The organism is Exiguobacterium sp. s142, assembly GCF_018618455.1.
Lineage (GTDB): Bacteria > Bacillota > Bacilli > Exiguobacteriales > Exiguobacteriaceae > Exiguobacterium > Exiguobacterium aurantiacum_A.
On the sequence record NZ_JACSMB010000009.1, the window covers coordinates 61428 to 116594 of the forward strand.

At 49.7% G+C, this 55167-nt stretch carries 66 protein-coding genes and 1 pseudogene (2 of these 67 running past the window's edge); 17 read left to right on the top strand and 50 right to left on the bottom strand.

The features are described 5' to 3' along the window. Both KNP77_RS09660 and KNP77_RS09665 read left to right on the top strand, forming a co-directional pair. Window positions 1-185, top strand: the end of a protein-coding gene (locus KNP77_RS09660; protein WP_251139018.1) for a glucosaminidase domain-containing protein. The gene continues 295 nt to the left of window position 1, outside the view; the window shows 185 of its 480 coding nt (coding positions 296-480); its start codon lies beyond the left edge, outside the window; the stop codon is at window positions 183-185. A 213-nt stretch (window positions 186-398) separates the two neighbouring features. Beyond that, a complete protein-coding gene (locus KNP77_RS09665; protein WP_214890418.1) occupies window positions 399-1019 on the top strand; it encodes an SAM-dependent methyltransferase in 621 nt (206 codons plus the stop codon). Window positions 1020-1047: 28 nt separating this feature from the next. On the opposite strand, the gene KNP77_RS09670 is transcribed toward KNP77_RS09665, so the two are convergent. Continuing rightward, window positions 1048-2121, bottom strand: a complete 1074-nt coding sequence (locus KNP77_RS09670) for a HAMP domain-containing sensor histidine kinase (protein ID WP_214890421.1) — start codon at window positions 2119-2121, stop codon at window positions 1048-1050. Further along, window positions 2118-2810 carry a response regulator transcription factor gene (locus KNP77_RS09675; RefSeq protein WP_071398959.1) on the bottom strand — a complete coding sequence of 231 codons (693 nt, stop codon included), beginning with the start codon at window positions 2808-2810 and terminating at the stop codon, window positions 2118-2120. The genes KNP77_RS09670 and KNP77_RS09675 overlap by 4 nt, the downstream gene beginning before the upstream one ends. 270 nt (window positions 2811-3080) lie before the next feature. Here KNP77_RS09675 and KNP77_RS09680 point away from each other — a divergent pair, with 270 nt between their 5' ends. Together KNP77_RS09680 and KNP77_RS09685 are read left to right on the top strand one after the other, a co-directional pair. Further along, on the top strand, window positions 3081-3560 hold the full coding sequence (locus KNP77_RS09680; RefSeq protein ID WP_214890424.1) for a DedA family protein: 480 nt from the start codon (window positions 3081-3083) through the stop codon (window positions 3558-3560). A gap of 228 nt (window positions 3561-3788) precedes the next feature. Next, window positions 3789-5288, top strand: a complete 1500-nt coding sequence (locus tag KNP77_RS09685; RefSeq protein ID WP_214890427.1) for a phytoene desaturase family protein — start codon at window positions 3789-3791, stop codon at window positions 5286-5288. 38 nt (window positions 5289-5326) lie between these two features. On the opposite strand, the gene KNP77_RS09690 is transcribed toward KNP77_RS09685, so the two are convergent. Beyond that, window positions 5327-6340, bottom strand: coding sequence for an ABC transporter permease (locus KNP77_RS09690; RefSeq protein ID WP_131490725.1), 1014 nt, complete (start codon window positions 6338-6340; stop codon window positions 5327-5329). Beyond that, window positions 6333-7061, bottom strand: a complete 729-nt coding sequence (locus KNP77_RS09695) for an ABC transporter ATP-binding protein (protein ID WP_131468172.1) — start codon at window positions 7059-7061, stop codon at window positions 6333-6335. The genes KNP77_RS09690 and KNP77_RS09695 overlap by 8 nt, the downstream gene beginning before the upstream one ends. A gap of 168 nt (window positions 7062-7229) precedes the next feature. Here KNP77_RS09695 and KNP77_RS09700 point away from each other — a divergent pair, with 168 nt between their 5' ends. Continuing rightward, window positions 7230-7847, top strand: a complete 618-nt coding sequence (locus KNP77_RS09700; protein WP_035386467.1) for a TetR/AcrR family transcriptional regulator — start codon at window positions 7230-7232, stop codon at window positions 7845-7847. A gap of 3 nt (window positions 7848-7850) precedes the next feature. Here the strand turns inward: KNP77_RS09700 and KNP77_RS09705 are convergent, their stop codons facing one another. Genes KNP77_RS09705 through KNP77_RS09725 form a run of 5 tightly spaced genes read right to left on the bottom strand, consistent with a single transcriptional unit; the run spans window position 7851 to window position 12317 of the window. After that, window positions 7851-9158, bottom strand: coding sequence for a HAMP domain-containing sensor histidine kinase (locus KNP77_RS09705; protein WP_214890430.1), 1308 nt, complete (start codon window positions 9156-9158; stop codon window positions 7851-7853). Beyond that, window positions 9155-9829: a response regulator transcription factor gene (locus KNP77_RS09710; RefSeq protein WP_131470297.1), complete on the bottom strand. Its 675-nt coding sequence runs from the start codon at window positions 9827-9829 to the stop codon at window positions 9155-9157. Before KNP77_RS09710 ends, KNP77_RS09705 begins: the two co-directional genes overlap by 4 nt. A gap of 18 nt (window positions 9830-9847) precedes the next feature. Next, window positions 9848-10999 carry an ABC transporter permease gene (locus KNP77_RS09715; protein ID WP_251139019.1) on the bottom strand — a complete coding sequence of 384 codons (1152 nt, stop codon included), beginning with the start codon at window positions 10997-10999 and terminating at the stop codon, window positions 9848-9850. Next, the gene (locus KNP77_RS09720) at window positions 10996-11679 is read right to left on the bottom strand and encodes an ABC transporter ATP-binding protein (protein ID WP_131458961.1); all 684 of its coding nucleotides are present in this window, start codon (window positions 11677-11679) and stop codon (window positions 10996-10998) included. Before KNP77_RS09720 ends, KNP77_RS09715 begins: the two co-directional genes overlap by 4 nt. Beyond that, complete coding sequence (locus KNP77_RS09725; RefSeq protein ID WP_071398966.1) at window positions 11676-12317, bottom strand: efflux RND transporter periplasmic adaptor subunit; 642 nt, start codon at window positions 12315-12317, stop codon at window positions 11676-11678. Before KNP77_RS09725 ends, KNP77_RS09720 begins: the two co-directional genes overlap by 4 nt. 144 nt (window positions 12318-12461) lie before the next feature. On the opposite strand from KNP77_RS09725, the gene KNP77_RS09730 reads away from it, so the two are divergent. Further along, a complete protein-coding gene (locus tag KNP77_RS09730; RefSeq protein WP_070329057.1) occupies window positions 12462-13187 on the top strand; it encodes a hypothetical protein in 726 nt (241 codons plus the stop codon). Between the two features lie 9 nt (window positions 13188-13196). Then, entirely contained in the window at window positions 13197-13925 is a 729-nt protein-coding gene (locus KNP77_RS09735; RefSeq protein WP_214890435.1) for an ATP-binding cassette domain-containing protein, read from the top strand. 245 nt (window positions 13926-14170) lie between these two features. Here the strand turns inward: KNP77_RS09735 and KNP77_RS09740 are convergent, their stop codons facing one another. The 11 genes from KNP77_RS09740 to KNP77_RS09790 all read right to left on the bottom strand — a co-directional run bounded on the left by KNP77_RS09740 (window position 14171) and on the right by KNP77_RS09790 (window position 20842). Continuing rightward, complete coding sequence (locus KNP77_RS09740; RefSeq protein WP_214890437.1) at window positions 14171-14560, bottom strand: hypothetical protein; 390 nt, start codon at window positions 14558-14560, stop codon at window positions 14171-14173. A gap of 20 nt (window positions 14561-14580) precedes the next feature. Beyond that, window positions 14581-15066 (bottom strand): hypothetical protein, encoded by a 486-nt coding sequence (locus KNP77_RS09745; protein WP_131470302.1) that lies wholly within the window; start codon window positions 15064-15066, stop codon window positions 14581-14583. A 13-nt stretch (window positions 15067-15079) separates the two neighbouring features. Further along, a complete protein-coding gene (locus tag KNP77_RS09750; RefSeq protein WP_214890440.1) occupies window positions 15080-15559 on the bottom strand; it encodes a hypothetical protein in 480 nt (159 codons plus the stop codon). Window positions 15560-15626: 67 nt separating this feature from the next. Beyond that, window positions 15627-16436, bottom strand: a complete 810-nt coding sequence (locus KNP77_RS09755; RefSeq protein WP_214890444.1) for an SMI1/KNR4 family protein — start codon at window positions 16434-16436, stop codon at window positions 15627-15629. Further along, the gene (locus KNP77_RS09760; RefSeq protein WP_214890447.1) at window positions 16433-16930 is read right to left on the bottom strand and encodes a hypothetical protein; all 498 of its coding nucleotides are present in this window, start codon (window positions 16928-16930) and stop codon (window positions 16433-16435) included. The genes KNP77_RS09755 and KNP77_RS09760 overlap by 4 nt, the downstream gene beginning before the upstream one ends. Continuing rightward, entirely contained in the window at window positions 16915-17412 is a 498-nt protein-coding gene (locus KNP77_RS09765) for a hypothetical protein (RefSeq protein WP_214890449.1), read from the bottom strand. Before KNP77_RS09765 ends, KNP77_RS09760 begins: the two co-directional genes overlap by 16 nt. Before the next feature lie 306 nt (window positions 17413-17718). Continuing rightward, window positions 17719-18171, bottom strand: coding sequence for a DMT family transporter (locus KNP77_RS09770; protein ID WP_214890453.1), 453 nt, complete (start codon window positions 18169-18171; stop codon window positions 17719-17721). 12 nt (window positions 18172-18183) lie between these two features. Beyond that, complete coding sequence (locus tag KNP77_RS09775; RefSeq protein WP_214890456.1) at window positions 18184-18843, bottom strand: Crp/Fnr family transcriptional regulator; 660 nt, start codon at window positions 18841-18843, stop codon at window positions 18184-18186. Window positions 18844-18854: 11 nt separating this feature from the next. Continuing rightward, entirely contained in the window at window positions 18855-19280 is a 426-nt protein-coding gene (locus KNP77_RS09780) for a DMT family transporter (protein ID WP_214890458.1), read from the bottom strand. 19 nt (window positions 19281-19299) lie between these two features. Beyond that, window positions 19300-20238, bottom strand: coding sequence for a DMT family transporter (locus KNP77_RS09785; protein ID WP_131470309.1), 939 nt, complete (start codon window positions 20236-20238; stop codon window positions 19300-19302). Between the two features lie 115 nt (window positions 20239-20353). Continuing rightward, window positions 20354-20842: a hypothetical protein gene (locus KNP77_RS09790; RefSeq protein ID WP_214890459.1), complete on the bottom strand. Its 489-nt coding sequence runs from the start codon at window positions 20840-20842 to the stop codon at window positions 20354-20356. Window positions 20843-21131: 289 nt separating this feature from the next. Here KNP77_RS09790 and KNP77_RS09795 point away from each other — a divergent pair, with 289 nt between their 5' ends. Further along, window positions 21132-21560: a hypothetical protein gene (locus KNP77_RS09795; protein WP_214890461.1), complete on the top strand. Its 429-nt coding sequence runs from the start codon at window positions 21132-21134 to the stop codon at window positions 21558-21560. A 32-nt stretch (window positions 21561-21592) separates the two neighbouring features. Here the strand turns inward: KNP77_RS09795 and KNP77_RS09800 are convergent, their stop codons facing one another. From KNP77_RS09800 to KNP77_RS09825, 6 genes are all read right to left on the bottom strand, one after another. After that, window positions 21593-21940: a DUF3139 domain-containing protein gene (locus KNP77_RS09800; protein ID WP_214890463.1), complete on the bottom strand. Its 348-nt coding sequence runs from the start codon at window positions 21938-21940 to the stop codon at window positions 21593-21595. A gap of 115 nt (window positions 21941-22055) precedes the next feature. Next, entirely contained in the window at window positions 22056-22511 is a 456-nt protein-coding gene (locus tag KNP77_RS09805; RefSeq protein ID WP_214890465.1) for a hypothetical protein, read from the bottom strand. 17 nt (window positions 22512-22528) lie between these two features. Then, complete coding sequence (locus KNP77_RS09810) at window positions 22529-23011, bottom strand: hypothetical protein (protein ID WP_214890467.1); 483 nt, start codon at window positions 23009-23011, stop codon at window positions 22529-22531. Between the two features lie 11 nt (window positions 23012-23022). Beyond that, a complete protein-coding gene (locus KNP77_RS09815; RefSeq protein WP_214890469.1) occupies window positions 23023-23484 on the bottom strand; it encodes a hypothetical protein in 462 nt (153 codons plus the stop codon). A 9-nt stretch (window positions 23485-23493) separates the two neighbouring features. After that, the gene (locus tag KNP77_RS09820) at window positions 23494-23943 is read right to left on the bottom strand and encodes a hypothetical protein (protein ID WP_214890472.1); all 450 of its coding nucleotides are present in this window, start codon (window positions 23941-23943) and stop codon (window positions 23494-23496) included. A gap of 37 nt (window positions 23944-23980) precedes the next feature. Further along, a complete protein-coding gene (locus tag KNP77_RS09825) occupies window positions 23981-24448 on the bottom strand; it encodes a hypothetical protein (protein ID WP_214890474.1) in 468 nt (155 codons plus the stop codon). Window positions 24449-24598: 150 nt separating this feature from the next. Here KNP77_RS09825 and KNP77_RS09830 point away from each other — a divergent pair, with 150 nt between their 5' ends. Both KNP77_RS09830 and KNP77_RS09835 read left to right on the top strand, forming a co-directional pair. After that, window positions 24599-25804 (top strand): MFS transporter, encoded by a 1206-nt coding sequence (locus KNP77_RS09830; protein ID WP_214890476.1) that lies wholly within the window; start codon window positions 24599-24601, stop codon window positions 25802-25804. 14 nt (window positions 25805-25818) lie between these two features. Next, window positions 25819-26250 (top strand): MarR family winged helix-turn-helix transcriptional regulator, encoded by a 432-nt coding sequence (locus KNP77_RS09835; protein WP_251139020.1) that lies wholly within the window; start codon window positions 25819-25821, stop codon window positions 26248-26250. Between the two features lie 41 nt (window positions 26251-26291). Here the strand turns inward: KNP77_RS09835 and KNP77_RS09840 are convergent, their stop codons facing one another. Beyond that, window positions 26292-27332: a flavin monoamine oxidase family protein gene (locus KNP77_RS09840; RefSeq protein ID WP_214890480.1), complete on the bottom strand. Its 1041-nt coding sequence runs from the start codon at window positions 27330-27332 to the stop codon at window positions 26292-26294. A 689-nt stretch (window positions 27333-28021) separates the two neighbouring features. Between KNP77_RS09840 and KNP77_RS09845 the strand changes: the two genes are divergently transcribed. Beyond that, the gene (locus KNP77_RS09845) at window positions 28022-28249 is read left to right on the top strand and encodes a hypothetical protein (protein WP_214890482.1); all 228 of its coding nucleotides are present in this window, start codon (window positions 28022-28024) and stop codon (window positions 28247-28249) included. A 67-nt stretch (window positions 28250-28316) separates the two neighbouring features. Here the strand turns inward: KNP77_RS09845 and KNP77_RS09850 are convergent, their stop codons facing one another. After that, window positions 28317-28784, bottom strand: a complete 468-nt coding sequence (locus tag KNP77_RS09850; protein ID WP_214890485.1) for a hypothetical protein — start codon at window positions 28782-28784, stop codon at window positions 28317-28319. Between the two features lie 72 nt (window positions 28785-28856). Here KNP77_RS09850 and KNP77_RS09855 point away from each other — a divergent pair, with 72 nt between their 5' ends. Next, window positions 28857-29297 (top strand): DUF4279 domain-containing protein, encoded by a 441-nt coding sequence (locus tag KNP77_RS09855; protein WP_214890488.1) that lies wholly within the window; start codon window positions 28857-28859, stop codon window positions 29295-29297. Between the two features lie 43 nt (window positions 29298-29340). On the opposite strand, the pseudogene KNP77_RS09860 reads toward KNP77_RS09855, so the two are convergent. The 12 genes and pseudogenes from KNP77_RS09860 to KNP77_RS09915 all read right to left on the bottom strand — a co-directional run. Further along, a pseudogene (locus tag KNP77_RS09860) lies at window positions 29341-29502 on the bottom strand (AsnC family transcriptional regulator); the annotation flags it as partial. A 78-nt stretch (window positions 29503-29580) separates the two neighbouring features. Next, window positions 29581-29991, bottom strand: a complete 411-nt coding sequence (locus KNP77_RS09865; RefSeq protein ID WP_214890490.1) for a hypothetical protein — start codon at window positions 29989-29991, stop codon at window positions 29581-29583. Window positions 29992-30005: 14 nt separating this feature from the next. Next, window positions 30006-30314, bottom strand: a complete 309-nt coding sequence (locus KNP77_RS09870; RefSeq protein WP_214890492.1) for a nucleotide pyrophosphohydrolase — start codon at window positions 30312-30314, stop codon at window positions 30006-30008. Beyond that, on the bottom strand, window positions 30311-31975 hold the full coding sequence (locus KNP77_RS09875; protein WP_214890494.1) for a DUF2075 domain-containing protein: 1665 nt from the start codon (window positions 31973-31975) through the stop codon (window positions 30311-30313). The genes KNP77_RS09870 and KNP77_RS09875 overlap by 4 nt, the downstream gene beginning before the upstream one ends. Continuing rightward, the gene (locus KNP77_RS09880; RefSeq protein WP_214890496.1) at window positions 31972-33261 is read right to left on the bottom strand and encodes a TIGR02679 family protein; all 1290 of its coding nucleotides are present in this window, start codon (window positions 33259-33261) and stop codon (window positions 31972-31974) included. The genes KNP77_RS09875 and KNP77_RS09880 overlap by 4 nt, the downstream gene beginning before the upstream one ends. Next, window positions 33258-37352 carry a TIGR02680 family protein gene (locus tag KNP77_RS09885; protein ID WP_214890498.1) on the bottom strand — a complete coding sequence of 1365 codons (4095 nt, stop codon included), beginning with the start codon at window positions 37350-37352 and terminating at the stop codon, window positions 33258-33260. The genes KNP77_RS09880 and KNP77_RS09885 overlap by 4 nt, the downstream gene beginning before the upstream one ends. After that, window positions 37349-38506: a TIGR02678 family protein gene (locus tag KNP77_RS09890; protein WP_214890500.1), complete on the bottom strand. Its 1158-nt coding sequence runs from the start codon at window positions 38504-38506 to the stop codon at window positions 37349-37351. The genes KNP77_RS09885 and KNP77_RS09890 overlap by 4 nt, the downstream gene beginning before the upstream one ends. After that, complete coding sequence (locus tag KNP77_RS09895) at window positions 38503-39978, bottom strand: TIGR02677 family protein (RefSeq protein ID WP_131505204.1); 1476 nt, start codon at window positions 39976-39978, stop codon at window positions 38503-38505. The genes KNP77_RS09890 and KNP77_RS09895 overlap by 4 nt, the downstream gene beginning before the upstream one ends. 173 nt (window positions 39979-40151) lie before the next feature. Further along, window positions 40152-41165 carry an HNH endonuclease gene (locus tag KNP77_RS09900; protein WP_214890502.1) on the bottom strand — a complete coding sequence of 338 codons (1014 nt, stop codon included), beginning with the start codon at window positions 41163-41165 and terminating at the stop codon, window positions 40152-40154. Window positions 41166-41311: 146 nt separating this feature from the next. Further along, complete coding sequence (locus KNP77_RS09905) at window positions 41312-41731, bottom strand: hypothetical protein (protein WP_214890504.1); 420 nt, start codon at window positions 41729-41731, stop codon at window positions 41312-41314. A gap of 320 nt (window positions 41732-42051) precedes the next feature. Continuing rightward, window positions 42052-42996, bottom strand: a complete 945-nt coding sequence (locus tag KNP77_RS09910; RefSeq protein WP_214890506.1) for a DUF5692 family protein — start codon at window positions 42994-42996, stop codon at window positions 42052-42054. 66 nt (window positions 42997-43062) lie between these two features. Then, on the bottom strand, window positions 43063-43881 hold the full coding sequence (locus KNP77_RS09915; RefSeq protein ID WP_214890510.1) for a hypothetical protein: 819 nt from the start codon (window positions 43879-43881) through the stop codon (window positions 43063-43065). 156 nt (window positions 43882-44037) lie between these two features. Here KNP77_RS09915 and KNP77_RS09920 point away from each other — a divergent pair, with 156 nt between their 5' ends. After that, window positions 44038-44634 (top strand): TetR/AcrR family transcriptional regulator, encoded by a 597-nt coding sequence (locus tag KNP77_RS09920; RefSeq protein WP_236633544.1) that lies wholly within the window; start codon window positions 44038-44040, stop codon window positions 44632-44634. A 191-nt stretch (window positions 44635-44825) separates the two neighbouring features. On the opposite strand, the gene groL is transcribed toward KNP77_RS09920, so the two are convergent. Both groL and groES read right to left on the bottom strand, forming a co-directional pair. Then, complete coding sequence (gene groL, locus KNP77_RS09925) at window positions 44826-46466, bottom strand: chaperonin GroEL (protein ID WP_214890513.1); 1641 nt, start codon at window positions 46464-46466, stop codon at window positions 44826-44828. Window positions 46467-46508: 42 nt separating this feature from the next. After that, window positions 46509-46793, bottom strand: a complete 285-nt coding sequence (gene groES, locus KNP77_RS09930; protein WP_016510840.1) for a co-chaperone GroES — start codon at window positions 46791-46793, stop codon at window positions 46509-46511. Between the two features lie 258 nt (window positions 46794-47051). Here groES and KNP77_RS09935 point away from each other — a divergent pair, with 258 nt between their 5' ends. Further along, on the top strand, window positions 47052-47702 hold the full coding sequence (locus KNP77_RS09935; protein ID WP_214890516.1) for a CPBP family intramembrane glutamic endopeptidase: 651 nt from the start codon (window positions 47052-47054) through the stop codon (window positions 47700-47702). A gap of 16 nt (window positions 47703-47718) precedes the next feature. After that, window positions 47719-47928, top strand: coding sequence for a YdiK family protein (locus KNP77_RS09940; RefSeq protein WP_016510842.1), 210 nt, complete (start codon window positions 47719-47721; stop codon window positions 47926-47928). A 76-nt stretch (window positions 47929-48004) separates the two neighbouring features. Here KNP77_RS09940 and bsh read toward each other — a convergent pair whose 3' ends face one another. The 3 genes from bsh to KNP77_RS09955 form a co-directional block, all read right to left on the bottom strand. Next, complete coding sequence (gene bsh / locus KNP77_RS09945) at window positions 48005-48979, bottom strand: choloylglycine hydrolase (protein WP_214890519.1); 975 nt, start codon at window positions 48977-48979, stop codon at window positions 48005-48007. A gap of 132 nt (window positions 48980-49111) precedes the next feature. Beyond that, window positions 49112-49507 (bottom strand): hypothetical protein, encoded by a 396-nt coding sequence (locus tag KNP77_RS09950; RefSeq protein WP_131489041.1) that lies wholly within the window; start codon window positions 49505-49507, stop codon window positions 49112-49114. Window positions 49508-49521: 14 nt separating this feature from the next. Beyond that, a complete protein-coding gene (locus KNP77_RS09955; protein WP_173647387.1) occupies window positions 49522-49680 on the bottom strand; it encodes a hypothetical protein in 159 nt (52 codons plus the stop codon). Window positions 49681-49797: 117 nt separating this feature from the next. Between KNP77_RS09955 and KNP77_RS09960 the strand changes: the two genes are divergently transcribed. Further along, window positions 49798-50133: a TM2 domain-containing protein gene (locus KNP77_RS09960; RefSeq protein ID WP_131466356.1), complete on the top strand. Its 336-nt coding sequence runs from the start codon at window positions 49798-49800 to the stop codon at window positions 50131-50133. 37 nt (window positions 50134-50170) lie between these two features. On the opposite strand, the gene KNP77_RS09965 is transcribed toward KNP77_RS09960, so the two are convergent. The 5 genes from KNP77_RS09965 to KNP77_RS09985 form a co-directional block, all read right to left on the bottom strand. After that, window positions 50171-50755: an NADPH-dependent F420 reductase gene (locus KNP77_RS09965; RefSeq protein ID WP_071399018.1), complete on the bottom strand. Its 585-nt coding sequence runs from the start codon at window positions 50753-50755 to the stop codon at window positions 50171-50173. A 14-nt stretch (window positions 50756-50769) separates the two neighbouring features. Then, window positions 50770-51243 (bottom strand): hypothetical protein, encoded by a 474-nt coding sequence (locus KNP77_RS09970; protein ID WP_131466358.1) that lies wholly within the window; start codon window positions 51241-51243, stop codon window positions 50770-50772. A gap of 97 nt (window positions 51244-51340) precedes the next feature. Next, window positions 51341-52144 carry an ABC transporter ATP-binding protein gene (locus KNP77_RS09975; protein WP_214890522.1) on the bottom strand — a complete coding sequence of 268 codons (804 nt, stop codon included), beginning with the start codon at window positions 52142-52144 and terminating at the stop codon, window positions 51341-51343. Beyond that, complete coding sequence (locus KNP77_RS09980) at window positions 52141-53187, bottom strand: FecCD family ABC transporter permease (protein WP_214890526.1); 1047 nt, start codon at window positions 53185-53187, stop codon at window positions 52141-52143. Before KNP77_RS09980 ends, KNP77_RS09975 begins: the two co-directional genes overlap by 4 nt. Then, window positions 53184-54161: a FecCD family ABC transporter permease gene (locus KNP77_RS09985; protein WP_236633546.1), complete on the bottom strand. Its 978-nt coding sequence runs from the start codon at window positions 54159-54161 to the stop codon at window positions 53184-53186. Before KNP77_RS09985 ends, KNP77_RS09980 begins: the two co-directional genes overlap by 4 nt. A gap of 128 nt (window positions 54162-54289) precedes the next feature. Between KNP77_RS09985 and KNP77_RS09990 the strand changes: the two genes are divergently transcribed. Then, window positions 54290-55167: the 5' portion of an ABC transporter substrate-binding protein gene (locus tag KNP77_RS09990; protein WP_131466363.1), read on the top strand. The gene runs 58 nt beyond the window's last position; 878 of the gene's 936 nt are visible here — the first part of the coding sequence; its start codon is at window positions 54290-54292; its stop codon lies off the right edge, out of view.

The following is a 55167-nucleotide window of genomic DNA, read 5'->3' on the forward strand; positions in this document are numbered from 1 at the left end:
CTAAAGAAGCGTTAAATTCGACCCGCGTCGACCCGCGCTTCCATTATGTGAAGCGAGGCTCTGCGACAACTTGGCCGGCGCTACATCGCAAATGGGCGATGCAGCCAAAAGGCAACTACGGCACCGAGATTCTCTCTATCTATAAAGAGATGGAACGGACCCAAATCCGGGTCGCCAAAAAATGAACGAACGATCATGACTTATAGGGGTGAACGATAGTGACTTGCAATCAAGTACGGTTATTCAGCGGACTCACGCTTCTCGTAACGGGCGTCGTCTTGCTACTTAAACGCTAACAAGCATTCAGAGCATCTGCTCGGATGCTTTTTTTGTTCATCGAGTAAAATGAAGAGACGAGATCGCATGCCGGCTCGACCGTCGATAAGGAGGAACATCACATGTCAACTTGGGATCAACGTTTTGATACAGATGAGTATGTCTATGGAGAAGAACCAAATGAGTTCGTGAAGCAACAAGCGCACTTGTTCAAAAAAGGAATGACCATTCTCGCGATCGCCGAAGGAGAAGGCAGAAACGCCGTTTGGCTCGCGGAGCAAGGACTCCACGTCGAAATGTGGGACTATTCGCAAGTCGGGTTAGACAAAGCCACACGTTTGGCCGAACGTCGCGGCGTGACGCTGCAGACCCGTCTCGTCGATTTGGCTGAAGCGAACTGGCCTGAACAGGCTTACGATGTCGTTTTATGTATCTACGGTCATTTCCCGAAAGAAGTGAAAACGGCCGTCTTTACCGGGATCGAGCGGGCATTAAAGCCAGGAGGCTACTTCGTGACAGAAGTGTATAGTGAAGAGCAACTCGCTTATGGGACGGGCGGACCAAAAGAAAAGACTCTCTTATACACAGCGCATGATTTCTCTACCTTCACTGGCTCACTCAACACGTGCCGCTTGTTTGAAGGTGTTGTGGAACGACACGAAGGAATACTTCATCAAGGTACATCCGCAATCATTCAATACATCGGTCAAAAACGCACAAACACCGAATCTAGCGAAAGCTGATTCGGTGTTTGTGTCTATTGACAACTGTTTACATACGAAGCGCAAAGCACGCCCGAAAACAAATGCGTCCTGCTTCCGGTGAATGCACCGTGAGCGTCCCCTCATGAAGCAACATGATTTGACGTGCGATCGATAACCCGAGCCCGTCGCCTGGTGTCTCACCTCGTGATGCATCGACACGGTATGTCCGGTCGAACAATTGATCCATCGCATCGATCGTCTGTTGTGCCGTCCCGTTACAGAGTTGCCACTCAACCACTGCTTCCTGTTGGACGAGTGTCAGTTCAATCGGATTTTCAGCTGTCGCATATTTTAACGCATTCGACATCAAATTTTGAAAGACACGGATGAGCTGCTCTTGGTCAGCTTCCACGTAGACGTCCGGTTGGATGTTCACGGTTAAACGGTATCCCTTTTCAGCAAACAACGGTTGTAATTCGTGTACCAATTGGCTCGTCAACAAGCTGATGTTCAAGCGATGTTTCGATAACGTCACTTGTGCGGAATACAACCGATTCACATCCATCAGTTGATCGAGAAGATGTTCGAGCTGTGCCGTTTTTTCATGTAATACGTTGAAATGACTTTGCTCTTGATTTGTCCATTCCCGTTCTGTTTGTAGCAATTGGACATAACCGCGAACGCTCGTCAGCGGGGTGCGTAAATCATGGGACAAGTTAGAGAACAGTTGATTTCGTTCTTCCTCATGCGACCGTTCTTTCTCGAACAATTGATGCAACTGCCTCGACATTTGATTAACGCTCTCTGCAAGCGTAGCGAGTTCATCTCGCCCCGTCACTTCAACGGTTCGTCCAAGATCTCCGTTTGCGATTTGTTCAATCTCGTTTGATAAATCCGTGATTTTTTGCAGTGTCTTTCGCGTCATCAATGAAAAGCCAATCACAAAAATGATAATTGTAATAAATGTCACGCTTAAGAAAGCAAGATTATAAATCAACGGATCAGGCGTGGTCTCGTTCTGAATATAATACAAGCTAATCGAATAGCCCATGATTAAAAACGCAATCGTGGCGACAAGCGCATTGATTAGGATAATCCCGATTAATTTAACGAGTAATCGGTCCCACTGTCGCTTTTTCATAGGCGGTACCCCACGCCCCATACCGTTTTAATGTACGAAGGTTTCCGCGGCGTCTCTTCAATCTTCTCGCGAATTTTCGTGATATGGACCATGACCGTATTGTCGACCTCAAACGCGTCTTCTCCCCAAACCGCCTCATAAATCTGTTCGACCGTCAGCACTTGGTTCGGATGGCGCATGAAGTAGGCGAGAATATCAAACTCTTTCGGTGTCAGCCGAATCGAGGTGTCCCCTTTCGTGCATTGTCTTGTTTGAATATCGAGTGTGACGTCATCAAAAATGAGCACGCCGGACTGGGCCGACTGGTCAGCACCGTAGTCCCGGTAGCGTCGAAGTAGCGACTTCACGCGAAGTGTCACCTCGAGCGGATTGAACGGTTTCTTCATGTAATCGTCCGCACCAATCGAGATGCCTTGCATCAGATCCAAATCGCTCGTCTTTGCCGTCAGCATGAGGATTGGCATGAACTGCGTCTTGCGAATTTCAATACAGGCCTCGATGCCGTCCATGACGGGCATCATCCAATCAAGGATGAGTAAATCGATGGCTTCGTGTGCGACGACGTCAAGTACTTCTTGACCCGTCTTTGCAAATCGCAAGGCGTATCCTTCATTTTTTAAATAAATGGCGAGCAACTCGCGGATCGCCTCATCGTCATCGGCAATCAGAATTGTCGGTTGTGGACGCATTCTCTTCCCCCTCACTTCGTGCACTACGTGTTGACAGACGAACTTTGAATTCATCTTATTCAACTAGCGTAGCATCTTTTACATTTCTCATACACTTTCGCCTCTGAAACAGCAAAAGCATGTAGATTCACGTTTTCGTTATGTTGCGTACATCAAGTGTATCGAGCGCATCACAACTCATTCTGTTGAACTTCTTAACATTTCTTAAGACTCTGCTAAACACTTCTTACGCTTATCACTCCATACTAGACGTTAGAAGGAGTGACTCGATTGGAAACAATACTTACACAATACGTGATGCTCGCAATCGGCATCATGTTTACCCCGTTGTCCGATGACGTCTTGATGATCACCCATTTGACGATTACAGCCGTGACGACAGCCCCCGAATGGATCGTGTTCATATCCACTTGGATGGTCTTCACGTTTGCCTTTAGTTGGTTTTATTTGATTGGCCGCGGATTGAATCGATTCATCCCAACTTCAAAACGTGATTCGCGTTATTTAAAACGGGCCGAGGCGCTGTATGCACGATACGGAGCACGCGTCATTCTTGTCTCCTACTTTATTCCTGGTTTGCGCCACCCGATTCACTATGTCGCCGGATTCACCTCGTTGTCGTTTCGAACGTATACGTTTTATAACGTCTTATCCGCACTTGGCTATACCGGCGCATGGTTCACCGTGATTCAACTAGCTGAACGCGTCCCGATTTTCCAACAAGCTAAAGATTGGGTCATGTCCCTGTAACGCCTCCGAACATGTCGTCTGCCTTCACTCACTTCATACATTCAGATTCCAAACGTATCCAAACGGGTATGTATACGGAGAAGAATCGAATGCCAACGGTTTATATGTTGAATGTGCAGAATTGCATCTTCCCCTCCTCGTCAAGGCAGGGAATCTGTCGACCGACGGCAAAGTACTTAAAAGCTGAATGTATGCAAAATAGATGTTGGAAGGAAGGCGACACGGTATATGAACAACGTGAACAAGTCTGTGATTGTAATCGGGGGAGGACTTGGCGGCTTGTCAGCGGCCATTTCTCTCGCTCAACAAGGGTATGAGGTTTCCTTATATGAAAAGAACGGCCATATCGGCGGGAAAGTGAATCGACTCGAGCAAAACGGGTTCGGCTTCGACCTCGGTCCGTCGATTTTAACGATGCCGCAAATCTTTGAAAAGTTATTCACGGGTAGCTGCAAGCGGATGGCGGACTACGTGCCGATCAAACGTCTCGATCTCGAGTGGCGCTCGTTCTTCCCGGATGGCACGGTATTAGATTTATATCACGACCTCGACGTGATGGAGCGCGCCAATCCGACGCTGTCACATAAAGACATGGAAGAGTATCGGGCACTATTGGACTATGCCGAGCGCATCTACCATACGACCGAGAAGAGTTACTTGAAGGAAGGGTTTGAATCACCGCTAGAAGCGGTGGCGAAGACCGGCCTGTTTTCGACGTTGTTCGGATTTGACTTGACGTCGACGATGTACGATGGGATCTCGAAACGAATCAACAACCCGCATTTACGGACGATGCTCTCCTACTATGTCAAATACGTCGGTTCGTCGCCTTACAGCGCCCCGGCCGTGCTCAACATGATGATTTATATGCAGTACGCTCAAGGTTGCTGGTACGTCGAAGGCGGTACGCACAAATTGGCCGAAGGATTGACGAAACTCGCCGAGGAGATCGGCGTCCAAATCCATACGGGGCAAGGTGTCGTCCGCGCCCATACGATCAACGAGAAGATCACCGCCATCGAGCTCGAGGACGGCCGACTTCGGTCAGCCGATTACTTCGTCTCCAACATGGAAGTCATCCCGTTCTATCAAAAGATGGTCGATGCGGATGAAGACTATGTCGACAAGCTCGTGAAAAAGTATGAACCGGCGAGTTCTGGCTTCGTGATTCACCTCGGCGTCAAAAAAGAGTATCCGGCCTTAGGACACCACAACTTCTTCTTCTCCGAGAACTTGCACGAACAGATGGATAAGATCTTCGAGAAACACGAGCTACCGGACGACCCGACCATCTATTTGGTGAACGTCAATAAGACCGACCCGACACAGGCGCCGGAAGGACATGAGAACATTAAAATTCTGCCGCACATCCCGTACATCCAAGACGAACCGTTCACACCAGAAGAGTATGCGGCGTTTGAAGAACGCGTCCTCGATAAGCTCGAACGCATGGGCTTGGACGGGTTACGAGACAACACGGTGACGCGCGACGTCTGGACGCCTCATGACATCGAACGCACGTATGGATCGGACCGGGGCGCGATTTACGGCACCGTCGCGGATAAAAAACGGAACGGCGGCTTCAAGCATAAGAAGCAAAGCGAGCTGTACAACAATCTGTATTTCGTCGGCGGCACCGTGAACCCTGGCGGTGGCATGCCGATGGTGACACTGAGCGGTCAACAAGTGAGCGACAAGATCGCGAAGCGTGACGGCGTTAAAAACTGATCATAAAAAGGATTCGAGCCCACGCTCGAATCCTTTTTTTAGTGACCGCGATACTTCCCGAGCGCCCGCATATTCAATAAATAAAGCACACCTGCGTAAACGATTAAACCGAGCACATACCCCCAGATCCCGGCGAAACCGCTCCCGTACACCATCACTTCTTTGATCGCCGTCGCTCCGTAGAAGATCGGCATGGCGTAGCTCAAATTGCCGAGCCCGTACGGAATCAAGTCGAGCGGGATCAGTCCTGAGAAGAACACTTGCGGGATGATCGTGAACGGGATCATTTGGACGACTTGGAGCTCCGAACGGGCGAACACCGAAATCGTCGCCCCGAACAAAACGGCCGTCCCGGCCATTAAAATCATCACAAGAAATACCCAACCGATGTTCCCGAGCGACGTCAGCCCGAGCACGTAAATCGTATAGAGCACGATGAAGACGGACTGCACGACCGCGAAGACGCCATAGCCGAGCGTATACCCTAAAATGACTTGTCCGCGTTTGATCGGGGTCATGAGCAGCCGTTCGAGCGTGCCCCCGCTCCGCTCTTTGACGAGCGCCATCGCCGACAGGATGAAGACGAAGAAGAATGAGAACAGTGACAAGAACACGTAGCCGAATGAATCGAACGTCGACTGTCCTTCTTCTCCATATACGTAATTCATCTCGATGTCGGCCGCCGGATTGAGCGCCGACAACGCCGCTTGGATCTCACGCACCGCTTTCGACGATTTCGTCGACGGTTCGCGCAACGTGATCATGGTACCCGCCTGTCCCGCTTCGAAGACGGCATCGACGTCTTTATTGTCTTCCAAATAAGCAACCGGCTCCTCGACCGTATCGAGTCGCACGTCGAGCGTCTCGGCTTCGAACGCGTCGATAAGCTGCTGCTGGGCGGCCTCATCAAGCACGACGACCGGCACGTAATCCGAGTCGCCGAGTAAGAAGTAGACGAGTGTGAGGATGAGGAGCGGGGCAATCAAAATCAAGGCGACGCTCCGCTTGTCGTTCAACGTCTGAAAGATGACCCGTTTCGCCAAGTTACGCATCGCGCTTCGCCTCCTCTCGTCCGGCAATGAGGAACAGTTCCTCGACACGGCCGTTCTCGGTCTGCTCGAGCAAGTGCGTCACCGTGTCATAGGCGATCAAGCGCCCGTTGTAGATGAGCGCGGCCCGGTCACATTCGAGCACCTCGTCCATGACGTGGGTCGAGACGATGATCGTCGTCCCACCGGCTCGAATCGTTTGAAACTGATCCCAAATCTGGCGGCGCAAAATCGGGTCGATCCCGACCGTCGGCTCGTCTAAAAACAAGACGTCCGGTTGATGGAGGATGGCGATGGCGAGCGACAACCGTTTCTTCATCCCGCCCGAATAGTTACGGACGAGCTTTCTCCGGTCAGCCGACAAGTCGACGAGGGCGAGCACGTCGTCGATGCGCTGTTTGAGCGCCGCCTTGCCGAGCTTATAGATCGAGCCGAAAAACTCGAGGTTCGCCTCACCCGACAAATCGTCGTACAGTCCATCGTTTTGCGGCATGAACCCGATCTTATGAAGCATGTTCATGTTCGGCATCACCGTCTCGCCGACTCGAATCGATCCTTTGTCTGCCGCCAATGCGCCGATCATCAAACGGATGAGCGTCGTCTTCCCCGACCCAGACGGTCCTAAGAGACAACAAATGTCTCCCGAGTTGATCGTGAAGCCGATATGATCGATGGCCAGTTGGTCACCGAACGATTTACTGACGTCGTTCAGTTGAATATTCATATTGGACTCCCTCCCGATGTCTGCCTCGTGTACACTGGACTAAAAGACACCGTGTTGGTTTATACGTTCAGTATAGTCCGCGCTCGAACGGCCAACAATCATCAATCTCGGTCACAGTGTCGTTTTTCCGACAGACGGCGACAATGTGTTGGATAAAGGAGAAAAAATATGGAACAGACAGACTTACGGGTCGTCCGGACGAAGCAGTTGATCAAACAGGCGTTGCTCGAATTGATTGAAGAACAAGGATTTGAAGCGGTCACGGTGAAGGCACTCACGGAACGCGCCGGCATCAATCGTGGGACGTTTTACAGCCACTATGTGGATAAGTACGATCTCATGGAGAAATCGATTGAAACGATATTTCATGAGGCCGAAACAAAACTCATCAAAAATTTGCCGAACGTCTTTGGCAATCAGCAAGGCTCCGCTCCCCATCAGTTGCTCGTCCCGTTCATCCGTTTCATCGAGCAAAATAAGATTTTGATGAAACCGCTCCTCGGTCCGAACGGCGACCCGCAGTTCCAGGCGAGACTCCGCGCCTACATGTACACGGCGCTGTTTCACCGTTCCCCGACCGTATTGTTCGACGAGACGCAGTCGCTCGTCCCGCCCGATTATTTAGTCTCCTATATCTCGTCGGCACATATGGGCGTCATTTATGAGTGGCTCTATAATGACCGAACTGAAACGGTAGAAGATATCGCACGCATCATCTATACGATCACGTTTGAAGGACCGCTCGTCGCGGGCGGGTTGAAGCCGGACAGACAAAAAGACAGGTAGCAGCTACCTGTCTTTTTGATCGGGAAGCGTCACACGCACCGTCGTCCCTGACTTCAATTCGCTCGTGACGTCTACATGACCACCGTGCAACGTGACGATTTTTTGAACGATCGCCATACCGAGTCCTGACCCGCCTTGATGTCTCGAAGGGTCGGCCTGATAGAATCGCTCGTACATACGGCTCACTTCTTCCGGGGTCATGCCCTCCCCGTCATCCGTGATCTCGCAAACAATCGATTCCGCCGTTTGCATGAGCTTGATGCGGATCGTGCCGCCGTCATAAGAGTGGGTCATCGCATTTTGGATCAGGTTGATCCACACTTGGTGCAGCAGTCCGGCATCGCCGACCATCTCGACTTCATCAAGCTCAGCGATCAGGTTCAACCGTTTGCGACTCGACTCTCGTTCAAACGATAAGATACTTTCCCGCATCTGTTCACTGAGCGAGAAGCGGCTGACGTCTAATCCGACGACCGAGTGATCCAACTTGGCAAGGCGCAGCAAGTCACGTGACAACCGCGACAGCCGCTTGCCTTCCTGTTCGATCATTGTCGCATAGTTGACTCGTTTTTCCGTCGGTACGTCAGCCCGTTTCAATAGCGTCGCGTAGCCGAGGATCGAGGCGACCGGCGTCTTGAATTCATGCGCCATGATCGCCGTCAATTCCTCGTTTTTAGACTCGTTCGTCGCCAACGTCTCGGTCATCTGATTGAACTGACTCGCCAACTTGCCGATCTCATCGTCCCCGCCGTCATGTACCCGTACCGTCAAATCACCAGAAGCGACTTTACTTGCCGCCTCGGTCACCCGGTCGATCCGTCTCGTCATGAGCCGGACCGCGAACAAGACAAGCACGCTCGAGACGAGTGCCGTGAGCAGCAACGTCTGGAACGATAAATCACGGAAAATCGAGACCGGATTCTCGTCCGCGTTCGGGGTCAACGTCACGACAGTCCGATCGATTAAAAGCGTGACGGCAGGCAATCGCTCGTCGCTTACGGTCAGCACGTCGCCTCGTTCAAGACGCGCGCGCTCCGCGACTGACCAATTTGTGGCCGCGTAGCGGTCGGTCTCGACAACAAGCGTCCGCTCGGAAAACAAGTTGATGACCTCATCGGCTCCTAGTTTATAACGCTCAGAAGCCGTCAGCATGCTCTCGGCCCGTTCAACGAGCATCGTCTCGACTTGCGACGTCAACGCGTTCATTTGGAACGTCAAGAAGAGCGTCAGCGTCAGTAAAATCGGAATGAGCAACAGCCCGAAGAAGATGGTCAGGAAACGTCCGTAAATTGAGCTGAAGAATCGCTTCATGACTTCAACTCCAAACGGTACCCAAGTCCCCAGACAGTACTGATTTGAAACGCGTCGACATGCTTCAATCGACTCCGGAGACGGTTAACATGGACGTCGATCGTACGGACGTCACTTTCCGTTTCATAGCCCCATATGCGATCGAGCAACTGTTGTCGCGTGAACACTTGATTAAGATGCGTCGCCAAATGATACAGCAACTCAAACTCTTTCTTCGGCACCTCGATTGTCTCGACCGGGGTGATAACCGTCAGTGACGTTTCGTCTAACACGCAATCGTTCAGTTGAATCTGGTGGTCTCGATATATATTGGCTCGTCGTAGCATCGCCTCGATACGGAGCTCGAGTTCTTCTAGATCGACCGGCTTGACGAGATAGTCGTCGGCCCCGGCCCGGAAGCCTTTCTTCTTATCAGGCAACGTCTCGAGCGCGGTCAACATGAGAATCGGGAGCGTGTAACCTGCGCCCCGCAGTTGCTCGGTCAACGCTCGACCATCGAGACGCGGCATCATAATGTCGGTCACGATGACGTCGATCGGTTGCTGATCGAGCAGATGTAGCGCCTCCTCTCCGTCAACGGCCCACAGCACGCGGTAGCCCGCTGTCGTCAAATATTCAAACAGAAGACCTCCGAGTGCCGGATCATCTTCGACAAGCAATAGCGTGACCATACGAGATTCCTTCTTTCTTTATGCGTTTCGTAACGCTTCAATCGGCTGCAAGGCGGACGCCTTACGGGCCGGGATATATCCAAAGATGACACCGATCACGACTGAAAACCCGAGTGCCAAAACGACGGTCGAACTAGCCAACGTGAACGGGACACCCATGACGACGGTCAAACCGAAGGCAAGGAGTGCGCCGACCACTACACCGACCAACCCACCGAGGACGGACAAGAGCACCGATTCAAACAAGAACTGCTGGCGAATTTTCGCCGGTGTCGCGCCTAATGCTTTTCGTAAGCCGATTTCACTCGTCCGCTCCGTCACCGAGACGAGCATCATGTTCATGATGCCGATACCGCCAACGAGTAGCGAGATGGACGCGATGCCGATGAGCAGCATGCTGAGCAAGGAGTTGATTTGGTCGATTGACGCGAGGGCGTCTTCAAAGCTCGTGACGGTAAACGCGTCCCGACCGTTAAATGCGGTCGTCAACTGCTGCGTCAATTCATCACTTACTGTCTCAGATTGTCCTGATTCCGTGTACAGGTCAAACGTCGAAATCGTATTCACATGAAACTGGTGAAGCGCGGTCGTCACCGGAATGACAATCGTCTCGTCCGTCGACATCGAAAACTCTGAAGACGGGGCGAGCGTGCCGACTACGATGTAACGGATCCCGCCAATAGTGATCGTCTCACCGATTGGCGACGTGGTCGGGAACGATTCCTTCACAATCGTATCGCCGATTACGGCGACGCGCGTCCGCTCCGAGATGTCCACTGGCGTGATGCCACGCCTGGAAGCGAGTGTCGAATCTGAGAAGAACGCGTCACTCTTCCCAAGGACGCTCTGTTCGGTCGTTTGACCGCCCAAATAGACGTCCGCTTGATGACTTGTCGTCGGTGATAACGACTCGACACCGTCAATCGCTTCGAGACGTTCCACTTCGGTTACGCTGATGCCATTCTTCGTCGCATCTTCGATTTGGACACTCATTCGGTCCGCCCCGAACGTCGCGACTTCTTCATTGATCGAGGACGTGACACCTGAGATGACCGTCATGAGTGTGATGATGGACGCCGTCCCGATGACAATTCCAAGAATCGTCAAGAAAGAGCGCATCTTATGACTGATCACCGTCAGCCAAGCCATACGTATATTTTCTCGAATCATCGTCGTTCCTCCTTCTCGATACGGCCATCCCGAACGTAGACGATGCGCGTCGCTTCTTTGGCGATGTCGAGGTCATGTGTGATCATGATGATCGTCTTCCCTTCCGCATGCAATTCATGAAATAAGTTCAGAATTTGACGTCCGTTCGTCTGATCGAGCGCCCCGGTCGGCTCATCGGCGAGCAGTAGAGACGGATTTGTCACGAGCGCCCGAGCGATGGCGACACGTTGTTGTTGCCCACCCGACAGTTGATTCGGGTAATGGTTCTGTTTATCGCCGAGCCCGACACGCGTCAACATCTGGTGCGTCCGGTCTTTTCGTTCCGACTTCGACAGCCGTTGATAGATGAGCGGTAACTCGACGTTTTCGCTTGCCGTCAATCGCGGCAGTAAGTTGAACTGTTGAAAGATGAACCCGATCTGCTGATTGCGGAACGCCGACAATTCGGTCTCGGATAACCCGGTCACGTCACGGTCGCCAAAGCTGTAGCGACCGCTCGTGTATCCGTCCAGACAACCGAGAATGTTCATAAGCGTTGATTTCCCCGAACCAGACGGCCCGAGGATGGCGACGAACTCGCCGTCGTGAACCGTCAAATCGATCCCGTTCAACACGATTTGTTCGTTTCCACCCGCCCCGTACGCTTTCGTCAAATCGGTGACTTCAATGAGTGCGCTCATTGTCCTCCTCCGATCTGTGGTGGCATAATGCCTCCAGCTGTCGCCTCATCCATTAAGAGGACGCTATCTTCGTCTAATCCGTCTTTAATCTCAACGCGGCTGCCGTCGCTGATGCCGAGCTCGACTTGCCGTTTCACCGGACCATCCGTGCCCTCGACGTACACGTAGGCGTCGCCTTCTTCAAACGTGATGCTGTCGAGTGATAGCGTCTCTGCTTCTTCGACACGTTCGACGACAATCGAGCCTTCGAGCGTCATCCCGTTTCGTAATCCGTCCGTTTCAGGCAACGTGACGTTCATCGCATAACGTGCTGACGAGCCCGGAGTCGTCAATGCTTCCGCTTCATCGGCAATCGATTCGACCGTTCCTTCGAGTTCAGTGTCCAATGCGTTCGCATAGATCGTCAGCGCATCACCTTCCTCGACTTTCCCTAAATCCCGCTCGTCGATCAACAGTCGTCCGGTCGCATCTTCTCCGACAGTCGTCACCTGACCGGCAAACGTATAGACGTTCTCAATCGTCTCCGTCGCCACTTGCTCTGACTTATATTCGACCGATTGCGGCATCAAGAAAATGCCAGCTCCTAACGCGATGGCCAGGGCACCGCCACCTAATCCCCACTTCAGTTTTTTGTTCATCTGTCAATTCCTCCTTTTGGTTGTACCTCAAGGATAAACAGAAGTTATAAACAAAGTGTGAACGGATAAATTTACAAATAATTGAAACTATCATGCTAGTAAATGCGTATATCGAATTAATCCACATCAACCTCGGAGGTATATATGCATCAAATCACGAGTTATTTCTTTCTGTACGCAAAAATCGTCCTTACGGATAAAGTTCCATTTCTTTTAACGATGGGACTCCCGCTCGGTGTCGCCCTCCTTTACAGTCCACCGAATATCGGTACGATGACGTCTGCTGAATACGCCACGTATTTGTCGTACTTTTGGGTGTACATCATCTTGGCGACTTATTTGAACGGGATTGCGCTCGAACTCGCACGAATGCGCGAATACGGTCTCATGAAGACGTACGTCATGATCTCCGGCAACAAATATACATACATGTTGGCCATCTTATTGGCCCAGCTCTTGTTTGCCGCAATCAGTCTCCTACTCTTCACAGTTGTCGTCACGCTCGTCCACGGTCATTTTACTTTCGGTTTGCTCGCGAGCCCAATCCTGCTATTACTCGCCAGCTTCCCGTTCGCGCTCGGAAGTGTCGTCTTGACGCTTCTGCCGGTGAAAGTATCGAGCTTGATGAAATTTGCGAACATTCTCACCTATCCGCTGTTCCTTTTAGCCGTCAAACAGCCAGATGTCTGGTTCGGTTATGCCAATCCGTTTTATGCCCTACTTCAACTGTCGCTTGCCGTCGTTCATGGTGTCACGCAAGTCGACGTCTCGTTTAACCTGATTACGACAATTCTCTCTCTTGTCGGTTACGTCATCGTCGGCCTGTTCGCGATGAATCGCTTCAACCTCGTCTCATCCGTCACACGCTAGGAGGAAATGATGAACATTCAAAACTTGACCTACTTTTATCCGAAAGCAACACGTCCCGTGCTCGACGACGTCTCATTCACGCTACATCCGAATAAACTGAACGTCTTGATTGGCCTGAACGGGGCCGGGAAGACGACGTTGTTTGACTGTATGACAAGGACGCTCCCAGTCGACCGGGCCTCGCTACAACTCGTGCCATCGTCTGACATGCTGTATTTAACGCAACAGATTTTGTATCACAACGAATTAACGGGAAAAGATCTCACGTACTTCATCGGACGACTTACAAAGCGGCCTGACTTCAAGCGACTAGCGACTTATGTCAACGGACTCACGACCGCCCGGGAACAAGAGCTGTTCGAGCACCTGTGGAAGATGAAGCTCGGCAAAATGTCGGTCGGAGAACGCAAGTGGCTATTCGTGACATTGCTCGCCTCGGTCAAACGATCGCTCTACTTGTTCGACGAACCGACGAGCGGCGTCGATCCGGCGTCACGCATCAACATCATGCGCCATTTACAGCGACTCGTAAAAGACGGTCGGACGTGCCTCATCTCGACGCACCAACTGCATGACTTATCCCAGCTCGAGTCCCATGTCATCTTCCTCCATAAAGGTCGTGTCCTGTATGAAGGAGACTTCCAAGACTGGTTGCGCGCGTCCGGGACGACCGACCCCGACGAAGCGTTCGTGAAGATGGTCGAAGGCATTCAAGATGATGTGGCGGTGATAACGTGAATGACTTGTTTTGGGAACGACATCGCTTCAAGTTCTATAAAATCGACATGGTCATTTGTGGCTGTTTAGTCGGTATGTTTTCATAAGAAAACCCAGCTTCTGACGAATCAGAAGCTGGGTTTTAGTCTTCCATCCAGCGATAGACAACCATAAAACCAATCCACGTTGCACAAAACGTCAGAACGATGTTAATCAGTTGCCACATTCCATCTGTGAGGTGCATTTATTTATCTCCTTTGACGTCGTTACCGATTCATCTGAAGAATCTCGTTCACATCGTATGTGTACATCGAATCGACTTCAAACACGTCGGTCCCTTCCATTCCTCGAGTGAAAAGCATCTCATCGTCTTCTCCGACCCAAACGTTCACCATCGCTTCCATCGTCGATTCAGACAAATTGTTGACGGTGATGACGTAATCTGGAAGACCTTCGACTCCCTCCTCAGACAGTGGACTCGTTTCAATCACCTCAAGGAATCGCGCAATCTCTGTCTCGTCGCTAAGTACGTCACCTGAATAAACGATCGTACTCTCATCTACATACGTCCCGACAACGAGTTCGCGCCCATTCTCGCTACATGCGTTTAAAAATAGCAGAAACACAATCAGAAAAAAGACTAGTTTTCGTCTCATGCGTCTTCACGTCCCTTTGATTAATTGAACCGATTCTTTGACGCATCGCGATGCGCCGTCCGCAACTCATGGTTCGTCACATGCTCCGGGTCAATCAGTTCAAGCTTCCGGTTCACCCAGACCGATAAGAAAATGAACGGGATGAACAAGGCGAGAAGCATTCCCGCGAAGACGAGGAGCGAGCCTTCAATCGACCAGGCGATGGCGATAAAGATACCCAGCAAGATGACATTGGCGAGCACGATGCCGAATTCGAGACGGACGAACTTTTGATAGCGCGCCTCGTCGTTAAAGGTGAGCAGTAAGTTCATCCGGTGCCAGGCCCGATATAAACTCGGCAACTGGGTCGCCATGATGATGACGGCGAACGTCGCCACTTTAATGTCTTGCGTGAAAATGAAGTAAAAGGCGATCCCTAAAATCGCGAACGTGAGCAAAAGCGCCGTCCGGTTCACGTTGCGGTCGTTCTCGACCATTCGTTTCAGTCGTTCCTGCTTTTCAATCATATTTTATCCTCCATTATGATGTCTTTCGTGTGCGGCGCTCGAGTTGCGCTTTACTGAGTTCGGTCCCTGTCACATGCTCTGGGTCAATCGTTTTCAACTCACGGTCGATTCGGAACCCCAACGTCATGAACGTGATGAGTCCGACAATAATGACGATGATGAATGTAAGCAATGTGATCCATCCAAGCATCGAACTCGTAATCAATAGCAGGAGAAACACGAGATTCCCGACGGCCAAACCAAATTCGGACCGTACTTTTTGTTGATAACGGGCATCGTCGTTGAACGTGAGCAACAACTTCATGCGGTGCCAGCTTTTATAGAGCATCGGGAATTGTCCGACCAAGATGATTGGCAACAAGAGCAAAACCTCTGTCGTCATAAAATAAATGATGAACAGTGCAATGAACCCGAATGTCGGATACAGCGTCTGTTTTTGTCGCTTCTGGTCATTTTCAATCATTCGTTCAAGTCTTACCGTATGGTCAACCATCAAATCCCCCTCATTAAATCTCATTACCTTTTTTTACGAAAGAGAATAGCAAATAGTTTCACTCGACTCAAATATCGTTGTCGAGAATGTACATCGTCTCTTCGTAACGTTGTTTACTATAGGCGTCGTCTTGCCTGTGGAGCGTCTCAAAAAATGCTTCGAACAGTTGTTGATTTAAAGGCTTCCGTCGAATGATGACTTCTTGAATGACGCTTGTCGCCGTATCTCGTAACAGCTCGTGATCCATCCATGTTAACAGTTCACGAACGAGTTCGTTCGCTCCGAGCGAGTCCACTTCATTGAACCAAACAACCGCACCGTGCAGTTTCTCTTTCGGTTCTTCGCTATAAAGCAGACGTCGTGCATCGTCCAAGAGTGACTGCCTCTGCTTCACTTCAGCGACCGGTTCTGGAATCATTTCTGCATGTACTCCCATGTCGACCGTCGTGAGCGCTTCGCTAAATTGACTGAACGAGTCGAACAAGACATCAATCTCTTCCGTATCCGTATCGATATAGGCAATCTTTGGCGTCGCTCCTTCACGGTAATCGAATGCGAGAAAGAAGTGTCCGTCGCCTGCGAAGGCGATTAACCGGTCATCCTCGACACCCCATTCCGTCAACAAGGCTCTCGATTCGATTAATCCTTTGTGACGCCCGACCCCAGAAATTGAGTCGACGAGGGCGATGTCATCTTGTCCATTCCATACAATCGGCAAATCGCGCTGTTCGACATATCCCCCGTTTTGGATACGAATCTCCTGGAGATAATCGTCCGGCAGTTTCACCCCGAGGTGCCCTTCCACTTCAATCAATACGTCGTCCGTTAATACGGGCAACCGGTTCGGGTCGTCCGGTATATCGTTCCAAATGATCATTGTTCTCCTGCTTTCTTCATTCGTCTGTATTGGCGAATGTCTTGATTCGTCACATGCTCTGGGTCAATCTTTTTGAGTCGCTCATTCACCCACCATTCAAAATATAGGAATGGTAAAACGATTAGCGTACCAAGCAATGAATACGTTACGTTTTGAAAGTTTTGAATGACTGTGCCCCAAACAAATATAGCGAGCCCGATTACCGTCATGAAGATGAATAAAAAGTTGATTCGAACATATCGGCGATACAGCTTATCCGAACTAAAGCGGAGCAATAGCTTCATCCGCAACCAGCCCCATAAGACCAGTGCTGCGTAAATGACTACAAAGGCCGCGAACACTTGAACGTTCGTCAACGTATACCGACTATGAAGATAGAATGAGCTTAAGATGATGACGGCGACTAGCAGACCAAACAAACGAATCGATACTTGTTCAAGTCGCACCAATTGAAGCAAGCGATTTGTATGCTCGACCATCACTTCTCGTCCCATTTCCGTTTCATCTGCTCCCGCTTCGTCAACCCGAACAGACTGTCGACGACGTGCTCGTCATCGATGCGGAGCAATCGTTTGTCGATCAACGTCGCAGCCAATAAATGGACGACCAATATGCTGGCAAGTACGCTGCTGAGCGTCGATAGTTCAAAGAAGTTTAATTCATGTCCTATCATTAAACCGAACATGCCCCATAACATCGCGATGTCCCCAATCCCTTTTACTCGAATCAATCCTTGATACGCACGATTGTCATTGAACGACAGCTGCGTGCGCGTCTTTCTCCAGGACATATAGCTAAACGGCACCGCAATAGTCGTGACAAACAGAAACATCGCACTATGAGTTAGCGAAAAATTCCCATAAAACCATAGTCCTGCGGCTAAACCAATCAGACCGATTCGAAGCGCCGTGCCCATGCTAGACTGCTTTTCAGCCAATCCATATAGTTCTTCAGTCCGTTCTTTCCGTGTAATCATCCAATCTCCCCCTTTGAAACCAAATCCATCCATGACGCGTATATACAACTAGCATACCAATTATTAGAAGGGATTTCGATGGATATCCTCATTTTAGCCGTCTTGCTCGGCGTCGTCGGTTTTATTGTGACCCGTTCCTATACTTTATATCCGTCATCGTTCGAGGAACGCTCACTCATTCAACCGAACGGCTCTCACACGACAAAATGCCCGCATTGCCAAACCGTCGTGATACGGCAGGAACACGGGCAAACTTGTACGAACTGTCGTAAATCATTCTGAAGATCAACCTACTTGTTTTACCTGTTAGCGTGCCGCCACTTTCTTTCCACTCAACTGGAACAACAGCACCCCGCCGACGATCAAGACGATGCCAAGCGCCGTCTTCCACGTGAACGGGATCGCCTCAAGTCCAAACCAGCCGAGCGTATCCCACAGCAAGGCGAACAAGATTTGCGATACCATGACAATCGAGATGGCGTAACTCGGACCGAGCTGCTGGACGCTTTGCGTCACGCTCATGACGACACCGACACCGATGATACCGCTGAACCAGTACCACGTCTCCATGTCACGTAAATTAAACAGGGCACTCCCTTCACTCATCAATCCGATGAGTAACGAGGCGAGAAAACCGAGGGCGAGGACGAGCGTCGTAGTCGCCCATGCCCCGACCCGTTGTTTCACGTTGGCGTTGAACGTATTTTGTACACAGACGAGCATGCCGCCCATGACCGCGAGCATCATTCCAAGTGCCATTGTCGTTCCCCCTCACTCATAAATACTCTCCCCTGCGACAGCGATCAACCCGGCGCGATCGATGATTGCGATCGACCGACGATCCCGTTCAATCAATCCTTGCTCGACGAAGCGTTTGAGCGTCCGATTGACGTGACGATAACTCGTCCCGATCAAGTCGGCGATATCGGTCAACTCATCGACCGTCGACCCGAGCGCACGCTCGTCCGGCGTCATCGACAACAAGTAGCTCGCGAGCCGGACGTCGACCGGGTAAAACAAGTTGAAACTCATCGACTGCGACTTCAACTCGAACTTTCTCGTAATCTCTTCTAGCAGGTAATGGAGCCACGCCACATCGTCCGCCGCGTGCCGGGCTAAATCGTCGAACCGGATGACGAGCATCTCGACCGACGTGACCGCCTCAACCGTATTTAAGTACGGAGTCCGGCGCACGTATTCGATGTCACCGATCAAATCGAACGGACGTTTGAACGACAGTACGAGGCGTTTACCCGTTGCCGACGTATGCGCCACGCGAATCTTGCCTTTGACGAGAAAATGAAGGTGGTGCGCGTCGTCACCTTGGGCGCAAATCGTCGCACCTGGCTCGTAACGGACGAGCGTGAAATGTTCGTGTGTCGCTTGTGGCAAGACCTGCAACTCCAGTTGCGTCAAATAGTGTTCTAGCATCCGGTCCCCTCCTACCATTTCAACAAAATGATGCCGGCGACCATCATGGCGACACCGAGCAATTGTGACACGTTCAACTCTCGGCGTACCATCCCGAACCAGCCGCGCCAATCGATGACGAGCGCGAGGGCGAGCTGCGCAATCAGAAACAAGGAGATTGTCAACGTGACACCGAGCTGATGGACGGCTGTCATGTTGCTGAACAAGATGAGGGCTGCGAACGCGCCACCCGACAAATAGAGCGGGTGCACATGTCGCATCTGTTTATACGTCCGGTCACGCACAGCCAGCATGATGAGCAGCGCCACGATGAAGCCGGTCATCTGCGTCAGCGTCGCGGCCTGCCACGTGCCGATCTGTGAACTGATTCGTGCGTTGGCGACGCTTTGCAACGTTAAAAAGAAACCGCCGCTGATGGCGAACAAGACTCCGCGCATCGTATCCCCTCCTTATATGTTATGACAAACGGATCATCATGATGCCGAGCACCATGACGAGCAAACTGACGAGTTGAATCCCGGTCACTGGATTTTTGGCCGCACCGAACCAACCGAACCGGTCGATCAGCAGACTACCGCATAATAATCCGACAATGACGATGACGACGGCGATGCCGGTCCCGACCATCGGGACGATCAAGACGTTCCCGCCGATGAAGAGCGCGCCGATGATCCCACCAAGCCAAATCCACCACGGTTGTCCCGATAGCCCGCGCCATTCGACGCTCGGCCGTAGGATGAGTAAGACGAGGAGAAGTGTGACGATTCCGACGACGAACGAGACGAGCGCGCCTTTTAGCGCAGACTCGAGCACAGTCCCTAAATAGCCGTTGATGGCGGTCTGCATCGCACTCATCATCCCGGTCCCGATTCCGAGTAAACGCCAGACGTTCAAGTTACCGGTCTCCACCCGGTTCGCGATGACAAATTTTCCACGGCGACGATTGATCCAGTCTGTGAGTGCGACCGTCCCGACGACCCCTAGTAAAACAAGCAAGGCCCCAAACACGCGCCACGGTGTGAGGACGCTCACGGTCGAATTGAACCAACCGAAGTGATCGATTAACAGCCCCATCACAATCTGTCCAAAGATCGGCATGATGACCGTCTGGACGCTGCCGAGCCGTGGGAACAAGAGGATGTTCCCCGTTAAAAAGATGACCCCTAACAAGCCGCCCGACCACATCCAGATCGGCTGTTGCTGAAAGATTGACGAGTCGAACCCGAATCCTTGTCCAGAGACAAGAAGGATGAGCGATAAAAAGGTCGTCCCGACCGCGAATGATAGGAACGAAGCGACAAACGGTGACCCGACGATCGAACGCAGACGCGAGTTCACGCTCGTCTGTATCGGTAGTAAGATGCCGATCACGAGTCCAATAATAATGGCTAACATATTTCATTTCCTCGATTCTATGATGTAGTGCAAGTGATTATCTCAATGTACATCTCACTCATCTAAAGTATAAAGGACCGATGTCCTGAATCATAAAAAGACGAGTCCCGTTTGATTAGGAACTCGTCTTATGTTCGGTATTTCGTTGTTCTTTTGCTTTGCTCAACACTTTCGCGGTGACATGGTCGTCATCGAACATCAAGATGAATCGATCGAGCCAGCGTGGGGTGAGGATACTGAAAACAATCAAACTGACAATGAGTGCCAGCAGAACTTGAATCGAAACAACACCTGCATGATAGAAAGCGAACAGGCTCAAAATCGCGACGAATCCGATCCATTCGAACACGAAGCCCATGTAGACCCATCGCTTGTAGCGACGACTTTCGTTGAACGTGAGCAAGAGCTTCGTCTTACGCCACTCCAAGCACAAATACGGGAAATAGGAGACGAACAGGACAAACGGGAGCCACGCCGGTGCCATATAGCCGACGACGACCGTGGCGACGAGCCCGGCCATCCAAATCCACCACCGCACAAACCAATGGGTATCGTCTTGTGCGAGCAGCTGGTTAATGCGTTCTTGTTTTGTCAAACCGGTCATAGGACACCTCTCATAAAATTCATAATTTTTCGTGTCGGTTGATCTAAATCTATCTGTTTGAGCTATTGTTATGTCGCTCATCTTGCTTAACATCAGTACTAAGTCCATTTTCTCGGAAGCAGATAAGTGCGCAAACCATATGAATGAGCATAATTTGTTTTTTCGTAAAATAGCACAAAATGACTCGATTTTTATATTTAGTCAAATCAGTCTACAGCGGTATTGTATCATTTTAGAAAACTATGGTTAAATTTTATATATAAATAGATGTTAAAGGATGTGGGCAATTATGAAAAAATTAACTTTTCTCATTTTAGGTTTCATCGTAATCGTATGGATTGGTGTATCAGTTTCGTTACCTCCTAAACTCGAGGCGACCTCTGATGACGGGCATTGGAAAGCCGAGTACAATGTCGGGCACTCTGCAAAAGGTACATGGAAAGGTGACCTCTACTGGAAGAATGTAGAGGGGAAGATGACATCTCTTGTTTTTTATCAAGACGGAGACATTTTAACAGGCGATTTAGTATGGTCTCCTGCAGAGTATGTTGATTTAAACACCTTGAATCAAACCGAGTTTATTTACTTAGGCGAGAAACCTAAAAAGGATGCTACATATACGTTACATATCAAGTGGCTAGAAAACGGTAAAGAGTTTGAGCAAGTCCTAGACTTTAATGAAAAAAGACGACTGTTCGTCATACCTAGACTGGATTAAAACCAACGTAACACTTTTCAAAAAAATGTAAATCACTCCTGATACGTGATATATTTAGCTTCGTTTCGATTGATTATTTCGACACCATTTTTATAGCCATACACTTTGAAATTACCTTTTCCTATCTCGTATATTTCGTACGTGTTATCAGGCTCGTCTTTAAAAATCACTTCAGCAAAATATTCTCCCGTCTCGGAGTCCCTCATGATCTCTCTTGTTAAAATTTGTTGCTGATAATTGCTTTCTCTTAGGTAGGTATCGATGGTTTTAGAAAACTCTTGCTTCTCGTCATAGTGACTATGCTTGTATGTCAAAGCCCCCGTCACCGTGGCGGTTAAGACTAAAAGCATAGTAAACGTATAAAACGTTCTTTTTTTCATGATTCGCCCCTATCGATTTTGATTTTATGTCCGTCACATGTGGAACACCCTGACACTTTTTAAGTGAAGACTTATTAGAGCCATCTGTCAAAAAGTGCTTGCTTCGGGAAACACCTTATCGCAATCCCCTACTTGTCGCAAGCTCTGTCCGAAGCGGTTGCGACGCATCGAATCGACACACTGCCGCACTATAACGCTTGTACAAATATGTCAATAACAGCGCACAAGCGACGAGCATCATCCATAGCCACCAAGGAGCCATGAGTTTGTAACTCAAGACACTTGCGATGATGAATACATACCACCCGACAAGAACGCGATACATACCAAATGCCAGACGTTGTGCATCTGGTTGCTTTGAAAGCTGTGCGAACACCTTGCCCTCTTTCCACAACATCCTCACTAATCCAACTGCTGATACAATCATCAATCCGGTCCATAACCACCATGTTTGTTCAGCGAGCAACGCGAAAAACAAGAGCGCTGGGAAAGGGGCAAACCATGCCTCACGCGACCGTTTATGATGTTCACGATACATGTTCATTTGATGAATCCGTTCTTGTTTCGTCATACCATTTCATTCCTTTTCTAATCATTGATTCCGTCAAGACGGCGCTTCAGTTGCTCGCGATTGGCTTTTGCTAACATACTGGAAGTAACATGTTCAGGGTCGAGTTGAAGCAGCTTCCGGTCAACCCAAAATGGCCATAACACAGACGGCGGTGCCCCGATCACCATTGCCCACATGAGCCCTTCACGGTTCATGTGGCCCGTCAAAAACAAGGCGACAAGACCGAACAATAAGACGAACGTGAAGCAGAGCATCGAAAAATTCAGTCGAATGAGACGCCTATACATCGGCTCGTCATTGAATTGAAGATATGTACGCGTCTTTCTCCATTCGAGGAACACAGTCGGGACTAAACTGACTACCGCGATGACTCCCGAATAAATCGGATTCATCAGAAAGTAAAGCGCTGCCCCGAAAATCAACACACTACTCGTAAACATCATGCGCCGATATGTTTTTTCGATTGGTACGAGTTTCTGTAATCTTGCTTCACGGTCCATCTGTCTCCTCCTTAGTCTCTAACGTTGTCGAGTCGAATCTCTTTAAGCATCGGATGCTCCGGATCGATGTCGCTCAATCGCTCGTCTTGTTTTCGAATCAGGCGGTAGCCGCCGTATAGTACACCAACCGCCACACCTAAAATCCAGGCGTACATCCATCCGAGTTTAATTGTCAGCGCAAATGATAAAATGAATATGACAAACAGCGTAAATAGAGATCCGTTCCGACGAGCGATGATGATTTTAGCATCCTCTCGCTCGGTCAACTTGGCCTCGACCCGATTCGCCTTGAAAAAGCTTCCGCCAAGCAATAACAAGCAAACGAACACCCCCGTCACGTACCAACCGTTCCATGAATCTGAACGAATCAGCCCGACGGTAAAAAACGACATCGGAAACGTGATGAGGCCTTGAAGCAATGCCATTTTCACGTTCGATTTATAGATGACGTTGATGCGCTCTTGTTTTGTCATCTATTCACCTCACCACCCTCTCACTTCACGCCGCATCGGCTGCTCTGGGTCGCTTTGTCTCACTTTTTCATCAAATGCCCGTTCTGAAACCGAGAGAATGAAAATACCGACTGTAAATCCGATGAATGGCAACCAACTAACCGCCTCTAATTTCAAAAGCCACGGAAATACGAGCCCGACGAAGAGGATTAACACATAATCAAGCGCATATTGCATCGATATAAAACGTTTCGCACGGGTACGTTCCGTGAAACTGCTCATGAATCGATACTCACGTTGAAGGACAGATCCGTACAGGAATGTCGTTAAGACGAGCAGGCCGCCGTAAAGTAACTCTTGCGTATTTGTTTGTAACAACAAAAAGACCAATATACCGCCGGGAATCGCAAAGGATACACGGAGAAAGAACCACTTCCGGTTTTCTTGCTTCATTTTTTTCAAACGCTCATGTTTGTCCATAAGATACTCCTTTAGTTGTTATCTATATACATACTAATCACGTGCTAAATCTAAATCGCGTTCGTTGAATCTCTCGACGGGTCGGCTGCTCATCATCTATCCATTCTAGCTGTTGATCAAGTTTAAATTGAGTAAACAAAATCAAGATGGCGCTACCCATAAACAAAATGAATGGACTGAGTGTCAACATACTGAATCGCATCATAAGCGGGAAAATCACAGCCATGATGAAGGCGAACAAATAGTCGAGCTTGTATTGGATGCCAACTACCTTTTTAGCTTGCTCATTCGGTGTAAGGCTTTTAACAAAGCCTGATTCTCTTGAGAATAAAACATATGCCGCAATCGTCAGTGCTAGGAGCATCCCTCCCATTAGCCAGGGATTCGCCTCTGTCTGTAAAAAGTAAAATACAAGTACACCAGTGGGAAGCGCAAAGAAAAGTCGTAATACTAACCATTTTGGATTCATCGTTTTTACTTTGCGTAATCGTTCTTGTTTACTCATATCGTTCACCTCTTCTGTAATTATACGTTTCTCCGTCTCAAAAAGTTCCGTATTTTTACATTTTTCTTGTCGGTCCGGTTTGCTTGACCAGATTCAAATCCCGTCTTATAGTTTAGTTAACTTAACTTTATTTAAAAATGAGGTCTCCTTATGAACTTGCTACACAATTCCCGTTTCATTTTCACTTGGCTGTCCGGCATGACGCTGACGCTCGGCTTTTCCATCTTCTTTTTGAGCATGTCGTGGCTCACAATCGATGTGTTGAAACAACCGGCCCTGCTCGGAATCATCATGACGGCCGTTTCGTTGCCGCGCGTGATCATGATGGTGTTCGGCGGCGTCTTCGCCGACCGCTATCAAAAGAGTCGTCTCTTATTTTTGACGAACCTCGGACAAGGTGTCTTGATGCTTGTCGTCGTCGCGCTGCACTTGGCCGACGCTTATTCCGTGATCGTCTTAATCCTTATCTCGATCGCGTTCGGACTATTGGACGGCATGTCGTATCCGGCGCTGTCTTCACTCATCCCGTCTCTCGTCAAAAAACACGAGCTCCAACGCGCTAACTCGTTATTCCAAGGGTCGCTCGAGCTCATGTTCGTAATCGGTCCATTTTTAGCCGGTCTTCTGTTGACGTGGGGCGGCTTCGGTCTTAGCTTTAGTATGGCGGCTTCTCTCATCTTTATCTCTGCTTTCTTGATGATGCCGCGGCTGATTCGAGACCATATTCCAGCGGCACAGACGATGTCGCTCAAGCACGTCTTCTTTGATTTGAAAGAAGGAATCCGCTACGTCTCGAAGACACCGATTTTGCGAAGCGGTACGTTCTCGATTGCAATCGTCAACTTGTTCATTATGGGACCGCTCATCATGAGCATCCCGATCCTCGTCGGCGAACGCGGTGGCACGGCGTTCGACTTGAGTTTGATTGAAGGTGGGCTCGCCGTCGGGACGTTCGTCGCAAGTTTTCTCGTCTTGTTGCTGCGGTCGGTCCACCGCGGCCGCTTCGTCTTCCGCGCCTTGTTTTTGACGATTGTCGCATTTCTCTTCTACACGCAAGCCGAGTCCATCCCGATGCTCGCTTTCGCAGCGGCCATGAGCGGCTTCATGTTGATGCTCGTCTACTTGCCGGCAGTCACACTCATGCAAGAGCATAGCGACCAAGACAAAATCGGTCGCGTCATGAGCATCATGGCACTCGCCGCATCTGGCCTAGAGCCGATCGCGTTCGCCATTCTGTCGATTCTGGTCGCGTTATCCGTTCCGATTCAAACGTTACTCATCTCGTTTGGTATAATCGGTTTAGTATTCAGTATCGTGTTATACGTACGGAGCGAGACGTTCCGTGACACGCGATGAAAGGAGAACGACCATTGAATGACACACGCAAACAACAAGTCATCGAGATGTATCGTCAAATCGACGAGCTCGACTTGCTGTTCACCAAATACTTTACCGACTTGAACGAGTTTGAACTGAGTTACCAGCAAGAACAGATGTTGCTGCTCTTCAAACGAAAAGACACATGGACGACGACCGAGATCGCGACGAAGATGAATATCTCAAAAAGTGCGGTCAGCCAAGTACTCAAGGTGCTCGAACAACGCCAGTTCGTCCAAAAAGAGAAAAATCCGGACAACTTGCGTGAGAGCTTCATCCGGCTCGGTCCGGTCGGCCTCGACTACTCGAAACAAGTCGACCGGATTGAAGAACAGCTCGCCGAAGAGATGTTCTCCGTGCTCGAGGATGACGAGATGAAGATGATCAATCGCGCACTCGCGTTGATGATTCAGAAGTTCAAATAAAAATGCGTATCGTCCCGACTTGGGAGGATACGCATTTTTGGTTAGAATTGCTCGACGACCCGGATGGCAGAACGGAGCGCACCTTCGATATGACCGCCGAACAAGGAGTCCGTCTCTGTCCCAGCGAGTGAGAGACGTCCTGCCCAAGCTGGGTCGAGCGCGATCGGCTGATAGACAGGGAAGTCGGTTAACGGCTGGGCATCTCGCGAGTTTGCCGTGTCACGATCACTCGACCAATCCATATACAAGACGTCACGCGGCTCGCGCCCTTCTTCCCCGAACAGTCGGACGAGTTGCTCGACGACGAGACGGTTGAGCTCGTCCCGGTCTAGTTTAGCCCGCTCAGCGGCGGATAAACGGAAGAAGCCAAATAATGCGGCAAGTCCGACCGGCTGTGAAGCGTCATGAATCTCCTGCAACACCCCGGACCAACTCATACCGAGGCCCGATAAGCCGGCATCTCGCCAAAACGGACGGTCGTATACGGCGAGCACTTTCGCCTGCCCGGCCATCCACGTCGGTGTAGCCGACAGCTTTGCCTTCGTCGCTTCAGACAATTCCGGTTGAAACGAAATGCGTGAGACGAGTCGAGGCGGGATCGCTAACATGACGTGTTGGAACGTTTTTGACGGTCCTGCTTCGACCGTGACCGATACCCCGTCTTCTGTTTGGTGAATCGACATGACAGTCGTCTCAAGCTGGATTGTTCCTTCTGGAAGTGTGGCAGCGAGCGCTGTCGTCAGTGTCGCCATGCCGCCCTCAAGTCGCATCGATAGAACGGTCTGTTCGGGTGGCAACGTATGACGCTCGATGACGCCAGCTTGTCGTTCGAGCATCAAGTCACCGATTGCGTATTGTGGGAACGCCCTAAGTCCGAGGCGTTCGACGAGTTGTGTGACCGTCTTCTCGGTGTCCGGCCAATACCAGGTCGGGCCGAGGTCGAACCCGTCTTGGCTCAACACCCGTCCCCCGATACGGTCACGCGCCTCGAACACGGTGACATCATAGCCTTTCTCGGTGAGGAGCGAGGCAGCGTACAGTCCACTGACACCCGCTCCGATAATAGCGATGGAACGATTCATTGAAATACTCCTTCTTTATGTGTGGTGTTCCCATTATACTGAAAAAGACTTATCTACATCATCTGAGCGAACCGCTCGGGAAAGGAAGGTTCAAGTGCAGCGTTTGTTTTATTATCTCTATTTCCCGTTCATCTGGTTGATGCGTTTATTGTATCGGTTTATCAAAACTGAATTGACGATGACATTTGCACTATTTATTATTGTGACCCCGTTGATGGTTTTAATATTGGCTGACTTGCTTCCACTACCACTCTACTTGAAGATATTTGCTTCGTACTATGTCCCAATAGGAATGTATACACCGTTTCATTATTTCGATTCAGACGTCAGACGGCGACGTACCAAGCCAGGATATGTTCCGCTTCATGAGCGGTAATGTCTAAGAAAAGATTTACCAACATGTCCAATACAATCAAGACGCTACTTTATCCATTTCTTGTAGGCATTCGCCTGTTTTCTCGATTCAAAAGAGGTAAAACGTTCATTTTTCTTCTTATCCTTCTATGTATGTTCTTATTTGAGGGCTTATTGTTTTTTGAAATCATCTATATTCCCTTTTTGCTTAAGTCATTGATTCAGCTATACGTTTTGGTAGGAATGCTTCATGTCGAATTTCATTTTGAAGACTATGTAGCCGAAAATGGAACACCTTGAACAAAAAAGATACGTGACAAAAAGGAGAAAAGACTATGGAACTCGCAATCCTCTCATTTCTAAGTTTATTTATGTCTTTCTTACCAATCTTATTAATTCTCATATTTGTCATAGCGATTATTCGATATACGCAGCGGCAAGAAAAACGTGCTATTGAACGCCTTGAAGCCGAACGCCAAGCGGCCTTGCTTCAGGAAGCTCAATTTAACGTGTTAATGGAACGCCTCAACCGAATCGAAGAAAAACTAGAAATGCATACCTGAGGTCGACGTCATTCGGGAGATAGACGAAAGGGAGTAGCGCGCGCTACTCCCTTTTTCATCGTTTCAATCAGTTAAAGAAACCGACTTTTCCTCGTTCATACACTTTATGCGTGACGTGCTCTGGGTCGATGTTGGCAAGCCTTTGGTCAATCTTAGAAGATACAATCCATCCAATCACGTAGAGTCCTGCTGCAACAACGCTCAAACCAACCTGCTCCGGATTTAATAGCGTTGTCAGCATCAACAGGCAATAGATTGCAATAAGGCCCATGGCCACCCCAAACTCAAGGCGAACTAATCGCTTATACGCAGAGGACGAGTTGAACCGCAGTAATGTGCTCGTCCGCGCCCAAATCTTAACAAGAAAGATGGAGGGCACCAGGAGCACAAACCAAATGAGTTCAGCAAGTTGCCGTTCCCCGGTCATCAATAAGATCGCTCCAACGACCGAGACCAAGGAAAACAAAATAGCCGCCTGTCGTGTCGAGCGCTTTCCTGAGTGATGCATTTGTTCAAATCGTTCACGTTTCGTCATATTAGGTTTCCTTTCTTACGATTACTTCGTTTATATTCAAATTGATTGTCATGCAAAGAAAAGAGGGTGTTCATGAGTCCTGCACAAACTGAAATCTTGGTCTACTTCCGACTGTTAGCCGACGATTTCTCAATCGAAGATGTGACGAATCGGCTCGGCATAATTCCTACAGAAACATTCAAACGAGGAGAGAACAGTAAACATTCGTCTCATCCTAACGAATATACATCGTGGTCACTTGGTACAGGCTATCAACCTTCATTTGATGTGAACGAGCAGCTTCAACACATCATTATGCAACTTCGTGGCAAAGAAACAATTTTAGATGCCATCTATGCCACGTATGACGATATGCAAGCGCGATTCATCATTGTGATCGTGATGGAAGAAGGACAAACACCAGCGCTCGGCTTTGATTTGGAGACGATACAATTCGTCCATCGGATCCGTGCCGAGTTCGATATCGACTTATATGCGAATCCGTATGAAGAGGACCCCGATTTCAAAGACTGAGTACATGAAACTTATGACGATCAAATTCGAACCGTTTCCGCCTTTATTCAACCGCTTTAAACGGAACCGGCGACGACAAATTGATGAGCGATGACGGCTGCCCGTATGCCATCGATTCATCGATGAACGTCTCGAGCGTGCGTACGTTCTCCGTCACGACTTTGACCAAGTAGCTGTATTGTCCGGCGAGACGATTCAGACGAAAGCAGTACAGGCCTTGTAACGGGCCGTACTGCTTTTTTCTTGATGTTAATACCGTCTCATCAAAATAGTTACTGTAACGTTATTCACCAGTTTCTTCTTTATAGCCACTAATTAAAAATGGAATCTTTAAGTTCGCAAGTTTCATTAAGAAATCTGGTTCAAACTCTAGTTTCACATCAACGTGATAGACGACACCTAAATCTATATAGATATTATCGGCTCCACAAGAACGAAGGGTATCGATATGTTCCGTAAGAGTGTCCACCATCCAAAAGAGACCTATATACGGATTTTCCATTTGTTGAAATTCCAGTGGTGGTTCAAACGACGCATCGCCGTGCGTAGCAATCCGTTTTCCTATGCGCTCCACCTCCCCGACTTCGGTCTGGGTATAAAATTGAATGCCTGTTTTTTCTGATGCGACGCGAGGTGAGAAATTCTTTCCGATTAAATGGCAAGGAATCATAAATTGATCGGATGGGATATTCATTACGAGCTCCCCACTCATTTTTGCGGACTCGGATATTTCACCGCATTTTTCTCAAGCTTCTCTTCAATCGCTTGCGACACATCGATTCCTGCCGCATGGGCGAACGTCAACGCGTAGATGAGGACATCCGCAAGCTCTTCTTTCATCTCGACTTGTTTCGTCTCGAGTGCTTCTTCGCTCGACACCCATTGGAACAGCTCCAACAGTTCGCTCGCCTCGAGCGACAACGATAACGCCAAGTCTTTCGGGTTATGGTGGAACGCCCAATCGCGCTCGTCTCGGAATTCGATCACTTTGTCCATCAGTCGTTGTATTTCGTTCATGTCTGTACCTTCTCTCTTTGAATATGTAACAGTTTCTGTCGCAACGCTTCATCGCTTGCATACAAATAAAGCCCTTGAACGCCTCGCTTCATCAAAATGTTAATCGAGTTCAAGACGATTTGTTCTTTCGCCAATTCAACGTTGTCGATGCCGTCAATTCCGGCATATGCTCCTGTATCTTTATAAAGATTCGTGTCGATCACCAGGAAATCTTCCGTATGATCGTATGTTACCGACGGACCTAAAACGACCCCGACATAGTTCAAATCAAAGCCTTGAATCGTATAAATCGATCCAGCCTCGGCAATCGTCTCCGACTTCTCAGCCCACGTCGTTTTACCGCCTGTCGTGTTCCAAGGCAACTTGTACTCCCCGTTCGACTCATAGACGTAATAGGTGTCGCCGTCCTTCTTATGAAGATAATCAAACGTCGACACGACTCGGCTGAGTCCATGCTCCTTATCTCTTTGCATGATCAACTGATGCATCTGTTCTAACGTGTCAAACACGCGTAACTCATAATCGTTTGACTCCGGAAATGCCTGGATGCGCTTGTCTTTGAAGGCGTTAATCCAATCGATGACTTCTTCACTCGCTTGCATCCGAAACTGATTCGTCAGCTGATACGTCTCTGCGTGCTTCGCTTTCTGTTTGAATGACTCGAGTAAACCTTGATTCCACTTACTTTTCAACTTCAATACTTGATGTTGGTCGAAAATGACGATGACGACTTTCGCCACCTTCATCAACTCTTCGAGATGATTATCTCCACGAAAGTTGTTATATGCATCCGATTTCGTCAACAAAAGGTGCGCCTCATCGACCAAGATGATATCAACTTTCTTATCTTTTAGTTTGTTCAGTAACGGCGTCGGTTTCGCAAAATGGCCCGCCTTCAAATGTTTGACCTGTTTGGCAATCCCTTTATACGTCTTCAGCATCTCTTCGTGATTGACGACCAGATAGTTCTCGGTCTGATACAGCTTCGAGCCCGCCTCATTCGTCCGAGCTTGGATTGTATTGAAGATTGAACTGAGGACGACGCTTTTGCCGACGCCTGCCTCGCCTTCGATGACATATAAGTCTCCATATGTATCTTCTAGTTTCGTCTTATCGATTCGCGTCTCACAAAACTCGAGCACGCGCTCCTTCAACTCTATCTGTTCGAGCGACAGCTCTTTGAACGGTGACAATTTGAAGATGTCTTTGTTTTCGATGGCGTGCAGGTCGTTTTCGACGAGCCCTTTCTTATGTAGCGCTCTCCATAACTCAGGAAACAGTTCATCGTCATAGAACGATTTATTGTGGTAGTTATGCGTGAAGTCACTTGCTATCTTGCTTTTGTTTTGTAACGTGTACTTCTCATCACCTAGGAAGTAGTTGATCAGCTTTGTCTCGAGATGAAATGTGGCCGACCGATTGAACGTCTCGTGCTTCACGAGATTGATTTGGTCCACATTCTTGCGTTCTGCCTGCTTCAGCTTCAAATGTTGCTTCATCCGTTTTTGGAAATGCACCGTCTCCCCGATGTATGCCTCTTTCTGTCCGTTCAAAATATAAATCACCGGATAGTTCAAATAGTCTGCGGTTCGATTGATTGTATTTAAACTATGCTGTTCAAATGCTAAAGGAATGACTTCAATCGTGTTCAAGCTCTTCACCTACAGTTTTTCAGTATTTTTTCTGCCGCTATACTTCTCACCATCGTTTCCATCAACGCCTCCTGATACCCCGCTCTTCTCACTCGTTTCATCTCTTCCACCACGTCTTGCAGCTCAGCATCAGTCACCCGTTCAAGCTTCACCAATCGTTCTGCTGACATTTCAACACTCGGCTCGGACGCCACATAACTCTCCAAGTCCATGCACCAATAATCGAGCTTGTCGTCATAACGTTCTTTCAAACGTGCCGCCATCTGTAGGCCTTCCGGATCAAAGTCTCCGGCATACTTCAACTGACAACCCGATGCGACGAGCGCGTCTAGTAAGCGATATGCCGCGAGTTTGAACTGTCCGTGGGTACAAACGAGGGGTGCATCCGGAACGTCATCAAGTAAGCTTGAGAACACACCGGAGTTCTCGACAATCCATACTGTGTCATCTGTCTTTGGATAAACCCGGTCAACGTTCAACAGCTCACGCATCGGCACGTTCAGGACGCTATGCATTGCTGCCGCTCCACGCCACATCGGATGCTCCATCCCCTCATATTCCGCCGTCACATTCGCACACGTCACAAAATTGGTGATATCGTCCCGCAGCAACTTAAATTCCAACAACAAGTCGTTCACCCGCTCCGTGTCGCTCGGTGGCGGACCACCTTGCCCACGTTTGACGTGAAGTGCGTGAATCAACAGTCGCCCTAAATCGTTCGTCCGGTCGAACGCATGTGGATTGCCAAGGATGCATTGCCCAAACACCGGCAGCCGCTCGTAATCGAGCGGCAACCCGTCTAGTGCTTGCGTCAGCTGTCTACAATACAGATCAAACTGATTCGTTCCAAGCATTCGATTGATCCAATGTGTATCGGCTGACTTTTGTTCGATGTGGGTGAACCAATAGCCAAGCTGCGGGTACGTCAGCGCGAGCTCACGAAAACGTTCCGCTCTCTGTCCTTCGAGTTGGACAAGGGCTTCTTGTTTCGTTACGAGCGTCTCCCCGAAATACGCCTCGAGTAACTCGAGTAACGTCACCCCTTCAAACTTTGTCGTCTGCAGTTTCTTCTCGAACGCTCGAAGCGTCACCGTTTTCTTCAATCGGATCGACGCGACGTCGTCTCCGAAAAAGCGGGCGATGGCTTCGAGTTCATCATCCTTAAACGATTGAACCGAAACCGATCCACCTACTTTCCCGAGCGATGCATACTTGTTTCGGAACTGTTCAAACAGACGCAAAAATCCTGTCGACGCCCTGAAATAGTGTGCGGCTTCTTCGACTAGTGTCTTCATTGGAGTGTCTCTTCTCTCGCATGCCGTTTCTCCCCGTCCCACACGTAATGGAGGACGGTGACATAGTCCGCGTTTTTCGGGCGCAACAGCTCACAAATCGACAGCGACGAAATCGTATCGTAATCCCCCCACAGGATTTGTGAGTTCATGATGTAGTCGAAGCCGAGCTGCTCAACAATCTCAAACATCTCGCGGATGTTGTTCTCGTCGACCCCGGCGAACGCCTCGTCGAGCGAGATGATATACGGCGCCGTATCGGCCGCTTCCTGATAACGCGAGTAACACGCCGTGAAGAGCGGAATATACATCGCCATCGCTTTCTCCCCGCCGCTGAACTTAAAGAAGTTGTTATTCGTCAGTTCGCGCTTCGGCTCATTCGTCCGTTCAAAGTACAACACGAACGAGAACCATTTCCGGTAGTCGAGCACTTCACGAAGGACTTGCAGGAGCGTCTGTCCATCCCCGTCTTCTTTGATCATCTGCTTCGCTTTACTCAGTTTCGACCGGAAGTGGGCCGTGATCCGTTCGAAATCTTCGTCTTTCAACAGCTTCGCGTCTTGTTTCAAGATGTGGACCAAGTCTTTCGTGTCGAGTTCTTCCTCGCTCTCCGCCGTACGTGGTCGCCATTTGATTGAGAACGTAAGGCCTGACGACGTATTCCGGCTCTCCATCAACGCGTTCATTTTCCCCGTCCATTCTTCGGCGCGACGGATCCGAGAGCGGAGCTTTGTCCCGACCGATTTGAACAGGATTTCTTCATACAGTTCTTTATCGCTCTCATTCAAAATGCTCTCTTGGCGTGCGAATTCCTCCTCGACCGTTCGCTTGACCGCCTGCGGGCTCGCTTGTTGGCCACGCAAGTCGAGCGAGATGATACGTCGGGCTGTTTTCTGTTGCCACGTTTCGACTTCTCGTCTGAACCGGTCGTCAACGCCCTGCATCCACGCTTCAAGTGGTAGCTCCTCGGTGAAGTTTCTCATTCGGTATTCCATCAAATCATTTTGTTGATCGATGAACGCTTTCGATAAAAGTTCGTCGGCTTTTGATGCGCTACTCGTAAGTCGTTTGCCATACTCTGCTTCAATCGAACGGGACAGCGCTTCGGGATCGTCTCCGCCCACGTCGAGTGGGACGATTCCTCGTTTCCACTCTGCTTTCAAAGCTGCTTCCCATGCTTGTCGCATCTTTTTCGACAGCATATGGTTATGACTCTTATCGTCTAGCTTGGTCGCATCTGCATCAAGTTGCGCTTGTCGAGTCGCGACGAGCTGTAGCGACTCGCTTCGTTCACGTTCAATTCTTGTCAACTCCGCTTGGACATCTTGGATTTGTTGACGGATATCGTCGGCGCCCTCTTTCGCCAACTGCTCCTCGATTTGAGCAATATTTTTTTGAACCCGTTCCATCCCGTCCTCGAGCTCGTTCAGTGCACCCATCAGTTCGAGGATATCCTCTTCTGCTTCCTCGATGGTCGTTTCAATCGTTACGAGCCGTTTGTTCGACGCAACCGCATTGTCGTGCTCCCGATGCGTCTCGAGTAATAAATCTTTATAATTCACCATCGCCCGCTTCGCTTGCTCAAACGCGGATTGCGTCTTTTCTAGTTCGAACGGCTCGGCCGACGTATACACCTCACGCTTCAACACGTTGAAACGCTCACTCGTCTGTTTCAACATGTCTTCAATCTGCCGGCAACGTCGCTCCAGGCTCTCGATTTCAAATCCGACCTTTTGAATCTCTTGGTGGCTCATCCGCAGATCGCGGTCGGACGGAAATACGTCCCATGCCGCGTCGGCCAATTCGATTTGTTGGCACAACCCCGCTTGCTCACCACGTAACGTCACGCGCTCGAGTTGAAGTTGTTCAATCTCATGCGTTAACTGTTCAATCTTCTCGTCTCGATAACGTTTCCGGGCAACACGTCCGAGGAAACGGACGTGTTCAACCGGCACTGCATGTCCTTTCAATTGTCCGAGTCGATACGTCCCGTCTTCTCGGATCGACGTCTCACCGTCGCCAATGAGGACGCTGCGGAGCACGTCGTCGATCCGGTCTGAAGCGATTCCCGTATCCCCCGGGCTCGGCTTCAAATAATCGGCCAACGTGTGTGCCATCATCTGTGGCGCCGGCAACAAGACCCGGTCGTATGTGACGTCCGCCTCGGTGATGAGGGCGTCTAACATCCCGCTGTCGATCAACGCCGCTTCGATTCGTTTTTGAACGTCCATATCCACCCCGTCCACGAATTCGACGAGCGCATATAACGGTGCGAAGACGACGCCGTCGGCCCGCATCTGGTCACGGTATGCTTTCGTCATCGGATCGATGGCTGGTTCGGGATCAGTCTTCGCTTTCCATTCAGAAAGCGTCGTCTCGACGTCTTGAATGTTTGTATTGATCGCCTGTTCGGCCGCTTTCTTCAAAGCAACTTTTTCGCGCAGTCGGTTCTGGTAACGGACCACATGTGGTTGAACGAGACGCAACACATCCTCATACGTCGACGGGTCATAGTCGTTTCGAAGCGTGCGCTCGATCTGTCCGACCGTCTCTCCTTCGACGTCAAACTCAGGATGCTCCTCGGTCCAGCTATACACGTCTGCGAGATGACGCTCGAGGTCTTGTTCGAACGTCTTCTTCCAATCATTCTGTTCGTGCTTTTTCTGATCACGCGCTTGTTGCTCGTCGGCGAGTTGCTTGTTTTCCGTTTGGAGCTTTTGCTTCGTCTCTTCGAGCGCCCGCATCCCTTCCGCTACTTTGCCGAGGCGATTCGTATGTTCGACCACTTCTTGTTTCCACGTCAGGAAGTCGAAGTCTTGATTCAAGCGTCGATAGTCGGAGACGTTCAACTCATGACGGTCGAACGCCGCCTGTTCCGCGTCGTACTCCATATCCTCGATCAGTCCGTCAATCGCTTGACGCGTGGCGCGATGGACCAACTGCTCTTCGTCTTGGCGCTGTTTCGTATCATAGATTTTTTGAGCGGTCTTCGTTCGCCGCTCGTCTTGACGCTGATAATCGGCCGTGATGCGCTGTAACGTCTTCCCTTCTTTCTTCAACTCGTCTTCTAAGTTCCAAACTTTGTGGGACGCCAAACGTTGGCGCTGACGTTCGGCCGTCGCTTTGTCTTGCTCGAGTTGTTGAATCAATTGTTTCAGCGTCTCGACCTCACGCGCCCTTGACGCTTGGAGTTCACGTAACTCGTGGAGTTCTTGTGTTTCTGTCGTCTCTCGTTCGGTCGCGATCCGGTACTCGACGGCGAGGTCGGCCACGTGACGCTCGTTATATGCATCGTACGTTCGACTCAACTTCTGCAATGCGATGAGCTCACGTTCGAGCTGCTCGAGTTGTTGCTTCGTCTGGTCCATCTGTTCGATCGTGTCGGACAAGTGGCGTAAGTCGTCATCTGACAATGGTGGCAACGCCGCCTCGAGAATCTCGTAGATGACGGTCGGCCGGAAGTCTTTCGACAGTTTCGGGCTTCGCAACTGGATGAGCAGCTTGATCAACTCTTCATAGGCGTCGATCGACTCAAAGCCGAAGACGTGCTTGTTGACGAGCTGCATATACTCACCCTGCGTCGTCACGACTTTCCCACCTTCCCCGATGACCCGTTCAAGTTCGACCCGCGAGTACGGGATCTTACTCGTCTGCGTCCCTTGGCGGTCGAGTTTATACAACTCGATGTCGATGTTGATGCGGCGATTGTCCGTGATGACAAACCCCCAGAATTTGAGTGGCTTCCCACGCTTTGCTTGGAGCCCGATCCCTGTCGTCACGTATTGATTCGTCTCGGCCTTCTTGTATTCGATGAACAAGTAGCCCGTCCGCTCTTCCCGGTCGACGACTTCTTTTTCACCGAGTAAGTAGTCTTCCATCTTGCGCGCTCGCGAACCGAACGGGTCGAGCCGGTCCGGTGACTTCTTCCCGTCGAGTAACACGGGCAGGAAGCTCTGCATCGTCACGGATTTCCCCGAGCCGTTACTGCCTCGAAGCAACAACTTCCCGTCCGAGAAATCGAACGTTTCTTCTGTGTAATACCAAAAATTGAGCAAGCCTGCCCGGTTCATTTGCCAGCGATTTTGCGCCCTCATTTGTTCGCCAACTCCTCTACGAATTTTTCTGGATAATATCCTGTCGTGCGACCGAACCCGGACTGGATGACAAGGATCCCTGAATCCGCCTCCACGTATCCGAACTCCCATTCACGTAGGAGCAAAACGAGTTCTGCTGCTACTTTTTTCGGTGTGTCTTCCCGGTACTGTTTCGCCCAGCCCGGTCCCCACTCAAGCTGGACCGCCTCAACGATTCGTTCAAATTCAAGCAACGTGATCCGGATCTCGCCCATCTCATTGATCGGTAGTTCACGTTTCCTGATATGGTCTGCCACATGCAAGGCGGCACCCGTGATCCCTTTTTGGTTTGGGAACAACGTGTAGCGTTGTTTTTGCTCGGGCAAGACGAGCATGGCCGCATTTTTGAATACTTCTAACCGGAACGGGGTGAACTTCTCGAACTCTTCCCCGAGCCGATTCCTGAAATTGCGGATATAGGCGAAGTCGGGGTCGTCTTTCGATTCTCGGTACACGATTGGAGAGAACATGAGCTTGCGGTACACTCGTTTCCGGCGCTCATCTTCTTTTTGACGACTCCACTCACTCGTTAAGATGTCTTGAATCGTCTCGTAGTTGAACAAGTCATCTGGATAAGACCGCATGAAGTAGCGTGCGTGGACGCTCACTTCATACAACACTTCTTCCGTCTCGCTCGTCGCGAACAAGTCGACATCCCCATCGACCGCTCGAATCAACTTCAGCTCATCGAGTTGTTTGAGCGCGCGGACGAGTGATTTGCGATGACGGTAGTTCGTCCAGTCGAGAGGCAAGTCGCCCGGGTACATCTCTTGAACGTCCTCCGTGATATGGGACAGCAAGAACTGCTCATCGACCGACTTGCTCTCCGTAAATGCTAGCGCACAACAGAAAATGGCGTAATCCATCGGTTCGGTGAACGCCTGGATGCCCATCCATGGCTTCGGGTCGACCGGGAGCTTCTCGAGTTTGATGAAATGTTGATGCACGATCAAATCGAAGCCGAACTTCTCTGTCACGTAACGCTTCAACTGATGTTCACGTTCACGGATTTTTTGGTAGACGAGCGGTTGCTCCGCTCGCAACACCCAAAACTGTTCGAATAGAATCCCGAGCGCCTCAAGCATCCGTTCATCTACTTTTGCTTCCTCACTCATGACGTCACCTCCTCATCGATAAAGTGATACTCCACGTTCGGCATCTCAAGTGATCCGTCGGTCGCTCGCAGGATGACACGCTCTTCCTCGAGCGTCACCCGTACGCGTCGGCCATACTCCGTTTTGACGACCCGATCTTCCCGCACCATCGCTTTACCGAGCCACGACAATAACAGCTTCCGCACGTGCGGCTCGATGACCGGGAGCGCTTTGATCGAGATGACGCCCGCTTCGATATATCGTTCGATCGCTTCTTTCTCTTCTTCAAGTTGCTTCAAATGAAGTTGGCGCATCTCCGCGATCTTCTCAGACCGGTCGATGATGGCACCGGCTTTGGTCGATTCTTTATATTTCGTCGTCCGTGGTTTCGTCTCGTGCCGCATCGGTGTCTCGTCCCAAATGTCGACGTACATGTCGTCGGTCGGGACTTCATCTCCGTACAAGTGTCGGGTGTGGAACACGCCGAACACGACCGAGGACAACTCATGGGCCGTTTCAATCGTATCGATCCCATCGAACCACTTTGCCAAATGTTCGTAATCACGGCGCCGGCTCCGGAACTGTTGATGCCGTTCGCTCATTCGTTGGACCATCCGGGTGATGCGGCGGATGGCTTCGTTCGTCCGTTCTTGCAGACGTTCAAACTCGCTCTCGCCATGCGTCGTCCCGAGGAACCACGCTCTCAAGTTACGCCATTTTTCGACTAAGTCGATCATCGGGTCCATGTCGTCTTCTTCGAACCGGAACGCCTGATGTTGGTGCCGGACAACTTGTTGGAAGAACGGCTCGAGCCGCTTCGTTGTAAGCGACGTCAGCAAATCCTGAATTTGCATCGCCGTCCTCTGCAAGGCGATAATGAAGTCGCGTAAATACGTCGTGAAGCGGTCCTTATAGACGAGGAACGCTTCCGTCTTCATCTTGTCAACGACTTTCTCACTATGGATGTAGGCGATATAGTCCGACGTGTTTTGCGTGATTTGGCGGAAGTAGAGCATTGCGTCTTCCCAAAGCTGGGCGCATTCAGCGTCGGACTGTCCGTTTGCTTTCTCGATGGCGTCGAGGACGTGATAGAGCCGCTCGAACTGCGTCTTCTCGAGTGAGCCGCCGAAACTGTCACCTAGTTGCTCGAGTTGGACCATCATCCGCTCGAACTCGACCGTGTATGGCGTACATTGATAACGGAAACTTTTCTTTTTGTATTCTTCAATCGTCTTCGCCTTCCGGTGTTCTTGACTCGCGATCAAATTGCCCCATTTGACGAGCGACTCCAAATCCTGATGCAACCCGTCCATCGTATATTCTTGAAATTCTATGTACTGACTTAAATACTCGTAAATCTCTTCCGGATATAAAAATTCACGCATCCGTTCATGTTGGATGTAGAAGTAACGTAAAATCGGACGGTAGCTCCACGCTTTTTCCGCCGTCAAATACGTGGCTTCTTTAATCTTCTTTTGTAGACCTGATTGCATGCGGTTGCTCCTCTCAGCTAATCTCCATGATTAAGCATAATACAGATCTGTTAGAGCGGAAATAGGAAGTTCCTATTTTTGGAAGAGGATGAACGGTTTTGTGATGGGTTCAACAAAAACGAGCTAGGGATAAGAATCCCTAGCTCGCAAAAGTGAATATTTAAAAGGAGTCATTACTTTAACAACCGCTTTCGCAACTGCTCAATCGTTAAATATTCACCGCTTTCTTTTCGATGAAGCATCGCATGACAGTTTGGACAAACTGGCCTCAAATCGTTTATCGGATCTACCACATAGTTTTGTCCTATTTCATGAAGTGGTTTAATATGATGTACATGAATAAAGTCTTTACCGATCTCACCGTATATTTGTTCGAAGTTAATTTGGCAGACTTGACAGCTCACACCATAATGCTCCATACATTTTTTACGCGCGAGTGGATTACGTTCATACGTATTAACTGTAACGATTTTTCGCTCCCCTTCTTCTAGTAGTTCAGACACTTCGTCCGGGTAATACTCACCTGTTAAATCCTTATCGAAAAATGACGTGATGTAGTCTTTCAATTCTCCCGTCAGCTTCATCGACCCTTGAATATTTCCTTTCAAACCATACTCACGTAAATGTTCTAAAGACAATAGGTCAGTCTCTACTTCATCTACCAATCGAACATAAGACCAATCCCATTGTTTAGAATCCTCAAACTTATCTTCATCTTTCCAAAATGTGCGATTGTGATTCACAACAGAAGAATCCACGATGCCTGCTACCACTTCAACTTTATAACGTACTTTTCGGACATGACCTGATATATAGATAAATAGGATGTCTCCATTTTCATAGTTGAAAGACCGTTTCCAATGTAAAGAATCATATCGACTGAACGCGCGCTCCAAGTCATATTCATTCGGATTTGCTGGGATGAGCCAAATCCGACGTGCATTATGATGATCTCTTTCTTCTAGTTCAATCCTTCGCTTTAGTGCAATATCCTTTGGAGCAACAAATCGATACTCATCTTCCAAATCATAAAATGGAATGTCGTATGTATAACCTCTTTCAATCGCGTTAAAGCATTTCGACTTATTCAAATTCAAAAGGTCTGAGAAGAATGTTGCTGCTAATTGAATATTCGACTCTTCACTTAGCTTCTGATTGTTTTTAAATATTGTGATAGGTGTGGCCATTTCAAATCCTCCTTCGCAGTTTAAAGTTTGCTGCTTGATACATTATGTACGTCCTGAAATAGATATCTTCATTCAAAATGGAGCGACGAATCACTTCGCCGCTCCCCTCCATATTTTACATTCACAACAACTAAAATGAGTTACTATTATTTGTTCTTAGTGAGTAAATTCACCAGAGTCTTTCTAACTTCAGGATTTTTGGCGAGTAAAGCCACACTTCCAACTCCTGCTGCAATCGATGCGCCCATCCATCTCTTAAATTCAGAGTCTTTCTGAAAGGACTTCTCCACCATTCGCTCAATGCGATCATTAAGCTTGTCTCTAGCTTCATCACTTAGATTCTTATCTTTTAATTGTTCAGAGAAAATCTCGATGACTTTATCAATCGTATTATATACATTTTCTTGAGACTTCGAACCAACTGCCCCCATATTACTAACCGCATTTATAATCGCCGGAGCATTTTTTAGTACCATCTCATATTCCATTGAGGTTAACCCGTCCAACTCGTAATTGTTGTCCTTAAGCTTCTCTAATGATTGAACAAGTTCTACTTCTTCACTCATCTTTACACCTCCGAATTCGCCATTAAATCTAATTATATAATAAGTAAATTTTATAGACTGTATTTTCATTCGACAGTGTTGATTCGTTTCGTTTACCTAATTTAAAAAATCTATCACTTCCTCTCAGTGATTTCGCGTGCTGCATCGATTACTACAATCATCATCGCATCAAGAACGACTAAAAGACCTGGGTTCGGTGCAATACCGGACCCAGGTCTTGAAGTTTGCAGAATGAATCCTTCATTGTCTAGCTTGTTTCGTTCAGTTCAAGGAACTCATGAGATGCTGTTTTTTGTCTTTCATCAATCGATACAGATTGTTTATGCACTTAATCCATTATCTTCCATGATTTCTTTATACGCTTTTGTATCAACGTATATCTCATCCTTAAGCGGGTTGAGCTTCAACTTGCGAATCCGGTAAAACTGATAAGCGACTAATGCAATATTGGTTAACAAGGACACTAAACTGACGATGAAAAATGCTCTCGGATCATGTGTCGAAGGTACAGGCGCAAGTCGATCTGCAAATGAAGGAATCGTCATAATAAACATAATCCATAAAGCTAGCGTATGAGCGCGATGTTGTAGCCACGCGCCTTTTTTGATGAAGAAGGAAGGAATCGTACAGGCTAGTAACAGCGCAAATCCAGCGTAAAACGAATGATCTGAAATACAGTTATACACGTACGCGAAGTTCCATAAATCATATGCGATAATCCAAGGCCAAATCATGTCTGGCCAAATCATATCTTTTGATTTGTCATTAGAAATTTTAATGCCGACCCATCCACAGATCGCAATGATATTTAGTAACCCCGCTATTCCATTCATAATATTCCATGGCCCTGACATTACCCAGAGATTATCTATATATGCGCCATCCCAGGCACCATACATATAAACTTGAAAATCACGAATACAGGCCTCTAAAATATTGAGCGCTAAAATTCCCGGTGGAAACCACAGTACCCACTTCTTCTTAGCAATAGACGGGTAATAACGAATAGCCATGAAACCAAGACATCCCGCTAATGCAGAATATGTTTTGACCCAGTTAAACCAAGTACCTGTTCCATACTCATTACCCGGGGCGGCTGTTGTTGGCCAAACAAAAATCGTCAATATGATAGGGAGAATAAGAAATAAGGAAATGCCACCCCATTTTGTCGTGCGACTGAACTCATTAAAAGCCATTAGTGCAAATAGGACAAAGATCCATATTCCCCATCCCATAACGTCTGTTGATTCGTATAACAAACCCATGACGGCGCCTCCTGAAACTCTTTTAGTTTGCTCACTATTGAACAAGTATGTGTAACAAAAAACGACTTATGCTGACTTCAACCGTTTAAAACTATACTGTGCTTTGTTATTGTGCAACTGCCACATATGCCAGAACACATAAGGAACGATAATCACAAAGTTAATGATTCCCCATACACTCATCACTTGTGGGTTGAACCATGAAGTGGAATCCATGACTTTTGGGAAGATATCAAAACAAGCTCTTAACAATAAATGTGCTGCTAGCGTATATATACGAGCCGTAATGTATAATTCAGGACGTTTTTTCATAACCGGGTACAACTCGGCTGCCAACAAAATACACAACGAACTGGCAAAATACATTGGAGATTCGGCATAGACAAAACAAGCGTTCCATGACGTATAAATGAAGTTCCAAGATCCTGTCGTATAGGCAACCAAATCCGCCGAAGAATTTTTTAGGATTTTCCAATATTTTGGCGCGAACGGAATCGTTACACATAGAAGGAATCCACAAGCCGCGTTAAAATAGTTCCCAAGCGTTATATCTTTAATCGTCGCTTCTGCAATGTTGAGGAATAGAATGGCGTAAAAGAACCACAAGAAATCATCTTTCTTCAGAAAGTCCCAGATTGGACCTTTCTTATCTTCATGCACGGCGATTCTTGAAAATCCAACGATGATTGTCGGGATGATGACACTTAAAATTTTTACCCAGCGAAACCATCCGTCTACGTTTCCCATTAACCACAACGGAAACGTTAACAGGGAAGCGAGCCAAAAGTATGCGGAAAGCTTGTAATGCTTACGAAAGAAGACGATTACACCTAACAGAAGCGCGAAATAGATTGGCATAGAAATTACATGCGGCCAAATAACCATGTTTTCACCTCATTCTTGGATTTAACAAACCGAACGTTCGTTATGTTTTTAGTGTAAACCCAGCAAATCGAATAGTCAATGTGAAATAATTCACAATAATACATTTAAGTAATTTCTTTTGCTATGTTATTGTTAATTTTGTAAGGGGGATTCATGATGAAGGTGGATGGCAAATCAAGAATACTTGCTGCGGCAAAGATAGTAATCAGTCGGCACGGATCTAACCGGGCGACAGTAAGAGCTATTGCAGAGGAAGCTGGCATGAGCACAGGGGCAATTTATCATTATTACAAAAATAAAGATGACATTTTATATGACCTTCTAGACGAGAGTCTTTCTGACTCTACCCGGATTGCAAAAGGCATTGCCAAGCAAGAGTTAGGAAAAGACCAGGTGAAGACAGAAATTTTGCGAAAGACGGAAGAACGCTTTAAAAAAGATGCGGAAAATCGTCTGCAATACCATTTCGCACACGAAATACTATTAGGAAATCAGGAATTACAGCTAAAATTCAAACAAAAATATAAAGAATGGACTTTCCGCATTGAAGAAATCTTAATCAATGTATACGGACTTGAAGATACACGATTGAATCAAGCATTAACCTCATGGTTATTAGGGGCCATTGATGGCGTGATCCTCCAGTACCTTCTAGACGTTAACGATAACGATGTTGAAGATATGATGGAGGTTTTCGAATTGTTATTAGAAAAAGGACTACCACCATTTATTCAACTTCTTAACGATAAGTAAATGAAATGAGTTCGGTACGATACCGGGCTCATTTTTAATTTGGTCATAAAAAAACTGCACCTCCAATTGTCAGATGTATCTAACAACCGGGGTACAGTTTACATAAATATTTCACTATTGAAATGCTAGCAAATCACTCTCATCTTACCAACAAGCCTTGTGATATCAAGGGTTGGGTTGAGATGGCGTAATTACATCATTCCGCCCATTCCACCCATGCCGCCCATGTCAGGCATGCCGCCGCCAGCGCCTGCTGGTTCTGGCTTGTCTGCGATGACCGCTTCCGTTGTGAGGAACATAGCTGATACTGACGCCGCGTTTTGAAGCGCTGAGCGCGTCACTTTCGCCGGGTCGACGATACCGTATGCGATCATGTCGACGTACTCGCCAGTCGCGGCGTTGTAGCCGATGCCGACCGACTCGTTCTTGAGCTTCTCGACGATGACCGAACCTTCTTCACCCGCGTTTTCCGCGATTTGACGGACCGGTGACTCAAGCGCACGGAGGACGAGTTTGACACCTGTCGCTTCATCCGCTGTCACTTCAGATAGAAGTGCGCGAACAGCTGGGATGACGTTGATGTAGGCTGTACCGCCACCTGCGACGATACCTTCTTCGACCGCTGCACGTGTCGCATTGAGCGCGTCTTCGATGCGAAGCTTGCGCTCTTTGAGTTCTGTTTCTGTCGCTGCGCCAACTTTGACGACGGCTACGCCGCCTGCGAGTTTCGCGAGACGCTCTTGGAGTTTCTCACGGTCGAAGTCAGACGATGTCTCTTCAATCTGGTTACGGATCGTTTGAACGCGCGATTTGATCGTTGCTTCGTCTCCCGCACCTTCGACGATCGTTGTCGTGTCTTTCGTGACGACGACTTTCGACGCGCGTCCGAGCTGTTGAAGTGACGCCGACTTGAGTTCGAGACCGAGGTCTTCTGTGATGACTTGGCCGCCTGTGAGCGTCGCAAGGTCTTCGAGCATCGCTTTACGACGGTCGCCGAAGCCTGGTGCTTTGACCGCGACCGCGTTGAACGTACCACGGAGCTTGTTCAAGACGAGTGTCGCGAGCGCATCGCCTTCGATGTCTTCAGCGACGATCAAGATCGGTTTCCCTTGTTGCACGACTTGCTCGAGCACTGGGATGATCTCTTGGATGTTCGAGATCTTCTTATCAGTGATCAAGATGAACGGGCTGTCGAGCACCGCTTCCATTTTGTCTGAGTCGGAGATCATGTATGGAGATAAGTATCCGCGGTCGAACTGCATGCCTTCGACGACGTCGAGTTCCGTCGTGAAGCCGCGTGATTCTTCGATCGTGATAACGCCGTCGTTACCGACACGTTCCATCGCTTCAGCAATCAATTCGCCGACTTCTTCGTCAGCAGCCGAGATGGCCGCGACTTGCGCGATCGCTTCTTTCGACGCGATCGGTTTCGAGATGGCTTTTAGTTCTTCGAGCGCACGGCGGACCGCTTTGTCGATGCCTTTACGAAGGATCATCGGGTTCGCGCCCGCTGTGACGTTCTTCAACCCTTCACGGATCATCGCTTGAGCGAGGACTGTCGCTGTCGTCGTACCGTCCCCTGCGACTTCGTTCGTCTTCGACGCGACTTCCGCGACGAGCTTCGCGCCCATGTTTTCGAAGTGGTCTTCAAGTTCGATTTCTTTCGCGATCGTCACACCGTCATTCGTGATGAGTGGTGAGCCGAACTTCTTCTCGAGGACGACGTTACGTCCTTTCGGTCCGATCGTTACTTTTACCGCGTCAGCGAGTGCGTCGACGCCGCGAAGCATCGCGTGACGTGCGTCTTCTGAGAATTTGATTTCTTTTGCCATTGTTCATTTCCCCCTAAAAAAAGTTTTGAAGAATGGTGAGTCTTAGCCTACGATTGCTAGAATGTCGCTCTCACGAACGATTAAGTATTCTTTTCCATCATGTTTCACTTCGGTACCCGCATATTTCGAGTAGATGACCAAATCATTTTCTTTCACGTCGAGAGCGATGCGCTCGCCTTGGTCTGTCACGCGGCCTGTACCGACTGCGAGAACTTTTCCTTGTTGCGGCTTTTCTTTCGCCGTGTCAGGAAGTACGATGCCTCCGATCGTCTTTTCTTCTTTCTCCACGACTTCGATGATAACGCGATCTCCTAGTGGTTTTAACATTGAAAAAACCTCCTCCGAATATGAATGATGTATCGTTGTATCGTAAGTTTTAGCACTCGTTAAAATGGAGTGCTAACACTGTTTAGTGTAGTATGAGACGATGAAAAATGCAAGCGGGAACATCGAAAAACGCTTCCACTCGCGGTCAAGAGACCTTATTTGTTACAATGGTCAAAAGGAACGCTTAACTCTTGTGAATAAGGAAGTGTTGAATTGGCCACATTAAACTCAAACCAATCGATAAATACCCGGTTTTCGATGGCGCCTAACATTCGGATTCGGCATATCATCCCGATTCTGCTCTATGCATTCGTGCAGTTCTTCCCGTTTGTCATCAAAGAGTTACGACCGGAATGGCTGACGACGACGTTCACTGGAATTTGGTTCGCAGTCGGCTTCACCGTGACGATTGTCGTCTCGATTTTCTTGCTTTGGCCGGACTTGAAGCTGTATAAGCAACAAGGCATCCAGTCGAACTTAAACGACACGGTCAAATGGATCGGGCTCGGGATCTTGATGCAGTACGGGCTCGTCATCGTCGCCAACCTGATTGAGACCGCGATATCAGGTGATCTCGTAGGGTCACAAAACACCGAGCAAATCGCTGATATCGTCCGTCTCGTCCCAGTCATGACGCTCTCAGTCGTCTTGCTCGGACCGATCATGGAAGAGATTTTGTTCCGCCACATCCTGTTCGGCAACTTGAGCGCCCGCTTCGGGTTCTGGATCGCGTTCGCGGTCAGCTCACTCTTGTTCGCATTCATCCACGGCGACAACAAGATCCTTGTCTATGTGGCGATGAGCTTCGCCTTCACGGTCGCTTACGCTAAGACGCGTCGCTTGATCGTCCCGATCGCGATTCACGCGTTCAACAACGCGCTCGTCATGGTCGTAATATTCCTATTGTAGAAATGAGGTGGCACATATGCCGCGACACTTAAAAGTCATGTTTTTGTTCAGTCTCTCGTTCGGGATTCTGTTTACGGTCCTCGCCTACTACTCGGTGCAGGAGTATGGCTTCAGCTTCTGGACGTACTTCATCATCGCCGTAGCCGCTTACGACTTCTTCAAGGTGTACCAAATCTTGACGCTCGCTCGGAAAGCTAAAAAAGACAACAACAATAAATCGGCATGACCAAAGCCCAAGCTCACACAGCTTGGGCTTTATCTATGGTAAGAAACAGCCCACTTCTCAGGAAGCGGGCTGTTTCTTAATTCGCGTAATGAATCTGTTGCCCGGTGACGAGCGGATAAGCAATCAGCCGCGTCCCGTCTAAATCTTCATTGAACAGCGACACGGCCGTGATCTGGCTGTTCTCATACGTTTGATAGTAGTAGATGCCTCGGTCCATATTGCAGCAAGACGAATAGATCGTATATTCGAACGTCCCGTCCGCTGCCTCATTCAGCCCCCGTGTCTGCATCACCGTGTCCAGTAGCTTGAAGAACTGACTGACACTCTCCGACTCAGTCTGCCCGGAGACCGAATTGAATCTGGCGAACGTCGCTCGTACGAATCGCGACGTCGACGATAAGTCACCGGGTAACCCATGGCCGCCTAAGCCGAGGCAATACGCTTCGAGCTCGAGTGCTTTCGCAAACGTGTTTTCCGGCAGTTTCGTCGAGATATGACGGTAGTCGTTCAAATTGAACAGTTGATAGTCAAACGATGGGTTATTCGTCAACACGCCGACCGGGTTGTCGTAGACGCGTAACCCGTTTTTGAGCGGCTCCACGACGATCGACTGCTGTTGGTCGGCAATCATCCAATGGAGCGGATGCAGCCGCAGTTCATTGCTGAAATCGATGTTGACTAAGTTGATCGTCTCAAGTCGTTGCTTCGCCTCGCCCACCGTGGCACACTGTCCGAGTATCCACGGGATGAACTCGAACGGAGTCACGTTATCTAAACCGCTCGCCTCCGGTTTAAAATCGGCGTTACCCGGAAAATTAAGCCCGGCCATACTGAGACCTGTTTCATTCGTCGCTTCATAATAAAGCGGATAGTCATCGACGACCGTCGCCATCCCGATCATCGCGTAATGATGAGGGACGTCGCCCACGCGCCTATATGTGAAGGGATAGTTCCTAGGCGTGATCGTCACTTGTTCGTGATAGGAGACGTTCAGGTCAAGATTGCGTCCGAAATAATGGTCTTTTGTCGAATATGTGATGGCTGTACACATAACAGGACTCCTTCCGTTCAAAAACAGACACCGACACTCTTTGGTCTATTCACGTTATCCGGGGACTTCAACCACAGATCCTGACGACCAAAGACCGGTCAAGCTGTCGCTTCACCGGTCTCGCTCGCTATGTTATACGTGACGTTCGACAGAAGGTTCCAGGTCTTGAAAAAACCAGAGACCAAAGCCCTTTAATCCGAAGACGAGCGCCAGTCCGTAATGCATGAGCGCGCGCAACGAATAGTCGATTGTCTCGACCCGAAACGAGATGAAGACCCCGATCATCAACGCGACAATCACGACGCGAAGCGTGAACGTACTTGCTTGTTCCCCGATGGCTTTCCCCGTCGCGTCACCCTGTGAATACGCCACGTCATGGCGCCAATAATAAAAAACTAACGCGAACGACATCAAAGTACTTTGAGGCACGTCCCCGAGCAGGAGTTCCACTACGACCATCCCGAGCATAACGCCCGTCCCTAGTTTCAGTACGTCTTGGTTCGAAAACTTCTCCCGAACACGTAGCATTACCGAACGCTTCTTCATAATACGATAAACCCGACCGTCAATAGTCCATACATGAAGCCAAGGACAATCACGCTGATGGCAATCGATTTATATTGCGGATACTTATGTAACACGACCGCTCCCGCGATGACGTGGATGAATGCGACGATAAACGTCAAAATGGCAAAGCCCATTTGGTTCTTCCTCTCTTCTAAAAAAATAAATAGAAATTCATGGGAATTCATCCGTTTCCCGGTACAATAAAGAATGCATTTATTATATCAATTTTTGGAAAGAAGGCACACCACACCATGAATTATTCACGTACCGATTTAACGACTGAGGAAATGCTCCTCGTCAACAGCGAAGTCGAGAAAAAGAAACGCAGTCTCGTCGTCGCTTATTTGCTCTGGTTCTTCCTCGGCGCTTTAGGCGCTCACCGCTTCTATTTCAAGAAAACAGGAACAGGCATTGCCATGCTCTTGATGGTCGTTTTGACGATTGGTTTTGGTGCCATCATCACAGGTATTTGGGCACTCGTCGACGCGTTCCTCATGCCTGGCTGGCAACAACGCGAAGTCGAGGCAATCGAAAGCGAAACGATCGCTTCGTTGAAAACTCGTAACGAGCAACAAGCAGCCTTTTAACGATCAGACGGCCACGCAATCGCGTGACCGTCTTTTTTCAGAAGTTATTCTCTTTCAAATAGAATGCGAAGTTACGATGCTTCCGCTCTTTCGTCGCGTAATGGATCCATAACCATGCGAGCGACTCGAGTTCACGGGCGAGCTTCAAGTGGTGGAGCGTATGCGCGTCGAAGCCGATCTTCGAGGCCAAGCCTTGAACGGCCCGGACCGCCTCCTGCTCGTCCCCGGCGATGAACATCATCGACATGTTCGGGTTCTCCAAGTTCTCGACGCCGGTCTGGTTGAACGCTTTGACGATGCGGACGTGCGGGGCTAAGTCCTGCAGATGTTCGGCCCCGGACTTCCCTTCCGGCCGCTCGATCGCGTCAAACTCTTTGGCGATCGGGTTCGTCACATCGATGACGATCTTGTCGTCCAAATCCCGGAGCGACTGAATCAAATCGATCGCCGCCGCGAACGGAGTCGTCAGTAACAGAACGTCACTGTTTGACGCCACTTCTTGGAGCGACATCGTCCCTTCCCGTTCGGTCCGAGTCCCGTATAACACGTCATAGCCGACGTCCTCGAACTTGCGGCCAAGCGTCCGCCCGACCTTGCCGGCGCCTAATATCCCGATCTTCATGTATAAAGTCCCCCTTATAATTCTTCATCCGTCCGCGTGATCGTTCCACCGAGCTCGCTTGCGAGCCCGTCGAGCACCGACGGGTCGAACTCTTCCCCAATCCCCATCACACCGGTCTGCCCGGGCTCGATGTTGCCGACGGTCCGTTTGAACGTCTCTTGAATGCTTTGGACGTGCTTCAAGTCTTTCGTCCCGCCGATCAGTCCACCGGTCAGCGTCCCGAACAGAATCCCGAACGGACCCCCGAGGATACCAACTGCCATCCCAATCAACGCGCCTTTCGTCGACTTCGTCACCGGTTTCAACTGCACCGCATCCTCAAATGAAAACGCCCCGTTGTCCTCACGCTTGATGACGACGAGTTGTTCAAACCCGATGAGCCCGTCGGCGTGATACTTTTTCAACTTGCTGAACGCCTGATACGAAATCGACTCTTCTGGAAACGTGAACGTGACGATATGGTACGGCTGTTTTTCCTTCTTACTCATGTTGGCTCCTCCTTTTACAAACACAGGGACACATCAGCTTTCTTTTAGTTCTTCCCCGGGTTCAGACGAAAAAAAACCTAGTCCGAAGACTAGGTGTTCAAGGACGTTTCTCATTCAATTCGTAATGCGAGTACGGGATACAGAGCGGCGTCCCGTACAACGGGTCTTTCGTGACGACGACTTTTAAGCCGAAGACGTCGTTCATGAACGTCTCATCGACGACGTCGTTCGGACTGCCCTGACGATACACGTTGCCGCCCGCGAGTGCGATGACGTGATCGGCGTAACGACAAGCGAGATGCAGGTCGTGGAGCACCATGATGATCGTCTTGCCTTCCAACCGGTTCAACCGGTACATCAAGTCGAGGATCTCGATTTGGTGCGACATGTCGAGGTACGTCGTCGGCTCATCGAGAAGGATCGTCTCCGACTCTTGGGCAAGCGCGAGGGCGATCCAGACGCGTTGCTTCTGCCCACCCGACAAGTTGCTGACGAGCGTGTCCCGGAGCGAGACCGTGTCCGTGAAGGCGAGCGCCCGCTCGACGGCGCGCTCATCGTCTTCCGAATAGCGCTTGAAGAACGTCTGGTACGGATAACGGCCGAAGCGGACGAGCTGTTCAACGGTCAGGCCGTCCGGAGCGACGTTCACTTGCGGCATGAACGCCATGAGCCGAGCCGCCTCCTTCGCCCGGTAAGCGTCGAGCGGCTTATCGCGGAACGAGACCGTACCTGCCAAAGTGGCGCGTTGCCTGGCGAGCGTCGATAAGAGGGTCGACTTCCCGCACCCGTTCGCGCCGATGAGCACGGTGATCTTTCCGTGTGGGATCGAGAACGTCAAATCGTCGAGCACCGTCTTCTGCTCATAGCCGATGGCGACTTGCTGTAAATCAAATGTATTCATCTCATGCTTCCTTTCATCATACGGCGAAGTAAATAGAAGAAGTACGGCGCACCGATGACGGCTGTCATCACACCGGTCCGGAGCTCATACGGATAAAAGATCGTCCGCCCGATTGCGTCCGCCAACACGACGATCGTTGCCCCGACGAGGAGCGTCGCCCAAACATAAGGCAGTTTCAATCCTTGACGGGCGATGTGCGGTGCCATCAGTCCGACGAAGCCGATGGCGCCGACGAAAGCGACACCGACGCCGGCGAGTAAACATGACAACAAGAGCGTCCCTCGCTGGATCCCGCGCACCGGCACCCCGATGCTCGTCGCGACCGCCTCACTGATGTGGAGCGGCCGGACGTGCCGTTCAATTAAGAAAGCGGCAAGTAAAAACAGGATCGCGAGCGGGACCATGATCGTAAGTTGCTTCCACGTCGCTGCATATACTGTTCCGGTCAACCATTGTTGGATGTCGTTCTTCCGGTAAACGTTCGAGGCGAGCATCATGAACTGGACGATGCCTTGCGAGAAGATACTGATCCCGATCCCGATGAGTGCGAGCCGGACCGGCGGGACACCGCGCTTCAATAAATAAAACAGAAACGCCCCGACCGCGAGCGCACCGGCAAATGAGGCGAACGGGATATAGGCGAGGGGGACGGACAACTGATTCGTCCGCTCGTCGGTGAAGACGGTGAAGAACGTCGCCGTCGCCACCCCGGCCCCGCCGACGATCCCGAAAATCTCAGGTGAGGCGAGTTCGTTCTTGATGGTCAACTGTAACAAATGCCCGCTGACGGCGAGACAGGCCCCGGCGGTAATCGCCATGAGCACGCGCGGCATCCGGAACTCGAAGACGATGAGCTCCGCGAACGCGTCACCCGTTCCAACGAAGAGTGCCCCAAGTGACCACGGCGTCAAAAATGTTTCTCCGATGGCGAGACCTAAATAAACGGCAATGATGAGACCGACAAGTAAAGCGACCGCCAAGACGATTTCACGCCTCCTGAGCGTGAACGAGAACGGGCCTTTTCGAAAACTGTATGATTTCATGACTTAAAGACTCCTTGTCTAGCACTGACGAGATAGATGAAGAAAGCTCCACCGATGACGGCGAGCACGACACCGACCGTGACTTCGCGGGGGAATAAAATGATACGTCCGAAAATATCGGCCGCGAGCAACAGCACACTTCCGAGCAGGGCGCTCCCGAGCAACCTCGCGAAAAACGCCGTACCGAACATGTACCTAGCGAGGTGCGGGGCGAGCAGTCCGACAAAAGCGATCGGACCGGCCAGCGCGACACCGAACGCCGACAAGATGACGGCGAGCGTCACGGCGACGAACTTCACAACACCGACGTTTTGACCGAGCGAACGGGCGACTTGATCACCGAGCGACAACGTCTCAAGTTCTTTACTGATGAAGATGACGAGCACGGTCGCGCCAATCATCCATGGCAAGAGCGTCGTCACGAGCGTCAGCGATCGTCCCGCGACCGACCCGGTCAGCCAAAATAGCACTTCGTCGAGCGCCCCTTCCTCATACGCGATAATCGATTGGGTGAACGAGCTGAACAGCGCCGCGAGCGATGCACCGGCGAGCGTCATGTACATGACGTTGCCACCGTTCGCGCTGAGGAGATAGACGATGACACCGGCGATGAAAGCGCCAATGAGTGCGGCCGTCGTGAACGAGGCGATGCTGCTGAACCCGAACAACGTCACGAGCACGATGGCGAGACTCGCCCCGGCGTTGACGGCCAAAATATCGGGTGACGCGAGCGGGTTGCGCGTCACGAGTTGAAACAAGAGTCCGGCCAAGCCGAGGACACTCCCGACGACGAGGGCGACGGCGGTCCGCGGAATCCGGTTGTCCTCTAAGGCGATCATCGCCTTTGAAGATACGTCACCGCCTAAGCCGAGCACGTCTTCGTGACCAACCGGGATGACGCCGACCCGTAAACTGATATAACTCAAGATTGGTAATGCAATGATCAAGGCAAATAGTTTGATCCACGGTTTCATCATTTCCTCACTTCTTTCCTCCCCTACCATAGCAAAATCTCGCTGTTAGAAAAAGGGGTTGACAGTGATAATCATTATCACTTATAGTCGGGAAGGAAAACTTACTATTCAAAGGAGACTTTATTTATATGAAAAAACTTGGATTAGCGTTACTTACGCTCTGTCTGACCGTCGTCCTCGCTGCTTGCGGCGGGTCGGAAGAAGCGAGCAACTCGAACGAATCAGAAGAAGCAGCGACACGCACGGTCGAGCACGCCATGGGCACGGCTGAAGTCCCAACAGAACCGAAACGCGTCGTCGTCTTGACGAACGAAGGGACCGAGGCGTTGATCGCCCTCGGTGTCAAACAAGTCGGTGCCGTCAAATCATGGAACGGTGACCCGTGGTACCCGCACATCGAGTCTGAGATGACAGATGTGACGGAAGTCGGGACAGAGAGCGAGGTCAACCTCGAGGCGATCGCGAAACTTGAGCCAGACCTCATCATCGGTACGAAACTTCGCCAAGAGAACATCTATGACAAACTGAACGCGATCGCACCGACGGTCATGTCAGAGACGCTCAAAGGCGACTGGCAAGAGAACTTCGCGCTTTACGCGAACGCCCTCAACCTCGAAGACAAAGGAAAAGACGTGTTAGCTGACTACGACCAACACGTCGAAGACACGAAAACTGAGCTCGGCGACGCCGTGAACAAAGAATTGTCGGTCGTCCGTTTCCTTCCTGGCGCGTCACGCATCTACTTCACGGACAGCTTCTCAGGCGTCATCTTAGGCGACGTCGGCGTCAAACGCCCGGCGTCACAAGACCGCACGGAATTCGCTGAAGAAGTCACGATGGAACGCATCCCGGAAATGGACGGCGACCATATCGTCTACTTCACATATGGCGGTGCGGACGGATCGAAAACGGCCGAAGAATGGCAGTCAAACCAGCTTTGGAAAGACTTGAAAGCCGTCAAGGCCGGTGAAGTGACCGAAGTGAGCGACGATACGTGGAACACGTC

Excerpts from the sequence above, each read along its gene's own strand:
- KNP77_RS09780 (WP_214890458.1), bottom strand. The coding sequence starts at position 19,280 with ATGCGCGGAGTCTTGTTCGCCATCAGCGGCGGTTTCTTTTTAACGTTG.
- KNP77_RS09805 (WP_214890465.1), bottom strand. The coding sequence starts at position 22,511 with ATGACGAAACAAGAACGGATTCATCAAATGAACATGTATCGTGAACAT.
- KNP77_RS09910 (WP_214890506.1), bottom strand. The coding sequence starts at position 42,996 with ATGGGTTTGTTATACGAATCAACAGACGTTATGGGATGGGGAATATGG.
- KNP77_RS09965 (WP_071399018.1), bottom strand. The coding sequence starts at position 50,755 with ATGAAGATCGGGATATTAGGCGCCGGCAAGGTCGGGCGGACGCTTGGC.
- KNP77_RS09850 (WP_214890485.1), bottom strand. The coding sequence starts at position 28,784 with ATGACGAAACGTGAACGATTTGAACAAATGCATCACTCAGGAAAGCGC.
- KNP77_RS09890 (WP_214890500.1), bottom strand. The coding sequence starts at position 38,506 with ATGAGTGAGGAAGCAAAAGTAGATGAACGGATGCTTGAGGCGCTCGGG.
- KNP77_RS09820 (WP_214890472.1), bottom strand. The coding sequence starts at position 23,943 with ATGGACAAACATGAGCGTTTGAAAAAAATGAAGCAAGAAAACCGGAAG.
- KNP77_RS09940 (WP_016510842.1), top strand. The coding sequence starts at position 47,719 with ATGCCGCGACACTTAAAAGTCATGTTTTTGTTCAGTCTCTCGTTCGGG.
- KNP77_RS09865 (WP_214890490.1), bottom strand. The coding sequence starts at position 29,991 with ATGAATATCCCATCCGATCAATTTATGATTCCTTGCCATTTAATCGGA.
- KNP77_RS09880 (WP_214890496.1), bottom strand. The coding sequence starts at position 33,261 with ATGAAGACACTAGTCGAAGAAGCCGCACACTATTTCAGGGCGTCGACA.
- KNP77_RS09885 (WP_214890498.1), bottom strand. The coding sequence starts at position 37,352 with ATGAGGGCGCAAAATCGCTGGCAAATGAACCGGGCAGGCTTGCTCAAT.
- KNP77_RS09685 (WP_214890427.1), top strand. The coding sequence starts at position 3,789 with ATGAACAACGTGAACAAGTCTGTGATTGTAATCGGGGGAGGACTTGGC.
- KNP77_RS09765 (WP_214890449.1), bottom strand. The coding sequence starts at position 17,412 with ATGATTACACGGAAAGAACGGACTGAAGAACTATATGGATTGGCTGAA.
- KNP77_RS09675 (WP_071398959.1), bottom strand. The coding sequence starts at position 2,810 with ATGCGTCCACAACCGACAATTCTGATTGCCGATGACGATGAGGCGATC.
- KNP77_RS09750 (WP_214890440.1), bottom strand. The coding sequence starts at position 15,559 with ATGGTTGACCATACGGTAAGACTTGAACGAATGATTGAAAATGACCAG.
- KNP77_RS09975 (WP_214890522.1), bottom strand. The coding sequence starts at position 52,144 with ATGAATACATTTGATTTACAGCAAGTCGCCATCGGCTATGAGCAGAAG.
- KNP77_RS09855 (WP_214890488.1), top strand. The coding sequence starts at position 28,857 with ATGAGTCCTGCACAAACTGAAATCTTGGTCTACTTCCGACTGTTAGCC.
- KNP77_RS09815 (WP_214890469.1), bottom strand. The coding sequence starts at position 23,484 with ATGACAAAACAAGAGCGCATCAACGTCATCTATAAATCGAACGTGAAA.
- KNP77_RS09755 (WP_214890444.1), bottom strand. The coding sequence starts at position 16,436 with ATGATCATTTGGAACGATATACCGGACGACCCGAACCGGTTGCCCGTA.
- KNP77_RS09720 (WP_131458961.1), bottom strand. The coding sequence starts at position 11,679 with ATGAGCGCACTCATTGAAGTCACCGATTTGACGAAAGCGTACGGGGCG.
- KNP77_RS09695 (WP_131468172.1), bottom strand. The coding sequence starts at position 7,061 with ATGAATATTCAACTGAACGACGTCAGTAAATCGTTCGGTGACCAACTG.
- bsh (WP_214890519.1), bottom strand. The coding sequence starts at position 48,979 with ATGTGTACAGCCATCACATATTCGACAAAAGACCATTATTTCGGACGC.
- KNP77_RS09920 (WP_236633544.1), top strand. The coding sequence starts at position 44,038 with ATGAAGGTGGATGGCAAATCAAGAATACTTGCTGCGGCAAAGATAGTA.
- groL (WP_214890513.1), bottom strand. The coding sequence starts at position 46,466 with ATGGCAAAAGAAATCAAATTCTCAGAAGACGCACGTCACGCGATGCTT.
- KNP77_RS09725 (WP_071398966.1), bottom strand. The coding sequence starts at position 12,317 with ATGAACAAAAAACTGAAGTGGGGATTAGGTGGCGGTGCCCTGGCCATC.
- KNP77_RS09960 (WP_131466356.1), top strand. The coding sequence starts at position 49,798 with ATGAATTATTCACGTACCGATTTAACGACTGAGGAAATGCTCCTCGTC.
- KNP77_RS09970 (WP_131466358.1), bottom strand. The coding sequence starts at position 51,243 with ATGAGTAAGAAGGAAAAACAGCCGTACCATATCGTCACGTTCACGTTT.
- KNP77_RS09760 (WP_214890447.1), bottom strand. The coding sequence starts at position 16,930 with ATGGGACGAGAAGTGATGGTCGAGCATACAAATCGCTTGCTTCAATTG.
- KNP77_RS09785 (WP_131470309.1), bottom strand. The coding sequence starts at position 20,238 with ATGTTAGCCATTATTATTGGACTCGTGATCGGCATCTTACTACCGATA.
- KNP77_RS09985 (WP_236633546.1), bottom strand. The coding sequence starts at position 54,161 with ATGAAACCGTGGATCAAACTATTTGCCTTGATCATTGCATTACCAATC.
- KNP77_RS09745 (WP_131470302.1), bottom strand. The coding sequence starts at position 15,066 with ATGATTGAAAAGCAGGAACGACTGAAACGAATGGTCGAGAACGACCGC.
- KNP77_RS09870 (WP_214890492.1), bottom strand. The coding sequence starts at position 30,314 with ATGAACGAAATACAACGACTGATGGACAAAGTGATCGAATTCCGAGAC.
- KNP77_RS09790 (WP_214890459.1), bottom strand. The coding sequence starts at position 20,842 with ATGACCGGTTTGACAAAACAAGAACGCATTAACCAGCTGCTCGCACAA.
- KNP77_RS09915 (WP_214890510.1), bottom strand. The coding sequence starts at position 43,881 with ATGGTTATTTGGCCGCATGTAATTTCTATGCCAATCTATTTCGCGCTT.
- KNP77_RS09980 (WP_214890526.1), bottom strand. The coding sequence starts at position 53,187 with ATGAAATCATACAGTTTTCGAAAAGGCCCGTTCTCGTTCACGCTCAGG.
- KNP77_RS09825 (WP_214890474.1), bottom strand. The coding sequence starts at position 24,448 with ATGAGTAAACAAGAACGATTACGCAAAGTAAAAACGATGAATCCAAAA.
- KNP77_RS09900 (WP_214890502.1), bottom strand. The coding sequence starts at position 41,165 with ATGGCCACACCTATCACAATATTTAAAAACAATCAGAAGCTAAGTGAA.
- KNP77_RS09845 (WP_214890482.1), top strand. The coding sequence starts at position 28,022 with ATGGAACTCGCAATCCTCTCATTTCTAAGTTTATTTATGTCTTTCTTA.
- KNP77_RS09830 (WP_214890476.1), top strand. The coding sequence starts at position 24,599 with ATGAACTTGCTACACAATTCCCGTTTCATTTTCACTTGGCTGTCCGGC.
- KNP77_RS09730 (WP_070329057.1), top strand. The coding sequence starts at position 12,462 with ATGCATCAAATCACGAGTTATTTCTTTCTGTACGCAAAAATCGTCCTT.
- KNP77_RS09740 (WP_214890437.1), bottom strand. The coding sequence starts at position 14,560 with ATGAGACGAAAACTAGTCTTTTTTCTGATTGTGTTTCTGCTATTTTTA.
- KNP77_RS09795 (WP_214890461.1), top strand. The coding sequence starts at position 21,132 with ATGAAAAAATTAACTTTTCTCATTTTAGGTTTCATCGTAATCGTATGG.
- KNP77_RS09800 (WP_214890463.1), bottom strand. The coding sequence starts at position 21,940 with ATGAAAAAAAGAACGTTTTATACGTTTACTATGCTTTTAGTCTTAACC.
- KNP77_RS09705 (WP_214890430.1), bottom strand. The coding sequence starts at position 9,158 with ATGAAGCGATTCTTCAGCTCAATTTACGGACGTTTCCTGACCATCTTC.
- KNP77_RS09735 (WP_214890435.1), top strand. The coding sequence starts at position 13,197 with ATGAACATTCAAAACTTGACCTACTTTTATCCGAAAGCAACACGTCCC.
- KNP77_RS09665 (WP_214890418.1), top strand. The coding sequence starts at position 399 with ATGTCAACTTGGGATCAACGTTTTGATACAGATGAGTATGTCTATGGA.
- KNP77_RS09905 (WP_214890504.1), bottom strand. The coding sequence starts at position 41,731 with ATGAGTGAAGAAGTAGAACTTGTTCAATCATTAGAGAAGCTTAAGGAC.
- KNP77_RS09670 (WP_214890421.1), bottom strand. The coding sequence starts at position 2,121 with ATGAAAAAGCGACAGTGGGACCGATTACTCGTTAAATTAATCGGGATT.
- KNP77_RS09690 (WP_131490725.1), bottom strand. The coding sequence starts at position 6,340 with ATGCGTAACTTGGCGAAACGGGTCATCTTTCAGACGTTGAACGACAAG.
- KNP77_RS09770 (WP_214890453.1), bottom strand. The coding sequence starts at position 18,171 with ATGGCACTTGGAATGATGCTCGCGGTCATGGGCGGCATGCTCGTCTGT.
- KNP77_RS09840 (WP_214890480.1), bottom strand. The coding sequence starts at position 27,332 with ATGAATCGTTCCATCGCTATTATCGGAGCGGGTGTCAGTGGACTGTAC.
- KNP77_RS09710 (WP_131470297.1), bottom strand. The coding sequence starts at position 9,829 with ATGGTCACGCTATTGCTTGTCGAAGATGATCCGGCACTCGGAGGTCTT.
- KNP77_RS09700 (WP_035386467.1), top strand. The coding sequence starts at position 7,230 with ATGGAACAGACAGACTTACGGGTCGTCCGGACGAAGCAGTTGATCAAA.
- groES (WP_016510840.1), bottom strand. The coding sequence starts at position 46,793 with ATGTTAAAACCACTAGGAGATCGCGTTATCATCGAAGTCGTGGAGAAA.
- KNP77_RS09810 (WP_214890467.1), bottom strand. The coding sequence starts at position 23,011 with ATGGACCGTGAAGCAAGATTACAGAAACTCGTACCAATCGAAAAAACA.
- KNP77_RS09895 (WP_131505204.1), bottom strand. The coding sequence starts at position 39,978 with ATGCAATCAGGTCTACAAAAGAAGATTAAAGAAGCCACGTATTTGACG.
- KNP77_RS09950 (WP_131489041.1), bottom strand. The coding sequence starts at position 49,507 with ATGCTACGTGTTCGGGAGAAGTTTTCGAACCAAGACGTACTGAAACTA.
- KNP77_RS09775 (WP_214890456.1), bottom strand. The coding sequence starts at position 18,843 with ATGCTAGAACACTATTTGACGCAACTGGAGTTGCAGGTCTTGCCACAA.
- KNP77_RS09935 (WP_214890516.1), top strand. The coding sequence starts at position 47,052 with ATGGCGCCTAACATTCGGATTCGGCATATCATCCCGATTCTGCTCTAT.
- KNP77_RS09955 (WP_173647387.1), bottom strand. The coding sequence starts at position 49,680 with ATGGGCTTTGCCATTTTGACGTTTATCGTCGCATTCATCCACGTCATC.
- KNP77_RS09715 (WP_251139019.1), bottom strand. The coding sequence starts at position 10,999 with ATGATTCGAGAAAATATACGTATGGCTTGGCTGACGGTGATCAGTCAT.